Here is a 57,671-nt window from a genome sequence, read left to right as displayed (position 1 = left end):
GCGTTAGGATAAGTTTTCCACCCTTTAGGCGCAGCATAACTACCCGCATCCTTTCCGTTACCTTTAACCTGAGAAAGCAACGCAAGCCCTTGAGGTTTAATCACCGCCTGCTGGAAATAGTCAGCCAGCTCAGCGTTATTAATTTGCCGAACCTGAGCGATCAAGTTATCCCGAGTATCAAAAGCAAAATTATTTCGACTAAAGTCATTACTTAAGCGGCTGGCTTCCTCACCCAACGTCTGCGGGCGTTGCAGCAGTTGGTTAATCAGTCCCTGCTTATACTGCTCGAAATCTGCCGGTTTCATATCCCGCAAACGCTTCTCAGCCTGAGGATAGAAAGCCAGATAGCGTTGATAGAGGTACTTAGGTTGCTTACTATTACTTTGCAGCAGGAAGCCTATCCCCCATTGACGCCCTACTGACATCGGGAAGGCGAAGACGGCATAGCCTAACTGCTCCTCGGTGCGCAACCGATCGTAGAACCACGGTTGAATGATTTGCCCCAACAAGTTGCTGTAAGCCATGCTTTTGATTTCATTATAGCCAGTAGGAATATATACCGCAGCCAAAGCCGCATCGGTGCTACTACCCACTCGTTGTAAATTAGCCAACTGCGTCTTATCGACTATCACGTCCTCCCCGACCCACCAATTTGTGCCAATGCAACCCAGCTGTTTTTTCAGGGTTTCAGCTAACTCGCTAACCTGTTTAGGTGCCATATTCCCGATAGCCAGGATTTCAACCGCAGACTCCTTAAGTAAACGATCACGGTAAGCGATCACCTCCTGCACTGTAATCGTATCGAGGAGCTGACTTCTTTCACTACGCTCGGTATAAGGCACACGAGACAGCATTTTTATCGGCTGAATCGCCAGTTCAAATGCTTTTCCTTTATCCGCAATAGCCAGCTGCTCGCGATACCAAGATTTAGCCTGCGTCAACTGATCTTCTGTCGGAGTGAAGCTGGAGTACCCTGTGACTAAAGAGGTCAATAGCTGAGGTAAACGCTGAGTAAAACCATTGGCATTGACGTATAAACCATTGCTCGGCCCGGTCGAGAAGCTAATGCCACCGATAGATGCCTGGTAGCTCAATTGATCGAGAGAAAGTGAAGCCAGATAGTCAGTCAGAGCGAACAATACCTGATGACGAGCATCGTCGAGCGCATGTTGATTACGAAATGCGAGAGAGATATCCGCTTTAGGTTCATCAGCAAAATACTGGCTAGGCATGTAGAACACACGTAAACCTGGCTGATCGACGATTTTCTCTGGACGAGTCATCGTTTTATCGACTTTAACCAAAGAAAAATCATCAGGAATATAAGGGTTTAGCGACGGTAAGGAGAGCGCGACTTTTTGTTCTAAATTTTGCCACTCTTTCAACTGCTGAGGAGTGATTTTGTTCACCTGATAAGGTGCTTCAACAAAATAAGCCGTTTTGTTATGTGGCTCATTAGGGCTGATATACCAAATTCTGGCATTTTCCGGCGTCATTTCCGCCAATCGGGCGGCAATGGCTTTAGGAGCAAAACGATCGGCCAGATAAGGCGCATCAAGCGTATGCTCGACCGGTACTCGTAGCATCATATCCACCAGCCACTCGATATAATCCATATCCCGAGTGATGGATGGATAACGGAAATCCAGGTTCAATACATGAGCAATTTCATCAAAGTAACTTTTATTAATACCTTCTTTGCCTAACATTTTCAGATACTCAAAAATAGCCGCAACGACTAAATCTCGCTGTGCCAGCCCTTTATCTGTCAAGGATACTGAGATCGAAAATACTCCGCCGTTGCGATCAACCATAGGATCGGCCCCTGCGTTGATCGAGTCGGCAAGCCCCTGCTTTTGTAACCAGTCAGATAAGGTATTTTTGCTACGATTACCAATCAGATAACTAATATAAGTATCTGTCTTACTTCTAAATTCAGCACTATTATTGTCGATGCGAAAATCAACTTTCAGCTGCTTACGCGGCTGTGCGGGAACATAATGAATGATGATACCGGTTTGCTCAGCGGTGACCACAGGTACGGTGATAGGTGGAACCTTGGCATCATGATTAGGAATACGACCAAACGTATCTGCCGCTAACTGAGCCAGCTGATCCAAAGGCTGGTTACTATAAATCACGCCAACCATCAGGTTTGCGGAATAATAACGCTTATAAAAATCTAACAGTTCATCATGCAACTTTCCGTCAGGCTTATCCTTCAGCGTCTCCAGATTACCACCGGAAAAACGAGCGCTAGGGTGAGCCGGATTGAGCGTTTCTGCATTAACTTGGCCAATGCGCATACCGTCACGAGAACGAGCCATAGTCAGTTCAGCATTGACGGCGTTACGCTCCCGATCGGCATTAATCGGATCCAGCAGAGGCTCGGCAATAGCATCGGCCAAACGTTCAACCGCAGGTGCTAAAGCATCATTTTCCACTTCCAGATAAAATGCCGTGCGATAAGAAGCCGTGCTGGCATTGTGGCTACCGCCGTGCTTTTTCAGGAATTCCGAAAGATTTCCTGGTTCAGGGAATCGCTTCGACCCCATAAGAACCATATGTTCAAGGTAATGAGCTAACCCCAACTGATTATTGGGATCTTCCAGCGTGCCAACAGGCAGCGCTAAAGCAGCCAAAGACTTCGGCGCATCCTGGTCAGACACCAAAAGCACCGTCATACCGTTAGCCAGTTTTATTGCCTGATATTTACGTTGATCGTGTTGGCTTTTATGAATGGTTTCCGCTAATGGTTGCCAACCTGTCGAAGCCCAGCTAACCGGCATCCACAACCATAATAAGAAAATTACACCGGCGATACGGGTAAGCTGTTTGTGCATTCCTTTCTCCCATGACCCTAAAAATATGGCACCAGAATTTTGTCGCGTTTGTTGAGTACCAAACGTTTGGTACCTAATTTTTCTACAGGCTGATACTCATCAGCAAATTTCAGTAATTGTAATATTTATGACAATAAAACAATCAGTTAGAAAACGGTGAACAGCTAAATAAAACGTTCTAATACTATTGCCATTTACTCTTCACCGCCCAATTGTTGTTAAACTCGATTGTGCTGCGCAACAGGCAATAAGTAACGTTCCGTTTCTTGTAAAATCATTGCCAGACGAGTGCTGTCCATGTGGCGGAAAACTCGTTGTATGTAAGGATCTTCTCCCTCTCCAGCTATTTGCTGAGATCCCTGCCAAGCCAATAAAAGCTTATTGCGGGCTTTTTCCTGCGTATCTTCATCCCACAGAATTTGTCCGGACTCCGCATTAAAACACTGACTGAGCCAAGCCCAGCCACTTTTGCTCAAAAGCAATAATGGTCGGCTCATTCCTTTTTGGTAACCCTCAAGTAATATCTGCAGATTAGCCTGAGCCTCACTTGCCTCGAGAGGCCCAAAACGCCATGTGGTTCCTTTTCGGCCATACATTCGGCTTTCGCCCTTTCCGCCCGCTGCACAGTAAACCACATGCTCAACCCAAAGAAGCAACCCATCCACTGCCGTCAGAGCCGCTGGCCGCCAGCGAACTAATCCATCGGCCTGCACCTGATGTATCCAGCCGGTGATAGACATGTCTTCCAAGGTGATATTTAATTCCAGACTATAAGCCTCGCAGCGCTCCTCTCTGACCTGCTCAGCAAGCAAGGCCATTTCTTCGAGCTGCTCTCGCCAGTAAATCTCGCCAAATGCCCCGAAAGGAAGATCGCCACTCGCTCGCGCTCTGGCAAAGACTTTATCAACATTTAACTGCTCCACTAACGCATTCAATAACTGAGTATTTAGTTGATAACGGCTGAGATTATCCAGCGTGAATGGCTCCTCGTCTGGTAATTCCGTCTCTTCGATCACAAAGTTAACCCCCAACCGACGCTGGAAAAAGGCTCGAATCGGATGACGATAAAAGCGGGTTAAATCATCCAACAACAGTTCTTGTACAGGCTCCGGCGAGAGCGGCTGATTAAAATCAGGATGGGCCTTCCCTTTTTCGCCTGCAGCAGGCAACCATTCCACCGCATAGCTTTGCATTTCACTACCCTGAATAAAGTTCTCTATCGCAAAGGGCACTCGCGCATGCCAGTTTTGTAAGTGTTCGATAACCTGTTGTGCGCTTTCATCCACGCTAACCGACTCATTACCGGGAAGATGGAAACTCTGACCGATATATTCGATCAATTCACTCACCAATACCGACGGGTAGCGCAGACTATTATCCTGAATCGAACGCCCGATATAGCTGATATACAGACGCTGTTGTGCTGACAGCAGAGCCTCAAGGAACAGATAGCGGTCATCGTCCCGGCGGCTGCGATCTCCGCGCTGAATTTGTTTAGCCATCAAATCAAAACCTAACGGGGGCAAAGTGCGCGGGTAGACACCGTCGTTCATTCCCAGCAGGCAAACCACTTTGAATGGGATTGAGCGCATCGGCATCAATGTACAGAAGTTTATTGGCCCTGCCAGGAAACGCTGGCTGATTCTCTCGTTATCCAACCGAGAAGCCAGTTCTTCTCGCAATAAGGTCAGGGGCACTCGTTCAGGGTACTGGGCGCTAATGCCATAACCGATTACTTTTAACCATTGTTGCTCAATCAGGGCGAGCACCGCTTCGGTTTCATTATCTTGTTCAAAAAAGGTATCGAGCAGTTGGCGACATAGCGGCGACCATTCCGCCAGAGTTCGCGCCTCACCCAATTGCTGCCTCCAACGACTCAGTTGCATCAGCATTTCGGCTAATTGCCCAACTATTTCTGCCGCCAGGCCACTGGCTTCATCATATGGCAGAACATCATGCCAGTCACCGGCCTCACTGCTCATCGCATAACCCAATAACATGCGAGTCAATCCAAAGCGCCAGGTATGCTGCCCCGTAGCCGGTAACGATAACTCTCGGACATTATCATCATCCAGCCCCCAACGAATGCCGGATTCACCGACCCACTGGCGTAAGCGTCGCAGCCCGTGTTCATCAATACTAAATTTGTTAGCTAGGGCTGGAACTTCCAATAGCGCTAGTACCTGCTCGGAGGTAAAACGGCTTTGAGGGAGATCCAGCAGGGTAATGAAAGCCTGTAGCGCAGGATGCGCCTGGCTGGCTTTTCGATCTGAGATAGCAAAAGGCAAATAACGATCGGCAGAAACATTACCAAAAACCGCCTGAATATAAGGCGTATAGCTATCTATATCCGCAACCATCACAATGATATCTCTTGGCGTCAAACTGGGATCGTCCTCCAGCATGGTCAAGAGTTGATCCTGTAAGACTTCTACTTCTCTTTGCGGACTGTGACAAATATGCAGGCAGATAGAACGATCGGACGGATCCAAAAGACGTTTTTTATCGCTGGAGGCTAAAGTTTCTGGGGTTGTACCAATAACGGCGTGATCTTCTAGCTCCAGCATATCGTGTTGAATCGCGTGCAACAGATTATCAGGCTCAATATCAACAAAAGCATGTACCTCTTGAATCTCATCGACCTGAGATAACAAATACATATGGTCACGCCCCAAACGTCCCCAGGAAGCCAAAAGCGGGTTACTTAGCTCTTGCTCCCCTTCCTCGTTGAACAGTAGTGCGGCATTCTCCGGCTCACGAAATAGGCTTAACTCCAGTTTTTCGCGATAATGTCGACGTTTACGGCTCTGCAACTTCGCCAGAAAAGCGTAATTCTGGATATCACCCCAAAAATAGCGGCAAGGATTGGTGAACATCAGGTGAATATCAATATGTTTACCTAAGGCTTGCAACGCCGACAGGTAGATTGGTGGTAATGCAGAAATACCACAGATAAAGACTCGCTTAGGCAAACCCGGAGGGCAAACGTCGGTTTCAAGTAAGGTGCGGATAAACCGTTGATAGAGATTGGCGCGGTGCCATTCTGGCTGCTGAAGCTGACGCGTATATTCGGTTAAAGCTCTCCAGAGCGGAGCCTGCCATTCCTGAGCCTCGTCCAGACCGTCGATTCTAAGCCCTTGATCCCAAGCCTCCAGCCACTTTGGTCGATATACCAAATATTGGTCAAACAGGTCAGCGACCCGCGCCGCTAGCTGGTAAATTTTTCGTTTATCGCTGTCATCACTCAGGTAGCGCTGTAGCGACGAAAAGACGGGATCGTTTAGTAACTCGGGAAGTAGCCACATCAGCTTCCAGGTCATGGCATCTTTGCTGAAGGCGCTTTCTTTCGGTATGCCAGGTAATACCTTAGTAAACATATCCCAGATAAATGTCGCGGGTAGTGGGAACTCGATATTAGCCGCAATGCTGAACTGTTGTGCCAATTGCATCTGGAGCCATTGCGCCATTCCGGGGCTTTGCACCAAAATAACTTCCGGCTCAAAGGGATTATCCAACGGATCTCTTTCTATCAATGCCGTAGTCAGCGCTTTGAGTAAATCTAATTGATTAGAATGATAAACCGTGAACATCGCAACTCCCATATGGCGCATATAATCTATAGGTCAATCAGGTCATTCCTGATGAATTCCCTTTAGTACCCAACACTCTAGCCTGACATAGCCTAATGTAACAGGTTATAAACCTATAAGAGATTCATAACCCCTGACTTCCCCGATAGCAGTAAAGCCGATAAAGCTCGACTCGCTGCCGCTGCGGCGTGAGAATCTCAACGCTTAACCTCTCGCACAAGTCATCAACCTGTGTAATCACACTATTATGTTGCCAGCCTGTACCCTGCCAACCTGTCGTCGGTGGCCAACTCATTGACTCTGCAAGTCCTCTGGTCATAAAAGACTCGGTCTCATACTGAGCTAAAAGCCACGCCTGTTTTCCATGCCATTCCCGATAAAAACCCTGCACTAATATTTGGTGATATTGCAATACTCCGAGTAAGGAAACTGACAATAACAAAACCGCTATCATGACCTCAGGTATGCTAAAACCCTGCTGACTGTTTTCATTGATGAAGTGCCTCTCCATGGCCTTATTTTTCCTGCTAGAGATTGCTATTAGCCAGAGCAAAATCCCCTCTCCTTTTCCGGGCAAAAATCCAGCCAACCCTGAGCGATACCAACAATATGATGTCCCTCCGGCGAAACTTGCACATTGTCTGGAGCAACTCGCTGATAGAGATCTATTTTTTGCCCGTGGTGGTTCACCAACCCTTCCCCCCTTAATACGAAGATATTTGGGGTAACACTCGCTTTAATACAAACCCTCAATGCCTCGGAAAGATGCTCCTGACAGTGCCAGAATTTTTTACTCTGCCGAGTGTTCGCGAACTGATGCAAAGGCCATCTCTGGTTTATTCCCCAACTCAGGGCGGAAATCGCTAGGTTATAGCTACGCAGGTAATGTTGCTCATTACGGCTAATCAGTAACAGATTATCTAACTGCCTATGCATGGCCTGAAGCAACAATAGGCTCAGAGCAAAAATGAAAGTAATCGTCATCAGTATGGCGCTACCGTTCTGCGAAGATTTTCTCATAGGTTGTATACTCTGACTCTACGCTGCAACCCGTGCTGTACCTGTGATCGCTTCCCTACCTGCCCAGATAAACTAAGGGTTAAAAGGTTTCCTCTCAACGGAATATATTCTCGCTGTACGTCAAAGCCAGTGATAAAAACTTCTGTTGCATCAAATAACCTTTCCCACCCACTACTTTGACAATCAGTTTCCCCGCGAGCACTTTCCAGCTGATTTTTGCGTAGTCGATAGCCAAAATACTCGGAATGCTTATGCTTTCCCCCCTCCCACAGACCGTTTCGATTCAGATCGTAAGCCACAATGACGCAAGAATTGGCTTTCTCTCCTGAATACTGCCCCAGAAATAACCGCCTCCCTTGACAGAACCCATTGCAGAATCCGGCTCGGCGAAGATCTTTTTCAATGATTGAGATAACCCGTTGCATTGATAATTCCAGCCGATAATGCTGATAAACTGCCGTTAGCCGCTGGCGTAGTTGAGGATAAATATTCACACTGCTTAACACCATCATGCTGCCCAAGATCAAGGCAACCATCATTTCCGGCAAGCTGAATCCATCAGGGAAACAACAACCTAAATATCGGCTTCTTTTCGTTCGAAGATTAGGGTCAGTGACTAACATAACGGTATCCTAGCCTGAGCATGTTTCTCTCCGCACAATCTGATTCGTCCATGATTCGAAATAACTAACCGAATACGACCTGCAGCATTAGCCAGAATTATTCGTCCCGGCTGCGCCGTGTTCCTTAGCCCATAAAACCCAAGGCTCTCAGGCGTTAACTCAACCAAGGTAATGTCTGAGTAATCGGGCATGAATAACCATCCATCCTGCGACTGACACCCATTCAGTGGCGGCTCCCCGCTACCGATACACCAGGTATCAGCAACGCTGTGCCAGAGCAATGCCGGCCTATTCAACCAAAACGCGTCAGCCTGCAAGCGAGTTAAAAAGCCTAGTAACTGCCGAGCGGTTATCTCTAGCCTCTCCCGCTGCTGATAATGGCTCCAATGTTGAAAACCGCTAACCGAGATGTAAGCTAGCAGAGCCAGCACCAGTAGCCATTCAATCAGGCTAAACCCGCGTTGTTTCATACATACATTCGTTTTCATCCGGCGAGTTTAAGGAAGTCACCAAATGAAACCAGAGGTAAAATGAGCAATCTGAAGAGGCTTCGCAACCTCTTTAATGGCGGTGTAATGGCGGTCGTCAATCTGCGTAGCAACACGCATTTCTATACTGAAGAATGAAAATAGAAAGGACTGGGGAGAAATAAAAAACGGAGCCGTTTGGCTCCGCTTTATTCTGAGACTCATTATTAAACAAATAAGTTATGGCCGTCGTATTGATGATTAAATAGCTATTGGAGCTTTAATCCCCGGATACGGATCGTAGCCTTCAATGTCAAAATCTTCAAAACGATAGTCAAACAGCGAATCAGGTTTACGTTTGATCACCAGCTTCGGCAAAGCACGCGGCTCACGACTCAGTTGCAAATGCGTTTGTTCTATATGATTGCTGTACAGGTGAGTATCCCCGCCCGTCCAGACAAAATCGCCAACTTCCAAATCACACTGTTGCGCCATCATATGCACCAACAGCGCGTAACTGGCAATATTAAACGGCAAACCGAGGAACACATCGCAAGAACGCTGATACAGCTGGCACGAAAGCTTGCCATCGGCCACGTAGAACTGGAAGAAAGCATGGCAAGGTGCCAGCGCCATTTGATCCAGCTCGCCAACGTTCCAGGCAGAAACTATGATGCGGCGTGAATCCGGATCTTGTTTTAGCTGCTCCACAACTTTACTTAACTGGTCGATTTTGCGACCGTCTGCCGCTCCCCACGCCCGCCATTGCTTACCATATACCGGGCCTAAATCACCGTTTTCATCCGCCCATTCATCCCAGATAGAAACGTTATTATCCTTCAGGTAACCAATGTTGGTATCCCCATTCAGGAACCAAAGCAGTTCATGAATAATGGAGCGCAAATGGCAACGCTTGGTGGTGACCAGCGGGAAGCCTTCCTGCAAATTGAAACGCATCTGATGCCCGAAAATCGACAGAGTACCGGTTCCCGTACGGTCAGCTTTTGGGGTGCCCTCATCGAGCACTTTTTTCATCAAATCCAGATACTGTTTCATGTCACCTCACGAAAGTTGTTGCTGAGGACGGCGGTACGCCCAAATCATCATAATAATACCGGCCACAATCATTGGCACAGACAAAATCTGCCCCATGCTGATTACACCGTCGAACAGACCAAGTTGCGCATCTGGCTGGCGGAAACACTCCACCACAATACGGAAGAAGCCGTAACCAATCAGGAACAGCCCCGATACGCTGCCCATTGGGCGCGGTTTGCGGATAAACAGATTCAGGATAATAAATAGGACTACACCTTCCAGAATCATTTCATATAGCTGAGACGGATGGCGTGGCAACACTCCATACTGGAACAGAATGCTTTGTAACTGAGGATCGGTAGCTGCCAGCGCAATATCTTCACTACGTGAGGTTGGGAACAACATCGCCCACGGAGTATCCGTGGTCACTCGTCCCCAGAGTTCCCCGTTAATAAAGTTACCTAAGCGACCGGCGCCTAAACCGAATGGAATCAGTGGCGCTATAAAATCGGAAACCTGGAAGAAATGGCGTTTTGTGCGATGGGCAAACCACAACATGACGCAGATAACGCCGACCAGCCCGCCGTGGAACGACATACCGCCATCCCAGACTTTAAACAGGTAAAGCGGGTTATCAATAAACATCGGCAGGTTATAAAACAGGACATAGCCTAAACGCCCACCGACGAACACGCCGACAAAACCGGCATACAATAAATTTTCAACTTCATCTCTGGTCCAGCCACTGCCAGGCTTGTTTGCACGGCGAACCGCCAACCACATGGCAAAAACGAAGCCCACCAAATACATTAAACCGTACCAATGGAGAGACACTGGCCCGATGGAGAAAATGATCGGATCAATATTAGGAAACGCCAGATAGCTGTTGCTCATCTATCACCACAATATGTCTAGGATTTTTCCCCAAATTGGGGGCTGCAGGGAGCGCATGATAGCATAGGCAGGCGACATTCAGGGGAACGGCAAAGGGAAAAGTTCTGTAAACAATGACGGCGAATATTCCCACCGCCCTCTGGCTACTCAGCTATTTTCCACCACGAATCAGCCCGCCCAAACCACGGCGTTCCATAAATGCGGCAGTTAAATGACGCACATCGGTGGTCATTTGTGCCGTCAATACACGCTCTGCCAAAGCTTCCGCTTCGGCCAGATCAACATTACGCAGCAGGTATTTAATTCGCGCTACGCTGCGTCCATTCATACTCAATTGACGATAGCCTAAACCTACTAGCAGTAAAGCGCCCATAGGATCTCCAGCCATTTCACCGCATAAACTGACCTGTAAACCGGAACCGGTCGCCTGCACCAATATTTGCCGCAGCACTTGCAGCATGGCCGGATGCAAACTGTCATACAGCGAAGCAACTCGCGTATTATTCCGATCAACAGCCAACAGATATTGGGTTAAGTCATTGGTGCCAACCGAAATAAAATCTACCCGAGATTTCAGGTACGGCAACATAAAGATCATCGCCGGTACTTCGATCATCACGCCTAAGCGCGGCTTTGGTAATTCATAACCCAGCGCTTCTTCCACTTCCCGTCCGGCTCGATCGATCAAGCGCTTCGCTTCATCCACCTCTTCCAGACTGGTGATCATTGGCAGCAAAATACCCAGATTGCCGGTACCGGCATTGGCCCTTAACATCGCCCGTACCTGAATCAGAAAGATCTCCGGCTGATCCAGCGTGATCCTTATCCCACGCCAGCCCAGACACGGATTTTCCTCGCTGATCGGCATATAAGGCAGCTGTTTGTCTGCGCCAATATCCAGCGTTCTGAGTGTGACCGGTTTTTGCGGATAAAGCTGTAACATGCCCTGATACTGCGCTACCTGCTCTTCTTCGGAAGGAAAGCCGCTCTGGAGCATAAAAGGAATTTCTGTACGATATAGCCCGACGCCATCGACGCGCCCGCCGAGCAATTGCTCATGTTCCGGACTTAAACCCGCATTGAGTAACACCTGAATACGTTCGCCACTTTTCAGCTCAGCGGGTTGCTCAACATCGTCTTCGGCCAGCTTGCTCAGCTCAATTTCTTCGTTAACCAGACGCTGGTATTCCTGCACCAGCACCGGCTCTGGATCCACCAAAATTTCGCCGCGATAGCCATCAACAATCAATAATCTCTGGCTTAATAGGGATGGCTGAATATCCGCCCCCATTACGGTCGGAATACCCATGGCGCGCACCAGAATCGCCGCGTGCGAATTTGCGGCACCATCGCGCACCACTACGCCCACCAAACGATCCTGAGGAACTTCAGCTAACAAAGTCGCTGTTAATTCATCAGCGACAAGAATAAACCGCTCAGGCCACTGGCTCGCGCCGGAGGTGCTGTCATCAAGATGGAAGAGTAAACGCTGCCCCAAAGCACGCAGATCGCCAGCTCTTTCACGCATATAAGTGTCTTGCAAGCTGGCAAACTGAGCAGCAAACTGCTCCACAACTTGCTTGACCGCCCATTCTGCAACGGAACCGGCGTCAATTTCAGCAAACAACTCCCGCTTAAGGCGAGCGTCGTTTAATAAGTGGGAGTAAAGGTCAAAAATAGCCGCACTTTCTTTCTGGGAACTAGCGGCAAAACGTTTACTGAAACGACGGAACTCGGCCGCCGCTTCTTCCAATGCCTGAGTTAAGCGTTCACGCTCACGCGCACTATCCAACGTTGAGGCTTTGTAAACCTGATCCAGTGAAGGCTGGGTAGTGTCCTGCCAACCTTCTGCAACCGCCACGCCCGGCGCGGCAGCCAGTGCCCGAATGCGAGTCTGACGATATTGACCAAAAATAGCGTTGAGCTGAGATTGAGATAGGATCGCCGCCAACTGTGTGGCCAGCGTGACCATAAATGATTCTTCGCTTTCATCGAATTGACGATGTTCACGCTGCTGCACCACTAGCACGCCGAGCAATTGCCGACGATAAATAATGGGAACACCGAGAAAAGCGCGGAAGCTATCTTCTTTTACCTGCGGGACATACTTAAAACTGGGGTGGCTTTGTGCATCAGCCAAGTTGATTGGTTCAGCCAGCCGCCCGACCAATCCCACCACGCCTTCATCAAAAGCCAGCGTAATAGTGCGACCCCGAGGCTTTTTCAAACCTCGGGTCGCCATTAGGTAATAACAACGACGGTCATTATCTGCCAGATAAATTGAGCAAACTTCCGTGTCCATCGCCAGACAGGTTTCATTGACCAACAGCTCTAACGCATCCGTCAGGCTGGCTGCCATCGCAACTTTCTCTACGACTTCTCGTAAACGCGTGAGCATGATTGGATAACTTAACCTCTTTTCCGACGATAAGCGGGTGGTGTCCGCGGCGGAGTCACCTCCTGCATAGGCATCACTGTAGCAGCAAATTCCTTCATCACGCGGCGGTAGACATCCCGTTTGAATGACACCACCTGACGAACCGGATACCAGTAGCTCACCCAGCGCCAACCATCAAATTCTGGCGTACTGCTGCGCTGCATATTGATATCGGCATCGTTACACATTAACTGCAGTAAAAACCATCTCTGCTTTTGGCCGATGCAAACCGGCTTTGTATCCCAACGCACCAAACGTTTCGGTAATTTATAACGCAGCCAGTTACGGGTTGAAGCCAGTATTCGGACGTCCTTTTTATTCAGTCCGACTTCTTCAAACAGTTCGCGGTACATCGCCTGTTCCGGCGTTTCGCCAGGGTTGATTCCTCCTTGAGGAAACTGCCAAGAGTGCTGACCGTAACGTCTGGCCCACAACACCTGTCCCTGCCTATTACAAATTACAATACCCACGTTCGGGCGGTAGCCATCATCATCGATCACCGGACTACCTCGATAAGCTTAATACTCAAAGATGCTCTGATTGTTTCACACTACCAACAGGCGGTAAACCACTGCTTATCAGTGATTGAAACACCATGACCTTGGGATAACTCACAGATATTGGCAAAGTTATAAACACCCTCGGTCAGGCTCGGCCAATTTTATTCACTTTTTCTGTGGATATATGTGTGCAGAACTCAGGGGTAAGACGGGTACAACTCATTTTAAGTAAATTATAGATGAATAACCAAAAACAAATTAATTCATATTTTTCATTAAATTAAGTTATACACAGGGTGTAAGTAAAGTGCAAAAATGTGATCTATGTCCGTTTAAGATCCTTGGCTGATTAAAGATCCACCAATGCGGTTTTTATCCACAGATAATGCGGCTAAGTTACACAAAAAATGGCTAAACTCGCAAAAAAGCCCTGCGTCAAGGCTGTAAATTGAACCAGTATTCGTGTTTCAACTAGGTTATCCCACAAATCTGTGGATAAATAGGTGTAAGATCCTGTTCATTGTTGCTGGTAGCTAGTGTACAAATCGATGAAAATAAAATCACAGCCCAGTTTAAGTGCTAAAAAACCACTGTTAAATCATGCTATTATTAATTTTCATTCACAGCGATAATTAAAGTTTGCTGCGGTGAATAAAAGCAGTACATTTTTTAATCCATTCTGATGGGTTTTTTCACTATGTCGGTTTATTCACATCCCCCAGCACCACCGGTAGACGAACAACAGCTTGTGGAGCGCGCTCAGGCGCTGGCAGGCTTCACGCTAGGAGAACTTGCCGCCCGCGCTGACAGGCCTATTCCTGCGAATCTAAAGCGTGATAAGGGGTGGATTGGTATGCTATTGGAGTTTTATTTAGGCGCCAGCGCTGGCAGTAAGCCCGAACAGGATTTTGCAAACATTGGCATTGAGCTAAAAACAATCCCAATCAGTGCACAAGGTAAACCGTTAGAAACGACATTTGTATGCGTCGCGCCCTTAACCGGAAATAGCGGCGTAACCTGGGAAAGTAGCCATGTTCGCCATAAACTGGCGCGGGTTTTATGGATTCCGGTTGAAGGTGAACGACAAATTCCACTCGCCGAACGTCGCATCGGTGCGCCATTGTTGTGGAGTCCAAACGCAGAAGAAGAAGAACTGCTGCGCCGCGATTGGGAAGAATTAATGGATCTGATTGTGTTAGGTAAGGTGGAAAGCATCACTGCCCGCCACGGTGAAGTATTGCAATTGCGTCCCAAAGCGGCGAATAGCCGAGCCTTAACCGAAGCTGTCGGCGAAAAAGGCCAGCCAATTCTGACGTTGCCGCGCGGGTTCTACCTAAAGAAAACCTTCACTGCGCCCTTGCTAGCTCGGCATTTCCTGCTTTAAAGATTGTTCTGAGCCATCCTGAGGTTATGATCCGTTAATAACAGCGTATAATTACATTCTTGTATTTTTTAAGGTGTGTAAGCGCAATGTTTGAATGGATTGCTGATCCAAATGCCTGGCTGGCACTGGGCACGTTGACGATTCTGGAAATTGTTCTGGGTATCGACAATATTATTTTCCTTTCTCTGGTCGTAGCAAAATTACCTAAAGCTCAGCAAAACAAAGCTCGTCGCATTGGACTGGCTGGTGCCATGTTAATGCGTTTGGCATTACTGGCCTCTATCGCCTGGGTTATTCGCCTGACTAATCCATTATTTACGTTGATGGATCATGGGGTTTCCGCACGGGATTTGATTTTGTTACTCGGTGGACTCTTCCTGATTTGGAAAGCCAGCAAAGAAATCCACGAAACCGTAGAAGGCAGCGATAACGATCATCAAAGCAATGTCAGCACATTCTTTGGTGCCATCGTACAAATCATGCTGTTAGATATTATCTTCAGTCTGGATTCTGTTATTACTGCGGTAGGACTTTCCGATCATCTCTTTATTATGATGGCAGCGGTGGTTATTTCCGTGGGTGTGATGATGTTTGCCGCCAGACCTATTGGTGAATTTGTTAACCGTCATCCTTCCGTCAAAATGCTGGCACTGGCATTCCTGATTTTAGTGGGCTTCACCTTGATGCTGGAAAGCGTTCAAATCCACGTTCCGAAAGGCTACATTTACTTCGCCATGTTCTTCTCTATGGGCGTTGAAACGCTGAACCTGCTGCGTGGCAAAAAGAATAAAATCAATCATATTTAAACCTAATTTCTGCGGGTGCGACCTTATGCACCCGCGTCACTCTTTTTTACTCACATTCATCTCATGCCCTTCCCCCATATCTACGGCTTCGATATAGTCGGATAAGGCCGTTTTATTTTCGCCTGATAATTTCGGACATTAAGGAAGGTCGGCAATGCAATATCACCGTATCCCCCACAGTTCTTTAGAAGTGAGCCTGCTGGGTCTGGGCACCATGACCTTTGGTGAGCAAAACAGCGAAGCCGATGCCCATGCTCAACTGGATTACGCCATCTCTGCAGGTGTTAACCTGATCGATACCGCCGAGATGTACCCAGTACCGCCAAAACCTGAAACTCAGGGACTGACTGAGCAATATATAGGTAGCTGGCTTAAAGCCCGCGGTTGTCGCGAAAAAGTGATCCTAGCAAGCAAGATTTCTGGCCCGTCACGCGGAAACGATCAACCCATTCGCCCTGCGATGGCATTGGATCGCAAAAATATCCGCATTGCGCTGGATGCCAGCCTTAAACGCCTCAATACCGATTATCTCGATCTCTATCAATTACATTGGCCACAGCGGGAAACCAACTGCTTTGGCAAACTGAATTACCGCTACGCGCAGGAAACCGCCACGGTCACACTGCTGGAAACGCTAGAGGCGCTAGCAGAACAGGTACGCGCAGGTAAAATCCGCTATATCGGCGTGTCTAATGAAACCCCTTGGGGTGTGATGCGCTATCTGCAATTAGCAGAAAAGCACGACCTGCCGCGAATCGTTTCTATCCAAAATCCTTACAGTTTGTTAAATCGCAGCTTTGAGGTAGGTCTGGCCGAAATCAGTCAGCACGAAGGTGTGGAGTTGCTGGCTTACTCCAGCCTAGCATTCGGCACGCTTAGCGGTAAGTATCTGAACGGTGCCAAACCACCTCAGGCACGTAATACGCTATTTAGCCGCTTTACTCGCTACTCTTCGCCGCAGGCACAGTTAGCCATAGCCGAATACGTGGCGCTGGCTAAAAAACACGGACTGGACCCGGCTCAAATGGCGTTGGCTTTCGTTCGTCAACAACCGTTTGTCGCCAGCACGTTGTTGGGTGCAACCACGTTGCCACAATTGAAAAGCAATCTGGATAGCTTGGATCTGATGCTGGATGAAGAAGTTTTGCAAGGTCTGGAGGAAATTCACACTCGCTATACTTTCCCCGCACCTTAATTTGAGTAATTGGTCGCTAAATGCAAAAAGGCCGTCACATTGGACGGCCTTTTCTATATAAAATTATATCATTATATCAACGTCGTTTCTGCCGCCACTGCCATACCCACAGTGATGCTATAGCCAACGCGAAGATGACACCGAACCCAATGCCTACGGCCACCACCTGTGCGCCCAGTTTGATGACCAGCGAATACAGCGCCAGCATTAATAGCATCGCAGTATTTTCACCTAAATTCTGCACCGCAATAGCATTGCCCGCGCCCACGCTATGTTTTCCACGTTCTTGCAGCAACGCATTAAGAGGCACCACAAAGAAGCCGCCGAGAATCCCGATCGTCACCAGTAATAAATAAGCCATCGGCATACTCTGTTGCAAAGAGAATGCCGCTACCGCAACGCCGATCAAAACCCCGGCAGGCATACAGCGCCTGATCGTTTTCAGTGTAACAAAACGCGCTGCCACCGCTGCACCGATCACAATCCCCACCGCTACCGTTGCGTTAAGGATCGTCGGCGTCGCGTTATCAATAATTCCCAATGCCACCGGCACCCAAAGTACCAGTAGAAAGCGCAAAGTGACTCCCGCGCCCCAAAAAAGGCTGGTTCCGACCAGCGAGAAGCGCGTTTCCCCATCTCGCCACAGCGTTTTACAAGCAGAAAAAAAGCGACGACTCATCATTGTCGGACGCCAGGATTGTCCACTACGAGCGGCGGAAAGACGAGGAATAAACAGGTTAGCGACCACCGCAGCGGCGTAAACCAGCGCACACACGCCTAAAGCGATACTCAGATTCCAGTCCGCTAACATTCCTCCAGCCACCGAGCCAATCAAAATTGCGGCAATGGTTGAAGCCTCCATTAAACCGTTAGCTTTCACCAATTGATCGCCGGAAGTAATTTCTCCTAAGATACCGTATTTAGCCGGTGAATAAGCTGCCGCACCAATCCCAACTAGGCTATAACCAAAGAACGGATTCAAACCCAAACAGATGGCTAACGCCCCCGCTAACTTCAGACCATTAGCGGTCATCATGACTCGCCCTTTGGCAAAACTATCGGCGAACTGACCAACAAAGGGCGCCAAAATGATATAAGTTGCGACAAATGCCATTTGTAAAATCGGCTGACTCCAATCGGGATAAAGCTGCTGCTTAATCACTGCCAACGTAACGAATAACAGCGCGTTATCACCAAAGGCCGAAAAAAACTGCGCAGCCAAAACAGCCATCATTCCGCGAGATAATAATGGCTTATCGCCTGTTGCCACGCGCTGGGTCATGCTTCCATCTCCGGGTGCTCCGCCATTTTAGCTAGAGTGACAAAATCGGGTTTACCGCTGCCAAGTAACGGCAAAACTTTCAACGGACGAATATCTCGCGGAACAGCTAACTCCGGAACGCCACTTTCCCGCGCAGCGGCGGATAAACGTTCACGAGTCATGTTGCTGTCCGTTGTGAACAACACCAATGCCTCGCCTTTCCCACTATCGGATTTTGCCGCCGCCGCGTGTTGATAATCAGGAGAAACCCGCAGTGCCAGCTGTTCAACGCTTTCCAGAGAAACCATCTCGCCTGCGAGCTTAGCGAAACGTTTCATTCGACCGCGAATAGTGCAAAAACCTTTTTCATCTATTGAGACGATATCACCTGTGTCATACCAACCCTTCTGTCGCTCACCATCAGCATTTTCCGCTACCGGTGGCTCCAGCACATCAGGTCTTTCAACGCGCAGATAACCTTTCATGATATTTGGTCCGCGCAATTGCAAGCGACCACCCTGTTCAATTCCAGGAACTTTGATCAATCGCGCTTCCATCGTCGGCAGAATTCGCCCAACCGTGCCGACTCTAGCCGCCATCGGCACATTTATCGCCACCACCGGCGCGCATTCCGTTACGCCGTAGCCTTCAAGGATGCGAATGCCGAATTTATCCTGCCAAATTTGTTTGGTTCCTTCCGCCAATTTCTCTGCGCCAGCAACCACATAGCGCAAGCGGGCAAAATCATAAGGATGAGCAAAACGAGCGTAATTACCAAGAAAAGTCGAAGTACCAAACAACACGGTACAGTTTCGATCATAGACCAGTTCTGGCACGACTCGATAATGCAGCGGGCTAGGATAGAGAAATACCCGACTACCGGTCATTAATGGCGCGAATAATCCAACCGTTAGGCCAAAAGCGTGGAACAACGGCAATGACGACATAAAGCGATCTTGAGGCGTAAAATCGGCAATAGTGCGAATTTGCTCGACGTTGGCAAGTAAACTTCCGTGAGAATGCACGACACCTTTGGGATGGCCTTCCGAACCTGAAGTAAACAGAATCAGCGCTGCATCTTCCGCTTTCTGAGCCACCATAGCGCGACGTGGGAAAAAGAGATGGAACAGAATCCAGAGTTTATCCGTAAGACTAACCGTATCCTTTAAATCCTCCAGATAGACCCAATTGGCCTCTTCCACCTGTTCAGGTAAATGAGTTAATTTCCCTTTTTCAAGGAACTGCCGTGACGTCACAATGGTTTTCAGGCTGGCCGCAGTCATGGCACTTTTCAGCCCTTTTGCACCAGAGGTGTAATTAAGTAACGCCGGAATACGTCTACTGAGTGAAGCACCGAAGATAGCCGCTGCGGTAATAGTTGCGTTAGGTAAAAGCATACCGACTCGCTCACCCGATTCGGTAAAACGTTGTAATATCCGGCTAACTCCCAAGGATTTCTTTAATAACGTCTGATAACTATCTTCTTTAAAAGCGATATCTTCGATACAGGGCTTATGGCGACCATAACGATCTCTGGCGGACAGCAAAGCTTCGAACAGCGTTTCCCGTGGGACTATAGCCATGCGTGCCGCCATCATAATCTCATGAAGTTTTTCTCCTGCCAGAATTCGGCGCTCTTTGGCCCTAGGTGCCTCAGGCATCGCTAATTGGGTTACAGGCAGGACGTAAATACTGATTTTGGGGAACCATTGAAGCTTAAATATCCCCCCCAGGCGGCCAAAGTGACTCAACTCTGGCCCCTCTAAACGCACGGGAATCACTGTCGCACCTGATTTAGCCGCAATAAATGCCGCACCATCATAGATTTTCATCAATGATCCGGTCACGGTAATCCGGCCTTCAGGGAAAATGACGACGGGTTTTCCCTGTTCAACCATTCTTACCAACTGTTTGATCGCCATAGGCTTTGTTGGATCTAACGGCACGAAATCTACGTAAGACTTTAGCCACCGCATATACCAACTTTCCGTCACGCTGGAATACACGGCAAACACAGGTTTTATAGGTAAGAACAGCGCCAATAATATTCCATCGAGAAATGAAACATGATTAGGAGTAATCAGAATTTTTTGATGGGAGAACTGGTCGCCGATACCTTCAATGGTGACGCGAAACAGTCGACGAAAAAGGGCACGCAGTAAGCGGAGAATCATATCCATTTCTCTATCAGTCGATGAGTCAGATAAATGCAGGATACTATAATCACAGCATTTATTCCGCTAACCGGCACAAGAGAATCTGCATGGAATAAAGAATAAAAAAAACCTACGCATCTACGTAGGTCGGTGTAAATAAAAAACTGGCTCTAACACACAGCGTATGTTGATTACTCACCAATTAATACCTCTGGGATATCAACTGTACCGACTTAAACCAAAGCTCAGCCAGCAAATAATCGCAATATTTACGCGCAAAGTGTAACCAGCAATGAACTTTGTCAGGAACAAGATATATGCTGTTAATTCATGTAACTACGGCCATATTTTAAGGCTTCCGTTACCGGCCTCTCATCGACCGCCCTGCCAACTCTACGTTATTGTAACGCTCGAACCTCGACCAGACAGCTCATTGCATTTGGGCCCTGCGTCAGTGGTGACGTCCCTATATCCAAAGTTAATACATTCGGGTTTCCAGACTGTTCTATCTGATGCCGCTGTTGGCCAAAACCGGGATCAAACCAAGCTCCGGTCGCCATCAAAACGACGCCTCTCGTCACACCGTCCGTTAAGCTCACACCGGCCAGACAACTACCGCGAACGTTGCTAACCAGCACTTCCATACCTTCAGTAATAGTGCGAGTAGCGGCATCATCTGGATGCATATACAAGGTTTCGTGTCCGGCAGTTTTGTTTGATTGCGCCAGCGGCGCGGGATCAAGCTGGCTATGTAACCGATCCGCCGGCTGGATTGAGATCAAATGCAATGGCCATTTTTCAGCATCGACACTGCCCAACCACTCTACCGGAGGCTTCCATTCAGCGTGAGGAGCAAAATCTTCATATTGATAGCCCGCGATTTTCTCACTGAACAATTCGATTTTACCGCTAGGTGTTTGTAACGGATACGCCTGAGGATTCGAATGGAACTCCTCAAAGAAAACAAACTCTTTCTGCGGGGCAGGCAAGCCAACATAGCCCTGCCGCCAGAAATCTTCAAAGTCCGGCCACTCCACGCCTTCGGCACGCTGCGCTACACCGCACTGTTGATAGATATGTTCGATCCACGCGATTTCGTCTCGATTCTCGGTGAAAGTCTCCCGATAACCTAAACGTTCGGCTAAATCAGCAAAAACATCAAAATCGTTTCGCGCCAGATGCTGCGGAGCTATCGCCTGATGCATGGCTAAAACATAACGATCGCGCGAGGAACCACCAATATCATTGCGTTCCAGAGAACTGGTAATGGGTAGCACGATATCCGCCATTTTAGCCGCTGGCGTCCACCAAATATCCTGCACAATAACGGTATCTGGCTTTTGCCACCCCTCCACTAGCCGATTCAGTTGCTGATGATGATGAAAGGGGTTTCCTCCCGCCCAATGCACTAAGTGTATCTCGGGGTAGGTATGGGTTTCCCCTTGAAATGAGTAACTCTGCCCCGGCTGAAGCAACATATCGCAAATTCTGGCTACCGGGATTGCCAGCCCGGATGGATTTTTACCTACCGACATAGTCGGTGCCGGCGTATCTATGCGCGGGTTCCCAACGCCGTTCATTGAGCCGTGCCCAAAAGAAAATCCGCCGCCGGGTAAGCCGATTTGCCCCAACATCGCCGATAGCGCAATCATCATCCAGTAAGGTTGTTCACCTCGATGAGCGCGCTGGATGGAATAGGAACAAGTGATAAAACTACGTACACCAATCAATTGCAGTGCAAGTTTGACAATACGATCGGCTGGAATACCGGTAATCAGGCTGGCCCACTCCGGAGTTTTGGCTACACCGTCATGAGTGCCGCGAATATACTCCGCCAACTGTGGGTAGCCAACGCAGTGACTATGAAGGAAAGCCTCGTCTTCTGCACCACGCCGTTGAATTTCATAGGCCAGTGCCAGCATCAGTGCGACATCCGTATTCGGGCGAATGGGTATCCATTCCGCATTTACAAATTCCGGGCAATCATCACGCATAGGGCTGATATTCACGACTGGAATGCCTTTTTTTACCAGTTTTTCCAGCCAAGGTTTGAGAGAGTGCTCCGCAGCGCCTCCGGATGATACCTGCGCATTTTTTAACGCTAAACCGCCAAAAGCGATAAAAATCTCACAGTGTTCCACCACGCTTGGCCAAGAAGTCACTCGTCCAGTCAGTGGGCTAAACGTTCCAATGACGTAGGGCAGGAAAAACTGAGCCGCCCCCCAACTGTAATTGCCCATTTGGTCAACTCCGCCACCGCCGCTAAAGTAAAAACGCCGAACTAGCGAACGGGCGTGGTGCAGTCGCCCTGCTGAAGACCAGCCATAAGAGCCGGTAAACAAGCCAGACGGGCCATATTGCTCTCTGACTCGGCGGTTTTCTTCCGCAACCAGATCCAGCGCCTCATCCCAATCTACCTCAACGAAATCTTCCCGCCCGCGTAAGGTGCGATCGCTTCCCTCTCTTTTCTGCAACCATGAACGGCGTACCGCCGGTTTTCGGATGCGTTTATCAGAATAAACCATAGGTACGATAGAGCTTAATAGCGGCGAAGGATCGGGATCTTCTGCAAAAGGTTCACAACGAATGAGTTTTCCGTCTTCAACCACAGCGGTATAAGCGCCCCAATGAGCAAGCTGTGGGTAACGAGTAATGGTCATGGCGCTCTCATATTAATCAATAAAATAGATAAAACTGCAGATAAAAATACCTTCGCCAGCTAGCTAGCTAGCTAGCTAGTTCAACGAACTAATTAAGCTAAACAAGTTCTATTTTGACTAACCTTTCGGCATTCAACCTTAAGTCGCAATAGAAAATGCTCTCTTTTCTGTTTTATTTGGTTTTATCTGGTCAAGTTGCGATCACTCCCCCTTGCGAGAAGCATTTTTTTCCGCAAAACTGAAGGATGTAAGCGATTACCCTAAAAGTTTATGGAAAAGAAATGGCCACTATTAAGGATGTTGCCAAACTGGCAGGCGTGTCTGTTGCTACAGTTTCACGCGTAATCAACCAATCTCCCAAAGCCAGTGAAAATTCCCGCGCGGCAGTTTTAAGCGCAATGGAACAGCTACAGTATCACCCCAATGCCAATGCCAGAGCTCTGGCACAACAGTCAACAGAAACCGTTGGCCTCATCGTTTCCGATGTTTCAGACCCCTTTTTTGGCGCAATGGTCAAGGCCGTTGAGCAAGTTGCCTATGCCACAGGGAATTTTCTGCTCATTGGTAACGGTTACCATAATGCCGATAAAGAGCGGCAAGCCATTGAACAGTTGATTCGCCATCGCTGTGCCGCATTAGTCGTACATGCGAAAAAACTGCCCGATGAAGAGCTTGTTTCATTGATGAAACAAATTCCAGGAATGGTTTTAATCAATCGGACACTAGCAGGCTATGAAACACGTTGTGTCGCTCTTGACGATCGTTATGGTGCCTGGCTGGCAACCCGTCATCTTATTCAGCAAGGTCATAAACGCATTGGCATTATCTGTTCAAATCATCAAATTTCAGACGCTATTGAACGTCTTCAAGGCTATCTGGATGCGCTAAACGAGCATGATATTCCCGTAGATGAAAAACTGATCGCTTATGGCACACCAGATGAACTGGGCGGCGAGCAGGCAATGACTGAGTTATTAGGTCGCGGCAAGCAAATCACTGCCATTACCTGCTACAACGATTCAATGGCCGCGGGTGCTTTATCAGTACTTAGCGATAACAGCATTGATGTACCACAGGAAATCTCTCTTATTGGTTTTGATGATGTACTAATTTCTCGTTATTTACGCCCTCGCCTTACCACTGTTCGCTACCCGGTAGTTGCGATGGCAACGCAAGCTGCGGAGCTGGCTTTGGCTCTGGCTAACCAGACCCCACTCCCTGAAATCACCAATATGTTCAGCCCAACGCTGGTTCGTCGGCACTCGGTGACCAATCCGCCAAATCGTGCAGAACATACCGAGTAACCTGCACTTATCCCTATTATGTTAAACTGCGCGCCCCGGATATCAGACTGGCTAAGAGGTTATTGCTTAATGATTACTATGCTAGATGTCTCTATACGTGCTGGCGTTTCAAAAGCGACGGTTTCTCGCGTATTAAACGGCACAGGGCAAGTGAAAGAAAGCACCCGGGCTGCAGTTTTCAAGGCAATGGACGAACTTGGCTATCGTCCTAACTTTTTAGCCCAATCTTTAGCGAATAAAAGCTCAAACAGCATTGGTCTGGTAGTTTCCAATTTTAACGGCCCTTACTTTGGTCGCCTGCTACATCAAGCAGCCACGCTTACTGAAGCCAGCGGTAAACACCTGATCGTCACTGATGGCCACGATACACCAGAAGGAGAACGACAAGCCGTCCGGCTACTGGCAGACAGACGCTGTGACGCCATCATTCTCTATACGCGCTTTATGGCTGAGGCTGACCTGATGGCATTACTTACCAGCCTACCCACTCCGCTCATGGTGGTTAATCGCGACTTACCTCAAGCTCGTGAGAGGTGCGTATTCTTTGAGCAGCAACAGGCCGCGTTTAAAGCCGTTAGCTATCTGATCCAGCAGGGGCATAGAGATATCGCCTGTATCACTGGCCCTATTAATACGCCGACTGCGCTATCCCGTCTGGCTGGCTATCGCCAGGCGCTGACCGTTCATGATATTCCTTGTAATGATTCGCTGGTTGTTCAGGGCGACAGCAGCGTGGCCAGCGGCTATTCCGCCTGTAATGAATTACTGCATCACCATCGGCATTTCACAGCTCTTTTTGCTAGCAATGACGATATGGCAATAGGTGCTATGAAAGCGTTCAATCAAGCTGGAAAGAAAATGCCCCAGGATGTCTCGCTATTCGGTTTTGACGATGAACCCAGCGCTGCCTATCTGCAGCCGGCGCTGTCCACCGTATACCTGCCTATTGACGCGATGATAGAGGCTGCAATAACTCAAGCTTTAAAATTAATCGATGGCAAAAGTGTTAATCCGTTATCACCGTTCATCGGCGAGTTAAAAATTCGCGAATCGGTCTCTCACGGTCCCTGTAAACCCTAAATTACTGTTAGACAAAACCGCTCGCCATACCTCATTCGTCAAGATGCGAGGCGTTTCGCATTCTTTATCCTGAAATTTCCATTGGGATAAAAAATGCTTCATTCTGCTTTAAAACTTGGCAAACCTCATATTTCACAGGAAGAAAATGGAGGTATTAATGTTTAAAATCATTAGATTGAGAAATACAAAGCGGCTAACTCAAATTCGTGACGGGGAATACCTGAGTAATTTAAGGCTCTATCATCAACAGCGCGGGTATTCAAAAATATCGGGGCAGAGTCATTCAGGTAAAGGGATTTGGGGCTTGCACCCCAAGGCTCAGACCGCCAACGGCAGCCTAAGCATCAGCCTTAATCAATCTCTAAAGCATTTCCAAGGCAACCAGCTCTTCGATAGTTTGGCGGCGGCGAATCAATCTCGGCTTCCCATTTTCAAACAAAACTTCTGGCAGCAGTGGGCGACTGTTGTAATTGGAAGACATCGACGCACCATATGCCCCGGTATCATGGAACACCAAATAATCACCTATTACAGCCCGAGCCAAAGCTCTGGTTTCCAGCCCACCACCAGCTTGCTGGGTAAATACGTCTCCAGACTCACACAATGGTCCGGCAATCACCGAATCAATCAAAGGCTCATGGGAAATATCCCTGCCATCGGCAGGTAATAACGAAATATGGTGAAAGCTACCATACATTGCTGGTCGCATCAGATCGTTAAACCCAGCATCGACTAACACATAATGACGGCTACCCATATTTTTTACTGCCCTAACTTGTGCAACCAGTACGCCTGATTCAGCAACAAGAAAACGGCCAGGCTCAATCTCAAGGCTAATTGGGTGGCCTAAATGTTCAGCAATTTGCTGTCTGGCTTTATTCCATAAGCCGTAATAATGTTCGGTATCGATAATATCCTCCCCATACTGATAGGGAATGGATAAACCCCCGCCGGCAGATATCGCGCTGATATCCTGATCCAATTCGATGACCTGGCGCACCATAGCATCACAGACTTGTTCCAAATGTTGATAATCAACACCAGAACCAATATGCATATGGATACCTACCAGTTTTAACGAGTATTTTTGGATTTCTGCTATCGCCGCAGACAGATCTTGATGCCAGATACCGTGTTTGCTGTTCTCTCCACCGGTATTAGTTTTCTGGCTGTGCCCGTGGCCAAAACCGGGATTTACCCTTAACCATACGGGATGCCCCGGTGCATGCTCACCAAGCTGAGTTAGCATATCAATTGATCCAGCGTTAACCGGTATATCTAACTCGGCAACACGCAGTAACGTCGCCTGATCCAATAAATCAGCGGTAAATACGATCTCTGCAGGTTCTTGGCCTGGCTGAAAACCGGCTAACAAAGCTCGCTCAATTTCCCCTAATGAAACGGAGTCGACCTTAACCCCCTGCTCACGCATTAAACGTAGAATATGAATATTCGAACATGCTTTCTGCGCAAAGCGTATCACGTCAAAATTACGCAACTGATTGATACGTTCTGCAATAATATTTCCGTCATAAGCCCAAACCGGGCATCCGAAGCGCGTGGGCAATGCCAGCAAGTTTTCAGCATTCAAGGCGGAGGAAGTATCAGTCAGAGAGCGCGGCATAGGATTTCCTTATGGGTAAATCTATTCTGATTAATTTAATTGCTAACTCATTATCAGTCATTCAATTTGGTATTAAAAATATCTATTTACGCATAGTCTATTCATTTATGATATAGCTTGAATGCCTTGAAACAGCTCAAATCGCTGGTGCACAGGAGCGAATAATGTCCGCTATTCCATTACGACAAATAGAAATTTTTCATGGTGTTATGACAACAGGCAATTTGACTGAGGCCGCAGCGCTCTTGCAAACCTCACAGCCAACGGTAAGCCGTGAACTGGCTCGCTTTGAAAAATTAATTCAACTTAAGCTTTTTGATCGTGTACGTGGTCGACTCTACCCGACCGCGCAAGGATTAAGACTCTTCGAAGAGGTACAGCGCTCTTATTACGGGTTAGACCGTATTGTGCAGGCCGCAGACAGTATTCGCCAGTTCCAACAGGCACAACTCTCGATTGCCTGTTTACCCGTTTTTTCACAATCACTACTGCCGGCAGTGTGTAAGCCTTTTATCGATCGCTACCCGGAAGTGAGCTTGAATGTGATACCGCAGGAATCGCCGTTATTGGAAGAATGGTTATCGGCTCAACATCATGATTTGGGTCTAACCGAAAATACGCAAACGCCTGCGGGTACCCAACGATATACATTGATGACACTCAACGAGGTTTGCGTTTTGCCCGCGAACCATCCATTGCAAAACAAAAAGGTGTTAACACCGCAGGATTTCAACGGTGAGAATTTTATCAGCCTGTCGGTAACCGATAGCTACCGACAACTGCTGGATAATCTGTTTAATGAAGAAGGTATTAGTCGCCGTTTAGTGATGGAAACCCACAGCGCAGCATCAGTCTGTTCAATGGTACGAGAAGGCATCGGCGTATCTATAGTCAATCCGCTTACCGCACTCGATTATGCGGCAAACCATCATGGGCGAGGCGTTTGCGTGCGCCCCTTTAGCGTCGAGGTTCCTTTTACAGTTAGTCTAGTTCGGCCATTGCACCGCCCCTCTTCCGAATTAGTCGACACTTTTATTGCTCATCTAAAACAGCAGATAACACACGTTCAAACACGTCTGGCTAACGTCATTACCCGCTAACTTAGTTAACGCCAGCGAGTCGCGAACGCCTGAAAGTATAGAGACACAAGAACAGCCCAAGCAGTGCCAGCGATGCAGCAGCCAAAGGCACTGCATTTAATCCTAATCCTTGTGCAATAACCACACCACCGACCCAGGCACCTAATGCGTTACCAACGTTAAAAGCAGCAATATTCAGAGTAGAAACCAGATTAGGTGCTTTTTTCCCATAGGTGACAACGTTGATTTGTAACGCTGGTACGGCAGAAAATGCCGCAGCAGACCATAAGAACAAAGTCACTTCTGCTGCCAACAATGAATAACTGGTCCAGCTAAATAAGGTAGAGAATATGGCAATCAGCAAAAAGGTCATGGTCAAACTCACTGACAAGCGCCAGTCAGCTAAACGACCACCAACGATATTCCCAAGCGTCAAACCTAACCCCATCAGTAATAGCGTCCAACTGACGCCAGAAGCAGACACCTTGGTTACTTCAGTCAATAACGGTGCGATATAGGTGAACAGAGCAAACATAGAGGCAGCAAATAGCACTGTCATCATCAACGACAGCCAAATCCCCACCCCGCGTAACGCAGCGATTTCTTTACGTAAATCCGCAGGTATTTCATCTTGAGAATCAGGGAGTTTGGAATATAGGGCGAACAATGATAGCAGCCCAATAGCGGCCACAACCCAGAAAGTCGATTGCCAGCCAAATACCTGCCCCAACGCAGTTCCCAGCGGTACGCCCAACACATTAGCCAGCGTTAGTCCGGTGAACATTAATGCTACCGCGGAAGCCCGGCGATTAGGCGGCACCAGATTGGCCGCTACGACGGCACCAATACCGAAGAAAGCTCCGTGACATAGCGCCGTAATAATGCGAGCCAGCATCAAAAAATCGTAGCTGAACGCCAAAGCGCACATAACGTTGCCAATTACGAAAATAACCATGAGCAACAATAGCGTCTTTTTACGCGGCAATTTTGCCGTGAGTACCGCCATAATCGGCGCACCAATAGCTACGCCCAGAGCATAACCACTAATTAACCACCCCGCTGTTGGTATAGAAATATGTAAATCACCGGCCACCTCCGGCAATAATCCCATAATAACAAACTCGGTTGTACCTATAGCAAAAGCACTTAACGCCAGTGCCAGTAACGAAACAGGCATACAAAAACTCCCAGTCAAAAATATCCCTCAGCCGTTACGCTGACGGATTAACAATGTAAAGGTCTCATGCTCGGCTTAAAAAAACCGACGGGTTATTGAGTATCAGAGAATGACAGAATGAGTGAGAGCGAGTGCAGGGCCATCAACATAACCTTATAAAATTAAAGTATTATCTTCTCATTCTGCGAGAAAGAAATATCATGAACGCCAAGAGAAAAACCAGAGATCAGCGGAATTAATCAGGTTAGAAAAATATATCCCATGCTATGTATATGAAGATACTAATAACGCTTTCCTCTGATCCTGAATATAAATATGTTCGAGAATGTTACTCACTCAATTTATTTCATCATATCTTGCCATTGTTCACTGGTCGCAAACCACTCAATTAAAAAGTCCAGCAGAGTTCTTAGCGTTGTAGGCATCTGTCGCCGCGAAGTATAAATACCATAAATGCCCATTGCCTGAGGTTGGTAATCTGGCAATAGCTGGACTAAATCGCCAGCGACAATATGTGGCATAGCCGAATAACTGGGCTGAAGAGTAATACCTACGCCTTCCAAAGCTCCGCTGAGCAGTACAACCGACTCATTAGCGCTCAGGTTGCCGCTAACCGGCACCGAAGATTTAATCCCCTTCTGATCGAAATGCCACAAACTTTTGCCAAAATAAGAATAGGTCAGACAGTTATGCAGAGCCAAATCCTGGGGCGTTAGGGGTATTCCCTTACTTTTCAGATAAGAAGGAGCCGCACAGACCACGGAATAACAGGTAGATAGCGGACGAGCAATTAAATTAGGATCTAATTCATTGGTAATACGAATGGCCAGATCTATTCGTTCCTCAACCAAATTGATAGCGCGGTTATTCATCTGTAAATCAATAGCAACCTGAGGATAACGTCGCAAAAATGCCGCTACGGCAATGCCCAGCGCAGTTTGAGCTAAGGATTGGGAACAACTGATCCTGAGTAATCCGCGCAATACATCACTTTCCTCCCCATCAACCAGATCCATTTCATTAGCCAAAGCCAGCATTTTCCGGCAACGCTCCAGAGTAGTTTCTCCAGCGTGAGTTAAACTGAGTTTACGCGTTGTCCGATGCAATAATCTGGCGCCAGCCCATTGCTCCATCTGCGCCAGATAGCGTGTCACCATAGCTCGGGACATTTCTAGCGCGTCTGCGGCAGCAATCATACTGCCCCGATCGACGATGGCTACAAACACTTCTGCGGCCGTTACTCTATCCATAATTAGTCCGATTTAAGCAACAAACAATTGCTCATTATCCGGTTTTTATTGCGTGTTATGCAATCTATTATCATTCCCGTACCCAGCAGCTAACAGCCAATAGGATGACTAATATGTTTACTAAAACCCTTTTACAGATGACTTTTGCCAGCATTGCAACTTTCGGCGCTGTTTCCACCGCCGTTGCAGCGGAACCGCTGAAAATGGAAGTGTATAACCCTGGCGAGAAGAGTATTTTCCCTGTTTCTTCTGAAATTATCAGTGGAAAAACTGAGGTTGTATTGATTGATGCTCAGTTCCAACGTAATGATGCAGAAGCCCTGATTAAGAAAATCAAAGATAGTGGCAAAAAGTTGACCACCATTTATATCAGCCAATCTGATCCTGATTTTTATTTCGGCCTTGATGCCATCACCAAAGCTTTCCCTCAGGCAAAAGTGATCGCAACACCGCAAACTATCGAAGAAATTAAAGAAACAAAAGACGGTAAAATTGCGTATTGGGGCGGAATTTTGAAAGATAATGCACCAAAAACTGTCATTGTACCTCAACCGTTAGTAGGCAATAGTTTCACCGTTGACGGCGAAAAAATTCGCGTAGAAGGTTTAGATGGCCCATCGCCAGAACGTACTTTCGTATGGATTCCGGCACTGAAAGCCGTTGTCGGTGGCGTTGCGGTTTCCGGGGATATTCACCTGTGGGCAGCAGATAACCAAACCGTTGAATCACGGGATAATTGGTTAAAAACACTGGATGCGATTAAGGCATTGAAACCAGTGACAGTAGTACCTGGCCATTTCCTGGGTGATGCGCCACAAACACTGGAATCAGTGAATTTCACACAAAAATATCTGACAACGCTAAATGCTGAAATTCCGAAAGCAAAAGATTCAGCGGAATTGATTTCGGCGATGAAAAAACATTATCCAAATCTGAAAGATGAATCTAGCTTGGAATTAAGTGCAAAGGTGCTAAAGGGTGAAATGAAGTGGCCACAATAGTTGCGATTGACCAGGTCCGCAGCATTTAACGCATTCACGAGGAAATAAATATGTCCGGTACCACATTACACTACATTTTCGATCCACTGTGCGGATGGTGCTACGGCGCCGCACCATTGGTAAAAGCGGCGCAGGCCATACCAGGGCTTTCCATCAGTTTCCACGGAGGTGGAATGATGACTGGAGAAAACCGCCGTCAGATAAATGCAGAGTGGCGTAGTTATGTTATGCCTCACGACCAGCGCATTTCAGAACTGACCGGACAGCCATTTGGCGATCGCTATTTCGATGGGTTGCTGAAAGATACTTCAGCCATACTAGACTCGGCTCCACCAATTACCGCTATTCTTACGGCAGAAATAATCACAGAACGCGGTTTAGATATGTTGCATCGTATTCAGCACGCACATTATTTTGAAGGTCGTCGGATCGCAGATACGCCAGTGTTGATTGAGTTAGCAGCAGAACTAGGTTTAGATGGACCGTCATTTAGCCACGTATTTCAGGAAACCTTAAGCGCAGCGACGGCTCAGCATATTGCTAATAGCAGAGCTTTTTTAGCTAAGATACATGGACAAGGTTTCCCGACCTTTATTCTACAAAATGAAAAGGGTGAGATGAAGGTTATTAATGCTGGACAATATCTTGGAGATCCTGCGGGATGGACTCAGATGTTAAATGAAGCCATACCCTAGAGATATTACGAGTCTGGTTGATTAATCTATTTAGACAATCAACCAGACAACTTATTTTTGCGCGCTTATAATATAGAATTATTTGTTGGTAAAACGTATATCGTTTTTTACCAGAACCCTTCCATAACCCACCATTTAACACCGCCAATTACATACAAGAAACCTATGAACCCTATAATATAAAAGCGGGAGTCAGGGATTTTTGCAGCTAATATTATTAACACGTTTCAATAGTCTTGCCGTCCCCAAAGGATGGCCTTGGGATTGCTCCATAATAACCGTATTACAATCTAATAAGAAAAACATAGGGTAACTTATGACATAAGGCGCGGTGAGTAAATTATTTAGCTCTTCATCATTGCTCCGTTCAGGAACCATAGTGACAACTTTTCCATTAAAGATATTCATCTTGATGTCTAAAACTCTAAACAACATTTCCCGATTAACTTTAAAGTTTGCATGATCATCATAAAGATCGGCAGAGGTAGCAATTTCACGTCCCAAAATGGTAACTCTGGAATTAAGATGGTACTGGTCTACTGGTGTTTTAATTAACTGGTTTACTTCCCAATAGCCCTCTATTTCGCTCATGGGATTGAAGTAGGCATACAGGAAACCAAAGCTACTACCAATAACCCCCCCCAAAAATGCAGATAGAACACAAAACCCAATTATTTTCTTGTACATAAAAACTCACTGTCCACTCGCCCACAAACGTTATAGCTTCCGTCACTGTTTTTTTTCAACATAAGGTTAGGATGCTTACGATAAAGCTTTAAAAAATCTGCGTCTTTCTTTTCATCCAAATTAATAAGTATCGGCAAATCCTGATACTTCACCTTGAAGATATTAATTTGGTATTCATTAAAGAAGAAAAAAAATGAAAAATAAAAAGCCGCGCTAAAAGAAAGTATAACAAGTAATAACTGTGTTAACTGGAAGGGTTTTCTTACATCACGAGAAATCAATTGGGTGTCATCTTTAATTACATCAGCCGCAGTGGGGTTTAATTCACTTTCATCATCTTTATAAAAGATCCATTTAGGCTCTAAGCCTAAACAGTATCCTTTTTTTGGTATAGTAATAATTAATTCATGTTTTTTATCATTTAGCGCATTGCGCAGGTTACTGATAGTTTGTGTTAGGGTATTGTCCGTGACATAGCTATCAGTCCAGATTGTCTTTTCTATTTGCTCACGAGATACAGGGTCTGGATAATTATCACACAATAGAGCAAGAACTTCAGACTCTTTATTTCTAAGTTTTACCTCATTCCCATCGTGTTCAACCGCTCGGATCTTAGGGGTAAAAGTGATATCTCCAATAAAAATCCTATCCATTAGTCCTAGTCCTCCGTTCCAATATCCATACCGCTTTGTAGGCCTGCCTAGATCTGTCCCATAGCAATAGAAGTTTCAGTATCGCATTGAAATAAATACATAAATTCTAAAGCCATCAATGTTCTAACATTAAATCAATAAACTATAAAACACCACATAAGAGCAAAATTCAATATAGAAATCCGAAAAATAGATTTTACATCATATATCACACAAAAACGTCAGCGATTCCCACAAGAATCTCTTTTTAACATAAAAAAAACAAACAGATCAATATATATATTGACATAGATTATAGTTTACAAAACCCTTATAATAAATTATAGAAATAAAAAAACAATCCACCTGATGTATAACTTAAAACAAAGGATCAGATATATTAACAACGAAGCGAGGTTGTAAGTGAATAAAATAAAATCGATAGCAATACTTTCAATAATGCCATTCTATGCATTAGGAATAGAACCAGAAATATGTTTTTATAAGAATGATAACTTTAACGGAGAGTCAATATGTGCCTATCAAGGAGAAATGGAAAAAGAATTATCAGATATATTTAACGACCAAATATCATCAATAAAAATACCTAAAGGTATGAAAGTTACAATTTACCAAGACTCCAGTTTTTCAGGCAAAGAACAAACGTTGACACAAGATACCAATATAGATGAACTAAAATCACTAAACTTACACGACTCCATCAGTTCATTTAAAATAGATATTGCCGCTTGCATTTATAATTTCATTCACTTTACTGGCGATTCCATGTGTATTTCTCCGGGGGAAAATGTTGACTTATATACAGAAAACATAAAACTAAGAAATAATGGGAAAGATAGACTACCTTTGAATAATGACGCTATAGAATCAATAAGAATACCGAAAGGAATAAAAGTCGAGGTATATAAAAATGACGGATTTAAAGCACCTTATTTCCAATTAATAGAAAATACAGACTATACTGATTTAGAAAAAATTGGTCTACAAAGCCAGATAAGTAGTATAAAAGTATATGAAAACGATTTATTAACTTGTGACTATAACTGCATAGTGTGGAAGCGCGCTGAATTTAACATACCACGTTCTTTTGGTTCTTACTGGAACGATAGTAGACTACCAAATAAACAGGTCTTACTTGTCTTTGACATCAGCAAGTTCAAAGATGACTTCGAAATAACATTAACCAATGGGCCTAAGATAGACAAAAAAGAAGACAGTGTATTGATAAAAGACAAAGACGATATATTTAATTATCCGTTTGAGATATCCTCTAAAGCAAACAAAATATCGATAATATACCAATTCAAACGTGATACCGTACAAGTTCAATATATAGAGTCATTAAATACAGTTTTTCTTGGTGCTTCCCCATTGATATCCTATAAATGGAGTTCAGAATCTGAAGACATAGCAGGAGCATCTATTATTATAGAAAACAAGGCAAATAGCCCGGTGGAAATTGAAAAAGTTGTTCTGACAGCTGACAGTGGACAATTATGGACTAAGCGAGATGGACTTAATACTATACTATGCTGGACTATTCCATTCTTAAATATTTATAACTATATCGTTCAGGGTCGCTGCAACCAAATAAGCGGTATCGTTTATAATATAAAGGAATACTTCGATAAAGGAGATAAAAGCAAGACGCTACAAATTTCAGGTAGTGCCCGTCCTTTACCTCCAGCAGTTAACTATCATGATGAAAAACCAATAAAGGATGCAAATAGCCTGACATTAACGCATTTAGACAGCACTAAAAATAATCAATCACTCACTTTGCCTGCGACGGCTAAAGCCTGCAAAGTTTCAATATATCCACTGTTATTAGAAAGAACACTACGTCAGATCCGCCCCGCATGTATTAATTGGACACTAGAAGTCATGACTGATTTTACATTACTCTTCGGGGGAAGTGTTACAACCTGGAATCCAGAATCTTTCGGTAATGTGATTGATAATATAATAAAAATGGGCATCACCGGATTCTTTCCTGATGATAAAGAGACAGAAAAGCGTTTAGTTCAAAGCGTGCAGGAGCAAATAGCTAAAGCTGGGCACAACAACACGGTAGCTCATTTAAAAACGGCATTTGATTACGCACAACTTGGTTATATCAATTACTTAACTAGCAATACTAGTATCATTGAAGAAGTGAATCCAAGGGCTGCTCAACTTCTCCCGCTAGGTATTTATGAACTACCGTTAAGTAGCTACGAATATGAAGAAACAATACCAAGAATCCGCGAAAACAGTTCATGGGTTGAACACCCAGAATTACAATTTGAAGTAGAGATAGTTGAAGAATCACCCAGGTCCGCCTCTCTTTCAGAGAGATTAAATAGTAATACTGAAGAATCGCGAGCACTGATTATGAACACCGTATCCCAATGGGGTGAACTCTATCAAACAAGTCCTATTCCTCAAGATGTATCTGAAGACGAGCAGGCCGAACGTGGGAAACTCTCAAATGTAGGTCATATTGTGACAGGAATAATGGCTCGTAGGCTTGAATCCAGACGCCAGGGTGAAATATATATAATCGTAAGATTAAGAGGTGAGATAGTCACAATTGTGCTGGCAGACAGTTTTCGCAGTGAACAAGATGTAGAATTGATAGCATCAGCGACCAACCCAGCCTATGTCCTGACGCCTACAGCAAATGGAGCCATTCGAGGCGCAGGTACCGCTGGCATCCGCGTTTTGGCCAAACATCTTAAGCAAAAAGGAGCAAGAGCGCTAATCTCCGAAGTTATCTCGCAACCTTCAGCTATCGTTAAAGAAAAAGTAGGTTTTACCTTTAGAACAGAGCTTTAAATTTAGACCCAACTAATCGAGATAGCTGACAGCTTTAGCGTCGGCTATCTTTTATACTTACCTTTGAGAGAAATAAGAAATAATATTGCCTACAATTTATAAACGTAACATCACAAATAATAATTAATCATTGCAAACAGAAAAACTTATACTTTAGAAAAGTAATAATTCTGTAAATAAACAAAATCAGTAACATCATTTAATAATTCACGCAAATAATATCAACTTTCAATTCGCTTAAGCATCCCACCCCCTTAATTCATATCTGTGTTGGATTGGCCTAGCTCGACCATCTTGAATCTTATACATTGTAATTAACTTGTAACTTCCTGCGTCATCATCTAGTTTAATAATAGACATTAGATATTTATGTTCTATTGATAACATATCACGGAAATATGAAGATAACTCATTTCTGATAGTAGAGTTAACTCTAGATAATAACAGATTTAAAAATTCATCCACCACTATCCATCCTCCGGCTGGTTTACTTTTTATTACGTTAATTATTTTATCTTTTGGCACCCTTGAGAGTAACAATATAAATATAAGATCAGCATGCCCCTCATTTATGGAGTTTATATTTATATGAACTCTGTCATCGGGCAAATAACAGAGACTATTTTTATCAAAACCTTTAATTTTCTGTGCCAGATTATTTTGGTTCATAGTATCTATAAGGTATGTTGAATTTTCTTTCAAAATATCTTTGTCAACGCCAAATTCTTTAGCTATATAGTCTAACGCTTTCCTAGCTCTCTTAGTTTTGTATCTCAAAGTATAAAATGCGTTTATATTAAAACACTCTGTAAGAGAAACAATTGATAAATTTAATGCAGTGCCACCCACTATTATCTTTTCATTAGAAACCAATATTTCACTACTCTCAACACTCCTATTTATTTTTTTCATAGCAATGCCTTGCACACTTAACAGCTCTTCCTTTTCTTTATTTATTTCCAACACTCTTTTGTGGAAGTAAAAAAAACCACTCCAAACATCATTCACCTTCATCATTGCTGAGCTCATAAGTGAAATTATGATTAATACAAAAATCAGTGCAACACCAGATTGTTTATTAATTAACATTTAATCACTACCATTCATCATGATTATTTTATTAATTTCACCATACCTGTCCAAGTCTAAAATAATTTCAATTGCTCTCGGGTGTTTACTAAATTCATTCCAATAATCTAGCCATTTTCCGTTTGAGAAAAACCTAAATCTTATACTTTTCACTCCGGTCAATATTCGTTCTTTTATTATTTCACCGGACATCTGAGGATAAAATAACCCATCATCAACATTAATTGCGCGAATCCGCTCTAGATTATTATTATTAATCTTGTATCCTACTTTCTCCAACTGATAGTAATAGCCTACACTATTTACATTAAATTTATTATTCCTTACTATTTCAATACTATCGGATACTCCCTCTGAATTACCAACAAAGAAATCTAAAGGACCATCATTAGTGATCTCTTTTGGCGGTCTTACTATCGCATGAGTGATATCACTCTCTATGATATAAATAGAATTTATTATATTATCAAGTTCATCTAAATGACTTATCACATTTGACGTCGTTCTCAATGTCACTTGCAATACTTGGTACATGGCAAGACTCAATAGTGAGAATATGCTGATTGCCAAAATCACTTCTATAAATGTGAATCCATCATTATATTTATGAATCAGTTTATCGCCCTGTAATATTTGAAACATAAGGGAGTTCCCATATTATTTTCAGCTGTCACTTCGATGTCTATTAACATCAGACCAAGATATTCAATATCTTCACTTCTGGCACGCCAATGCCATATTTTCCCAATCATATATTCATGACCTGAGATCCAGCTATTACTAGGGAGATTGCGATTAAGTATAATTTCATTTAATTTATTTTCTGCTATTAAAATAGAAAATACATCAATCTTAGCTTGGTTACTTAAGTAAATGCTTTGTGTCATAAATTGAAGGATAGCCAGACCTGTTGTAGAAAATATAATTAACGAAAACATAACTTCAAGCAAGGTCATCCCTTTATTTTTCTTGATTATTACATTTGATATGATCATATTCTTCTTATATTTAAAGAGTCGTTATTATAATCAATTACATTAACTCCATATTTATCATGCAAACTTATTGATAAACTTGATTTTGGTAATAATGGGTAAAGGATAAAATAAAAAAAACGATGATCTGAGTCTGCATCTTCCCATTCATCATATCCAGTTAACACTACTTTCAGATCTAACACTGAATTTCCAAAATCTCTTTTTAATGCTTTCCTTCCATAATATACCTGCTCCCAGTGTTTATCTGGCCAAAACTTACCCTTTGTTATCTTATTGTCCCCTCTGCATTCTTTTAAACATAGTTTTTCTATCGCCCATCCATTCAAATTTATTTTAATAATGTACACAGTTTGCTCATAGCCACCTATTTTTTTAATCCTATTTATAGTATTATATAAATACTCAGCCTCAGTAATTGTATTTTCTTTATCATTATTAATACTAAAAATAGCGATTACTGACATGGAGGATAAAATAAAAATAACCAACATTATTTCTAGCAATGTAAAACCATAAAACCTAGCTTTGTTTTCCGCTATCTGCATGCTCATTTATCCAATTACCTATATCATCGCTAGTTCCGACCTCACCATCAGGACCTTTAGAGAAAACATCTATGCTGTTATAAAAACCGGGATTTCTTATTATATAACTATTGCCCCATGGATCTTTCGGCAACCTACGTAAATAACCATTAGACCGAAAATTCTTGGGTAAAGGCTCTTCTAGCGGCATTTCCACTAATGACTTAATCCCTTGTTCCTCAGAAGGGAATAAACCATTATCCAGCCTATACATATCTAAAGCATTTTCAAACGTAGCAATATCAGTAATAACTTTTTGTATATCAGCCTTATTTTTGTTTCCCATGAGATTAGGTATCGTTAAACTCGCCAGCAAACCCAAAATGACGATAACGATCATAACCTCTAGTAAGGTAAATCCTTTGCAATACCTATTTTTTTTGTACATGATTTTTTAACGCCCCAAAAAATAAATTAAGCCATATTGTTAAGTAACAATATTGGCTGTAAAACAGATAAAACAATAAATAATATCAATGAAGCCATTATAATAATAAGTGCCGGTTCAAATATGCTCATTGAGATCTCAATGACTCGCTCAAATTCCTCGTCTATAATATCTGCCGTTTTTTCTAACATGACATTTAAATCACCACTTTTTTCTCCTGAATAGATCATATGCCTGGCTAATGGAGGAAAAATATTGGTATGGCTCAATGCAGCCGAAAGGCTTGCTCCTTTTTCTACCAACGATACTCCCTGCTTCATTTCTAGTTTAATTGACTCGTTAGTTAAAACTGTCAAACCGATTTTCATTGACTGCATCAGAGGAATTCCACTGGAGCACAGTATAGCCAGCATTCTTATATAGCGTGAAGCATGTATTTTTTTAATCACTTTTCCTATAACTACAACGTTAAGTAATTTCCCATGAACATAGGATTTATACTTCAACTTCCTCATTCCAAGATAATTTATTATTAAAATAATGATTGTCGACATAATTAATAATGAAAAATAGCTATTCATAAAGTCACTTACCGACATTAAAACTCTTGTTGACATAGGAAGATTCTGTTTCATAAAAACAAACTGCTCTATTACCTCAGGAATTACCGCCGTGAGTAAGACAGAAATAACAGCAAAAGACACTAATATAAGTATCACTGGATAGACTAATGCCTGAATGAATTTATTTTTCTTAAGGTGTGATTTCTCGATATTATCCGCTAACCGTTTGAGAATAAGGTCTAATTTTCCAGATGATTCACCAGATTTTATCAATGCACGGTACAACACGTTAAAATCTCGAGGAAATGACTCCAAAGAGTCAGACAACGAGTAACCAGAGATAATATTATTTCTTATCTTTTCTAAAGTGATAGATACTGATTTTCGTTCCGTTTGCTGCGACAAGGCTAATAATGCCTCATCAACAGGAATAGATGCCGAAGTTAAAATGGCAAGTTGCCTCGTTAAAACAAGAAGTTCTCTTTTATTAATTGTTTTTTTAATTCTTCCGTACCAGTTTATAGCATTAACTTTTCTTATATTTAAGAGTGTTAATCCACGAGCACGTACTAACTCCCTAGCCACCCGAATACTGTCCGCCTCAACCTTCCCCTTGCATCTGGAACCATTCTTATTTATGGCAGAATATTTAAATATGATCATCAATATTCTCCCGAGTGACTCGAATCACTTCCTCTAATGTAGTCATCCCTTGTGTTATTTTAACTATCCCACTATTCTTTATTCCCACAGTCATTTTTCTTGCGAGCTTTTCTAACTCAATCTCACTACCTCGTTGATAAATACAATTCCTTACGTTCTCATCCACAATAAGTAACTCATGAATAGCCGTTCTACCTCTATAACCAATAAAACTACACTGTTCACACCCAACGGCTTTAAAACCAGAAATTAGGCCACTATTTTCCTCATACACATCAGAAAATTGAAATTGGTGAGGACTACGACAGTAAACACAAAGTTTGCGTACCAAACGTTGAGAAATGACCGCCAGTAAAGAGCTTGCCAGCATAAAGGTTTCGATCCCCATATCTTGCAATCGAGTTACTGCGCCAGTGGCCGTATTGGTGTGTAATGTTGAGAGGACTAAGTGGCCGGTTAATGATGCCTGAGTCGCTATTTTAGCCGTTTCTGTGTCTCGTATTTCGCCAATAAGAATTACATCAGGATCCTGCCGTAAAATAGCACGTAATCCTTTAGCGAAGCTCATATCTACTTTAGGACTAACTTGCGTTTGCGCGATACCATTAAGATCAAATTCGATCGGGTCTTCTATTGTCATAATATTACGAACGCTACTGTCAATCTCCATTAACGCAGCATAAAGCGTCGTACTTTTACCTGAACCCGTTGGTCCTACCACCAATATCATTCCATGGGGTTGCTGCAATAACTTTCTTATCAACTTATAATTACTACCCTCCACACCAAGCGCCTTAAGATCTAACTTCACACTACTTTTATCCAGAATTCTCAGTACAACACGCTCACCGTGGCTAGATGGTAAAGTTGACACCCTGACATCTAACGCTCGCCCACCGACCCTTACCGCAATTCTCCCATCCTGCGGCACTCTTTTTTCCGCAATATCTAGCCTGGCCATGACTTTTATTCGGGACACGAGTAAGGCCGTTAGTTCCACCGGTGGTTCAAGAATTTGAGTTAGCATGCCATCAATTCGGAATCTTATTAGCAATTTTTGCTCGAAGGGTTCGATATGAATATCGGACGCCGCTTGCTTCACAGCTTCAGACAAAACAGCATTTATAAGGCGAATAATTGGCGCATCGTCGGTCGCATCAAGTAAGTCATCATCTTTTGGCAATTGTTCTATGAGAGTGCTAAGAGCTAATTCATTACCGATATCCGTCATTATTTGGTGGGCTTGCTGGGCATCATTCTGGTAGAAATCGACCAACCTGGATTCAAACTCCTCATCAGTAACCAAGGCAAGCGCGACCTTTCCAGAAGCAACTCTCTGCCCTTCGACTAAATCGTTAAACGACGCAGAACAACGGCAAATTAAATGACAACCATATTCCATAGGGATAAGTAATACGCCATATTTTCTTGCCCAACTAAATGGCATAGGTTTATTAATTATGGTTGTCGACAATGCCCCCCCCCCTTCCGCCATAAAAAGCGTTAATATCTCTACTTATTAGATTAATTACCTTCTTATTATTAATAGTAGACAGCCTACCCTTATTACTATATTCATTCACCTTAACTTCTGAATTAACCAATAAGCTTCTACTATTTTCATTTTTTTCATTGAACGCCCTGAACTTATCTGATGTCTCATATAAATAATCATCAGCTTCCCTTATGATTGTAGGCTTAATGAACAGGATTAGATTTCTCTTTTCTACCCTATCTTTATTTTGTCTGAATAATGCACCAATAATAGGAATATCGCCAAGTATAGGAACTTTGTTTATAACATTCGTAATTTTCTTATCTAATAAGCCACCCACAACGACTGTATCCCCACTTTTAACCAGCACGGCATTATTGACGATTCTTTTATTGAACGTCGAACCTATATTATCTTTATCTGCACTAGAGTTCTCCGCCACACTTGATACCTCCTGACGGATCTCCAGTAATACCGTATCCCCTTTATTTATTTGTGGTTTTACCTTTAAAATAATACCAACTGACTGACGAGATATCGTGTTATAAACCTTATCTGTGGGTGTCGTTTGCTGTGATGATAGAACAGGCACTTCTTGACCGACGCTAAATTCAGCATCCATATTATCCAGCGTTACAATGCTGGGCGTAGCCAGAATATCATTACTTGAGTTTGTAGCCAGAGCGGTGAATAAACCCGACCAATTGCCACGATAAAATCCTGTCACCAGCCCGCTCATACCATTTACCACGGCACTCATATTATCTTGAGCACCACTGGCAGTTCTTCCAGAGTCAAGCAAACTAACCCCGCCACCGTAACTGTTTGCCCATTGAATACCAAGGTTCATGCCTTCGCCATCCTGGGCTTCTACAATAATGGCTTCAACCAGGACCTGAGCACGCCTAATATCCAACTTACTTATAACCTGCTCTAAGTCATACATAACCGTAGGCGCAGCACTGATAATCAATGCATTAGTTTGATTGTCAGCTTTAATCATGATCTTTCTATTTGAGGAAAAAGCGGGCGATGATTTTTTCTTATCATCTTTTAGGCTAGTACTTACGCCATTTAAGACATCTAGTAAGTTTTCAGCCTTGGCATACTTCAAATAAATCACTTTTGTATTTCCATCAGCCGTTTGTTCCTGATCAAGTTTCCTTATTATTGATACCGTATTTTTACGAGCCCCAGCATCTCCATTTATCAGGATTGAATTAGTTCTCTCATCAGCAACAAGCTTGACTACCTGCGGCATTTCTTTCTTTGACGAGGTGCTTGCTCTTAAAAGTTCATTGACGGTCCGTGCGATATCCATCGCAGATGCATATTTCAGCTTAAGGACTTCTGCTATTGAGTCACTTTCACGATCAAACTTATCAATAATAGATATTAATCTGTTCACCACTGCGGCTCTTCCAGTGATTAGCAACGAGTTATTCGGTTCGTAATGTACGATACTGCCAGAATCTGTGTTGTCATTTAATTGTCGTAATAACGGTGCTATATTCTTAGCTGAAACATACTTTAATGGCACTATTTTATTAATAAGTTCATCACCATTAAGTATATCATCCTGTGTAATGATTAGTGATGCTGAGCCTTTTGCTCTTTTGGCAGGAACCACCTTCAATATATTATTCGGCATCTCAATTACAGTAAAACCATACACGTCAAGGACGTTAAGAAAAAACTGTTGGTATTTATCTTCATCCATTTTTTCGTAACTACGAATTGAAATTGTCCCTTTTACCTTTGGGTCCATTATTATGGTTTTATTTAATATCCTACTGGCCGAATTTACGAACTCTCTGATATCAGCATCTTCTAACCTTACAGAGTAATCATTTGCATATGTACCGACCGAACATAACTGTACAGTTATGATGGCAACCGACAAACACAGTTTATTTTTTATATTTAAAAGAATATTTAAAAACAACAAAAACGGACGCTTGTCATTTTCAACATAAATAGATTTTATAATAGAGAGTGGCATTGCTTACCCCTAAAAAATTATGAGATTATAATTCTATTGCATAATTCCATCTCTTAAAATCATCATGAACAATTCATTATTTTTACTAACCACAACCCCATCTTTAATTATTTTTAAAATCTTAGTCTCGCCATCATTAAGAAAATCATTTTTAAAATACGTTCTATTTATTTGATTGTTTGAAACTATAGCCATAGATGATGATGAATGAGAACTGGTTATTGTTCCTGTCAAGCGAGAATCCCCATAGTATTTTTTAATGCGTAAAAAATCATCACGAGTCATATTTTCAACATCAATATCATCTAACTTTTTTGTGTTTGTAGAAACATCTTTTTCTTTTTCGCCAAATATGCTAATGGATTTTACTTTATCTATGCCGTAATTAATCTTATCCGACGATATCTTCTGATCTAACTTAACCTTTCTTTCATCATTTATATAGAAAAGAACGACATCACTCTTAGCATAACTTCCGTCATAAAAATCACTAATTAATGAAAACGCATTATATATACAAAAAACCACTGGGACAAAAATCGATAACTTATGAAAACTATGTAACAAAATGGTGGCATTACTTAATTTAATAATTTTAAGCATTTACCACCTATTTTTATTAAAAGGTTGTTGCTTACGCATAGCTGATAAGTGATAATTATTTTTAGCACTTATCTAACTACCAACTTGATATTAACAATAGCCGTAAAAACGATCATCACAATGATTGTTTCCTGTAGCACACAACAGACTTGTATCAAGGCGTAAGCCGTATCTATTGATGGTTTTAATGATATCGGCCGGAATCTCAAATTCAGACAGTAAGGTTCTAAATTTGTGAATTAGTTGATGGTAATTATTATCTGAAATACCCTTATGGTTTTCATACCAGACAACTTTTATAATATCTTGTTTTCTATTAACATCATTGAATAAGCACATAACTAAGCGTTTTTGCTTTTCATTTATGTTGATAGTTAGCTTTCTGTTATGAAAGTGGATTTTATTCATGCAACAATCAACTGAGACCTCTGAACCATAGTCAATGATGCCTTTTCCGTTGATATCGATAAACTTACTCTCAGTAACTACTGACACAGTATTAACATACATAGATAACTCCCCAAGTAAAATAATAAAGATAAAAAATACGTAAATTCATAATTATCAATAAATAATAAGTACAGTAATAATTATTGTTATCATCCGTTGAATAAATCAAATCAAATTATATAAAAAGATATATTTTTATATGTTATGTTTTCAAAAGCAATCTTTCACATAGACACCTGCAAACATAACATATTGAATAAACGAAAGAAAAACACCATCCGAAGTGCAAAAGATTTGAATGTTAAATTATTACATTTTCCTTTAGCCATCGGAATCACACTAACTAATCATTATACACACCCATATAATCACATTTAATCTTTAAGAAGGTTTAGGCCTTGCTGTTAAAAGTACAGATAATTACTGCATTTGAAAAGAGGAATTTATCGAAATAAGCAACCTATATATAACAGTTAAACTTAAATTTATAACACAATGCCATTAAATATATTTAATAATTTATCAAAAAAATAATAACTGTAATCATTTACATGGAGATATAGTTTATTTGCCATAGTGAGAATAATAATAGTTTAATTAACATCGTAAAACTTACCAGCCAGAAATATATCCAAATGCCTGGTGGTTATTTTTCATTTAAAAAATTCCAGATTGCAACAAGTCAACTGTAGTTAACACACAATACGAATACAGGATAAATAATCAAAGATCACAAATTAACCCCCATGGCATTTATTTTAACACAAAGATTTAATTAATTGCATTTAACATGCGTACATGTTTAACAAAGTATTATTCTGCATTGAAAAAATAATATTATTAATTTAATTGGATTTCTATTTTTAACATAGACTTGAAAAATAGTAAATTTATTTCTCTATGCTCTGTTATTTTTAAGAAATGCTAGACGTTATTTCAAAAAATTAATGAACTGATTAAATAAAATATTGATGAGGTAGCAATCCTGAGTCATAAAAATCAACTTAAACTAAAAATAGGCTTATCCAACTCTAAATTCGTTTTACAATGACAATTGACCGTATCCAATGCGAACACGGTGCTGATTGCTATGCTAGTCGTTAAGAAGATGGAATGGAATTCTCTTTTCACCTACACAATATAAAGCTATACAATTCTCAATGGATCAAATAATTTGATGCTGGAAATACCTAGATGTCGTTCGAAGAAAATACACCGATCAGTGTCTGTATTCGGATTTAAGGGATCGCATTCTATTTAACATGCTTAAACCAGTGTCAATAAATGTTCATCCGTTAGGTGAATAATTTGATTTTGTTAAATGACTGGCTTGGTCTGTCTACCTTATAGAGGTCTTTGCTATGAAACCCTATTAAAATGGAAAGTAATTTTCTTCAAAATCCAAAGTACATCACCAACTAAACTATGCTTTCAACTTTAAATATATGTGTCGTCGTCAGACGCTAATGCAATGCCTAGAGCAAGTATTATGCCCAGGCTTAACAGCAGCCTCTTAAATTTATAGCGCTCTCTTGACTAAGATTATTTCTAGATTGTTATGTACAAACGGGGGGCTTGAAGGCTGATTTGAGCAGTCATCGCCATTTTCCCGAATAGCAATATTTATGGGCTATATACTGAAGAAGTTTTTAGGCGAGCACTGGGTTATCTTGCGCTCGTTCTGTTCATATCCAGATCCACGTGTATAAAGCATGGTATGTATAGATTTTGAAGGTGGATAATTTCTATACGGATAACTATGTGTTTTTGCAGGCAGAATTTTTGAGCATCGGCAGATACGACGACACGAATAACTGGTTAATGCATTGATATTAATGGATTTACTAGAGGCTACGGCATATTCTGAGAAGTGTTTTGGAGCGGGTGAAGGGAATCGAACCCTCGTATGCAGCTTGGGAAGCTGCCGTTCTACCATTGAACTACACCCGCGTCGGTGTGCGAGTGGCATTATAACCGGTTATGCCTTAGGGGCAAGGGAAGATATGCTTTAACTGCTGGAATTTTAAGCTGTTAGCGCGGTTATTTTCTTAACTGGCTTATTTGATAGCTGTAAAAAAGGGCGCCTAAGCGCCCTCATCGATAAAGTTCGAGATTACTTAACCGGACGCATCGCGGGGAACAGAATCACGTCACGAATGGTGTGGCTGTTAGTAAACAGCATAACCATACGGTCGATCCCAATGCCTAGACCAGCGGTTGGCGGCAAGCCGTGTTCCAACGCAGTGACATAGTCTTCGTCGTAGAACATTGCTTCGTCATCGCCTTCATCTTTGGCACGAACCTGCTCAGCAAAACGCTCTGCCTGATCTTCCGCGTCATTTAACTCTGAGAAACCATTACCAATTTCACGACCGCCGATAAAGAATTCGAAACGATCGGTGATGAATGGATTATCATCATTACGACGAGCCAATGGCGAAACTTCTGCCGGGTATTCAGTGATGAAGGTTGGCTGAATCAGATGACTCTCTGCGGTTTCTTCGAAGATTTCACACTGAACGCGCCCCAAGCCCCAGCTCTTCTCGACTTTGATTCCCAAAGACTCAGCGATAGCAACGGCCTTATCCATGTCGTCCAGATCGGCAACGTTGGTTTCAGGACGATATTTGCAAATCGCTTCTTTCATGGTCAGTTTGGCAAATGGTTTACCAAAATCGAATTCCTGCTCACCGTATTTAACGACGCTGCTGCCCAGAATGGTTTCGGTCAGCGTGCGGAACAGTTCTTCAGTCAGCACGATCAGATCTCTGTAATCCGCATACGCCATATAGAGTTCCATCATGGTGAACTCAGGATTATGACGCGGAGAAACGCCTTCGTTACGGAAGTTACGGTTAATTTCGAATACGCGCTCAAAACCACCGACAACCAAACGTTTCAGATACAACTCAGGTGCAATACGCAGATACATGTCGATATCTAACGCATTGTGATGAGTGATAAACGGGCGAGCAGATGCGCCACCAGGAATCACTTGCATCATAGGCGTTTCAACTTCCATAAAGCCTTTTTCCACCATGAACTGGCGGATACCGGACATTACCTGAGAACGCACTTTGAAAGTATTACGCGATTCATCGTTAGCAATCAGATCCAGATAGCGCTGACGATAGCGAGTTTCCTGATCGGCCAGGCCGTGGAATTTGTCAGGCAAAGGACGCAGTGCTTTGGTTAGCAAGCGCAGTTCGCTACAGTGGATAGACAGTTCGCCAGTTTTGGTTTTGAACAGCTTACCGCGAGCACCGAGGATATCCCCCAGATCCCACTTTTTAAACTCTTCGTTGTAAACACCTTCTGCCAAATCGTCACGGGAAACGTACAGCTGAATACGACCGCCGACGTCCTGCAAGGTAACGAAAGAGGCTTTACCCATGATGCGACGCGTCATCATGCGGCCAGCAACGGTCACTTCTACGCCCAGCGCTTCTAATTCTTCGTTATCTTTATCACCGTACGCAGCATGCAGTTGATCTGAGAGGTTCTCCCGACGGAAATCGTTCGGGAAAGCAATACCCTTCTCACGTAATGCAGCCAATTTTTCACGACGCGCCTGTAATTCACTATTCAGTTCTTGCACTTGCTCAGCGACTTGTGGTTTTTGCTCTGACATTTCAGTTCCTCATAACCCGGCTTTCAAACTTGCCTCAATGAATTTATCTAGGTCGCCATCCAGTACGGCCTGCGTATTACGCGTTTCAACGCCGGTGCGCAAATCCTTAATACGGGAATCATCCAGTACATAAGAACGGATTTGGCTGCCCCAACCGATGTCGGATTTGTTGTCTTCCAACATCTGTTTATCAGCATTTTTCTTTTGCATCTCAAACTCATACAGCTTGGCTTTCAACTGTTTCATGGCTTGATCTTTGTTTTTATGCTGAGAACGGTCGTTCTGGCACTGAGTCACAATATTGGTCGGAATGTGGGTAATACGTACCGCAGACTCAGTTTTGTTTACGTGCTGACCACCGGCACCAGAAGCGCGGTATACATCAATACGCAAATCTGCCGGGTTAATTTCGATATCAATATCGTCATCCACTTCCGGGTAGACAAAGGCAGAGCTGAAAGATGTGTGGCGACGGCCACCGGAATCGAACGGACTCTTACGCACCAGGCGATGTACGCCGGTTTCAGTACGCAACCAGCCGAACGCGTATTCACCGATGATCTTGATGGTGGCAGATTTCAAACCTGCGACGTCACCGTCAGACTCTTCGATGATTTCGGTTTTAAAGCCTTTGGCCTCAGCCCAACGCAGATACATACGCAGCAACATGCTCGCCCAGTCCTGCGCCTCGGTGCCGCCTGAACCGGCTTGCAGATCGAGATAGCAGTTGGCGCTGTCGTATTCGCCGGAGAACATACGGCGGAACTCCAACTGGCCCAGTTTTCCATCAAGGATTTCCAACTCGGCAACGGCTTCGTCGAAAGTCTCTTCATCGTCGGCTTCAATAGCCAGTTCCAGCAAACCAGAAACGTCTTCCAAACCTTGAGCCAATTGGTCAATAGTGGTGACGATCTCTTCTAATGCGGAACGTTCTTTACCCAAGGCTTGCGCGCGCTCGGGTTCATTCCATACGTCAGGCTGTTCCAGCTCGGCGTTTACTTCTTCCAGTCGCTCTTTCTTCGCATCATAGTCAAAGATACCCCCTGATAACGGCGGTCCGTTCGGACAGATCCTGGATACGGTTTTTTACCGGATTAATTTCAAACATTTTTTTGATGTCTTAGGTTGAGTCGTTGATGGCGGAATGCCATTCGAACCGATAATTCTAACGGATCTCAACGACGGTTTATAGCAAGTTGACCGTATTTATGGCGCTATCTGGACGAATCACGCCATTAGCCGCATTTTGCGAACTTTTAACATTCTGACTAATAAGGCCAGAGGTGCTGAATCAGCAATTGAACGCTGCGGTTACCGCGGAATTCATTGATATCCAGCTTATAAGCGACTTTAACTTCGCGCACGCTGCTATCCGGCCATAAAGTGGTATCAATATTAAAGGCTATACCATCCAGCAACGGACCACCGTTCAACGGTTCTAGCATCACTTTCAAATGGCGCTCCCCCACCAGCCGTTGCTGCAACAGCCGGAATTTTCCGTCAAAAGTCGGTTCAGGGAAAGCCTGCCCCCAAGGGCCACCGTCACGTAATAATTCCGCGGTTTCCAGCGTCATTTGCCCGCCGGTCAGTTCACCATCGGACCAGATAACCCCCTCAAGCTGTGAGGCATCCATCCACTCTCCCACCAAATCGGCAAAACGCTGACGGAACTCGTCAAATTTATGCTGTTCCAGCGATAAACCTGCAGCCATAGCGTGACCACCAAACTTCAGCATCAGGCCGGGATTGAGCATATCCAGGCGTTCCAGCGCATCGCGCATATGTAGCCCCGCGACCGAACGCCCCGAACCTTTTAGTATTCCTTCTCCGGCTGGCGCGAAAGCAATCACCGGGCGGTGAAAACGCTCTTTGATACGCGAAGCCAGAATCCCTACCACGCCCTGATGCCATTCGGCATGATACATAGCAATGCCGTAAGGCAACTCAGCGCTGGTGCGCTCCAGCTGGTCACAAAGTTGTAAAGCCTCAACCTGCATACTTTGTTCAATTTCACGGCGCGCTAGGTTCAAGCTATCCAAATCCATCGCCAGTGCGCGCGCCTGAGCAATATCGTCACTCAAAAGTAGCGCCACGCCGATAGACATATCATCCAGACGACCGGCAGCATTCAGCCGAGGGCCAAGGGAAAAACCCAAATCGTTGGCTGCTAGCTGGCGCGCATCGCGGTTTGCCACTTCCAGCAGCGCTTTGATTCCGGGGCGGCATTTTCCCGCTCGAATTCGACTCAACCCTTGATGTACCAAAATACGGTTATTGGCATCCAGTGGCACGACATCGGCGACCGTTCCTAAAGCCACCAAATCCAGCAACTCCGCCAAATTAGGAATCGCCAACGCTCGTTGCTCAAACCAGCCGCTATCCCGCAGTCTCGCACGCAAAGCCAGCATGAGGTAAAAAGTCACGCCCACGCCAGCCAGTGATTTCGATGGAAAATCGCAGCCCACCAAATTGGGGTTAATAATGGCTTCGGCTGCCGGCAAAACGTCCCCCGGCAAGTGGTGATCGGTAACCAGCACCTTAATCCCATGCGCATGAGCCAAATCAACGCCTGCATGGGAAGAAATACCGTTATCTACGGTTACGATCAGATCCGCACCGCGGGCAATAACCTGTTCAACCACTTCTGGGCTGAGGCCGTATCCATCGTCAAAACGATTTGGAACCAGATAATCGACATGGCTACAGCCCATACTGCGCAGAGATAACACGGCCAAGGCGGTGCTGGTCGCACCATCGGCATCGAAATCACCGACAATCATAATACGCTGGCGATCGGCCAATGCCTGCTGCAACAAACTGACACCGGCATCAATGCCGTCCAGCTGTTGATAAGCCAGCAGGCCTTTCACTCCGCGCTCCAGTTCTTGCGCCCCTTTCACACCGCGAGAAGCGTACAAACGACGCAGCAACGGATGCAATTGCTCCGGCAGCACACTCTCATCAGCAGGTTCGCGACGACGAAGTTGGGTTTTTATGGCCACTTTCGATCAACCACCGGTTTTCTTGGAAGCCTGATGTGCTCGCAGCATGGCAAGCATCTCTTTTGGCCCCTGATAGCCCGGAACAATGGTGCCATCCTGCAATACGATAGCCGGAGTACCCTGAATGCCGAATTGCACCCCTAGCTGATAATGTTTAGCGATATCGGTTTTACAGGTTGCTGGGGAAATCGCATCACCTTTCATCGCCGCATCAAAAGATTTATTGCGGTTAGCGGTACACCAAATAGAACGCATGTCTTTTTCCGCCTGAGAACTCAGCCCCTGACGCGGGAACGCCAGATAACGCACGGTAATACCCAGCGCGTTATAGTCACTCATTTCTTCATGCAGTTTATGGCAGTACCCGCAGGTGATATCGGTGAACACGGTAATCACGTGTTTTTCCTGTGGCGCTTTGTAGACAATCATTTCACCGCTCAATGCTTCCAGTTTTTTCAGTAGCAATTGATTAGTTATGTTAACCGGCAGTGTGCCACTAACGTCATACAGCGGCCCTTGCAGTAGCTGTTTTCCATCGGCTGAAATATAAAGCACGCCGCTGTCCGTCATTACCGTGCTTAAACCCGCGATAGGCGAAGGTTGGATTTCAGCATTTTTAATATCCAGTTTTTTCAATGTCTGTTGGATAGCAGCATCATCGGCATACGCCAAACCAGAAAGCGAAGCCATTAAGATTGGCAGCAGCAGTAAACTTTTTTTCATTGAATAATCCTATTTCTCTTCTACAGCGCAATCATGCGCGCGGATGGTGCTGTTGATGTAGCTGTTTCAGGCGTTCCGTCGCTACATGAGTATAAATCTGGGTGGTCGACAAATCGCTATGGCCTAATAACATCTGAACCACGCGTAAATCCGCCCCGTGGTTCAATAAATGCGTCGCAAAAGCGTGACGTAATACATGGGGGGAAAGGCGCTCACTATCAATACCCGCAAGGATCGCATAGTGTTTGATGCGATGCCAGAAAGTCTGTCGGGTCATTTGCTGACTGCGATTGCTAGGGAACAACACGTCCAGCGCCTGACCGTTAATCAACCAAGGCCGCCCATGCTCCATATAATTCTCAATCCAGTAAACCGCTTCTTCACCTAGCGGTACTAATCGCTCTTTATTCCCCTTACCGATGACTCGCACTACGCCCTGCCGCAAACTGACATCACTAATGGTTAATCCGACCAATTCAGACACACGCAAACCGGTGGCGTACAGCACCTCTAGCATCGCTTTGTCTCTGAGTTCCAACGGAATATCGACATTCGGCGAATTCAGCAGCGCATCAACCTGCGCTTCGCTTAAATCCTTCGGCAAACGTTGGGGTAATTTGGGCGATGACAGCAGTGCGGTTGGGTCATCTTCTCGCAATTTTTCCCGATATAAATATTGGAAAAACCGACGCATTGCGCTCAGCAAACGAGCCGAACTGGTAGCCTTATAGCCCCCCTCAATGCGCTCCGCCAGAAAGGACTGCAAATCCAGAGGATCGGCCTGTAGCAAATCCTTATTGTGGTGTAGCAGCCAGCCGGCCAGCGCCTGAAGATCCAGGCGATACGATGCCAGAGTATTTTCTGCCAGATTACGTTCCAGCCACAGGGCATCCAAAAACTGTTCAATCAGCGGATTATTTTGCTGTTGCATCCAGATTCCTCTCATCGATTGAACTCAGCATGCCATTATGCCTGATGAGGGCACAAATCTGGTACACTCGATGCTATTCCTAATTAGTTAATGCTATGGCTACACAACATGAAGATTGGTCTCTTTTACGGCTCCAGCACCTGTTACACCGAAATTGTGGCAGAAAAAATTCGCGATATTCTCGGCGAAGATTTGATCGATCTGCATAATCTGAAAGACGCAGATCCAGCCCTGATGGAACAGTATTCTGTGCTTATTCTGGGTATTCCTACCTGGGATTTTGGCGAACTACAGGAAGATTGGGAAGCGATCTGGCCACGGTTGAGTCAGTTGAACCTGCGGGGAAAAATTGTTGCCATGTACGGTATGGGTGATCAATTCGGCTATAGCGAATGGTTCCTCGATGCCTTAGGCATGTTGCACGATCATATTGCCCCACTGGGCGTGAAATTTATCGGTTTCTGGCCGATAGAAGGGTTCGAATTTACCAGCCCGAAACCATTAAGCGCTGATGGTAAATATTTTGTCGGACTGGCTCTTGATGATGTCAATCAATACGAATTAACCGACCAACGCGTTGAACAGTGGTGTGAGCAAATTCTGATTGAAATGGAATCCTTGCTGTAATGCCAACTGCGGGCGCAATGACTGCGCCCGCTGCTTCGAAGCTTCTCGTGGTTATTTCCACAGACGGAAATGTTCAGTTCCGGCACTACCCGGTGGTGGGATTTCATGACGTTCGTCTGCGATTTTTTTAGCAACCAGTCGCTGCGGATCGGCCAACTGATACCAATCCAGACGTCGGGTGAGTAACATCACTACCGCCAGCACGACAAACAGTAAGCCAGCGCCTAATAACAACGCGTTATCCTCTGATTGCAGCAATCCGTACAGTACGCCGTACAGTAATAATAAACTGCCCGCAAACAGCCCGCCTCGCAGCCAACTACCTAGTACCGCGCCTAAATACACCACAATCAACAGACTACAACTCAGGCTGGCCACCAGATAAGCCAAGGCAAAACCGATATGTTCCGACAGCGCCAGTAACATCAGATAGAACAGAATCAACGCTACGCCGACAAGTAAATACTGGATCGGGTGCAAACGCAGCGACGTTAGGCTTTCAAACAGGAAGAAGCTGATAAACGTCAGGCCAATAAACAGAATCGCGTATTTAATGGCTCTTTGAGTTAACTGATAATGATTGACCGGTTCAATCAGGCTGGTACTGAATGCGGGTAACGCATCGAAATCAAACGGCACTTCATCCGTAGCGAAAATTACGTTCAGATTATTAGCAAACCAGGTGCTGCTCCAGTGAGCCTGAAAACCATTCGCGCCAACCCGTCGTTGATTCGGCAAGAAATCCCCGAGGAAATTAGGGTGTGGCCAGTTACTTTCTAGCGTGAGCTCACTACTGCGCCCCAAAGGTACCAAGGACAAACTGCTGGTTCCCATGAGTGTCAGAGTAAAATCAACCGTAGTTTCCCCTTGCTGTAAACGTTGCAAATCCAGCATGGCGTGAATGCCCTGACTCCCCGCACCTAAGTAAGCACCGGGCTGGAAATCCATAGCATCGCCGTTGATTTTCAGCGGAGACAGTTTCTGAATCCCTCGCGCATCACTCAAACGCACCACTAAAATAGGTTTTCCAAGCGAGACTCCGGGTCTGTTGAGATAATCAAGGTTTTCACTATCAAATTTGGCACTGAAATGCAGCGGCCCCTGATAAACCTGAGTACGATAAATGCCAAGTTGACGTACATCTACGTCCGGCGCTCCCGTTACGGATAAGGTTTCTGGTAGTAGATAATGGAAACGGCTAACCTTTTCCTCACGCTTTACTCCTTCTTTCTCAACGGTGACCATTTCGCTGTAAGGCACAACGATCAACGGGCCAAGAATTTTTTGCGCGCCGCTAGTGCTATCAGTGACTTTGCTAATCACGCTGTAACGGTAGTTGCTTCTTTCGCTTATCACGCTCATCAGCATTTCTTTGGGAATCATCATCAGTAAGATCAATCCCAGCAACGTGGTTATTTTCCAGAACAATACGGATTTAAACATAAGTGAGGCTCCTTAACGGTCATGGAGCCAGAATAAAACGCTGAAGTGAAAGCAGAATGAGCTTGTGTGAAGTGAGTGTGAAGTTATGGATTTTCTTGCATAAGCGGCAACGTCATTTCCACCCGAACGCCCTGCGGCAGGCGATTAGCTAGCCTGATGGTGCCTTGATGAATAGCAGCCACTTCGCGCACAAAATTCAGCCCCAGACCGGTGCTTTTCGGGCCATCAGGACGCGGAAGAGAATAGAAACGTTCGAAAACCTTTTCTTGTGCGTATTCGGGAACACCACAGCCGTTATCCTCAATAGTGAGGTGGTAATTATTTCCCCTCCGTTCGCCGCTCAAGGTAATCTCTCCACCTTTCGGGGTAAAATCCAGTGCATTATCAATCAGATTAGTGAGCGCCTGACTCAACATTAAACCGTCTCCCGCTAGCTCGGCGCAATCGCAACGTTGTAAAATCAAAGCTACGCCTCGGCTACCTGCCTGAGCTTCTTTACCAGCAATAACCTGTTTAAGTAGCGAATCAATGCTAAGCTGCTCCAACTGTAGGTCTACCCGACTTTCCAGTCGTGCCTGTACCAGCATTTTATCCACTAGTTGCTGAATACGAGCGCTTTGCTGTTCAATATTCAAAAGGAATCGCTGGGCCGTGGCCGCCGGAGGTGCTTCCCGCAATAACTCTGCTGCGCCGCAAATCGCAGCCAGCGGGCTTTTTAGTTCATGAGTCAACGTGTGAACATATTGCTCAATATAGGCCTTGCCATCCAGCTTTAGCCGCATGCTTTCGAGCGCACGTGCTAAGCCGCCCAGCTCACTGCTGCCCATTTTGGGCAACGACACAGCTTCGCCCTCCGCCACCCGCTCGGCGTAATTAACCAATCGACCGATCGAGCGGTTTATCCACCATACAAAACCTAGGCCAATCAATAACGCGATACCCAGCAGAATAGCGCCAGCCAAAAGTATTCTTCGTTCGCTGCGTTTGATAACCGGAGCCATAGAGAGGTTTGGTTTCCCCACGCTCAACACACCCATGATTTGATTATCAACCATTACCGGAGCGGAAATATACATCACTGAGCTTTGCTCATCGTTTGGATCGCTCAAGGTACTGCGTGCGCCGTATTGACCGCGCAGCGTCAGCCAGACATCATTCCATTTAGAATAATCCTGCCCAAGAGCCTGCCCGGTGGAATCAAAAATAACCTTTCCATGGACATCAGTAAGATAAACCCGATATTCGTTACGATCTTTGCGAATACCGGCTATATTGGCACCAATCGGCTTCTTATTCAGCGTGGCGAACGCTTGCGCCAACTGCCCATTCGCTGCATTACCTCGCCGCATATCCTGCCGGGCAAATTGCGCGAGCAAAGTAGCAGTATCCACCAGCGTTCCTTCAGTCGCACGCCTCACGCCGGGTTTCACTTCCTGCACAAAAATACTGATCACAAAATAGCCGGCGATCGCCACTATCAAAAAATAGCCAAGCAGCAGACGCAGGCCAATTTTCATGGGACATAGCTCAGACTGTAGCCCAGCCCACGGTGAGTGCGAATCGGCGGTTCTTCATCCCGAACGGCACGAAGCTTAGCCCGTAACGTTTTCACATGGGTATCTACGGTGCGATCCTGGCTTTCTTCTGCCTGAGTCCAAACGATATCCATCAACTGCTGACGGGAAAAAATGCGGTCCGGAGCTAATAGCAAAGTTTTAAGCAGTAAATATTCGTAACGGGTTAGCCAGAGAATTTGTTGCTGATAGGTAATACGTGCTGCGGCTTCATCCAACGTGAAAGCACCAAACCGATGTATTTGCGGCGCGGGTGCGCTGGACTGCGACTTCTGTAAACGACGTAAAATAGTACGAACCCGGGCGCTGACCTCGCGCGGAGAAAAAGGTTTGGCTATGTAGTCATCAGCCCCGATTTCTAACCCGACGATACGATCCAGTTCTTCGCTGCGCGCAGTAAGAAAGACCACGGGTAAATCCGGAGATAAGGCCAAAAGACGGCGACAAAGATCAAAACCGTTTATATCTGGTAGCCCGACGTCGATAATCGCTAACGCTGGCAGACCGTGATGTAATGCAGCAAGCGCTGGCTCGCCGCGATCAAACCACTTGAGGGTGAAACCCTCACTCTCTAACGTATAGATCAGCGTGTCAGCAATACTCGGCTCGTCTTCCACCAGCCAGATCAATGGTTTCATTACTCACTACCTGCTGCAGAATCAAA

Annotated in this window: 47 protein-coding genes and 1 tRNA gene (2 of these 48 only partly in view); 10 read left to right on the top strand and 38 right to left on the bottom strand. The window is 44.7% G+C overall.

Annotated features, from left to right (window positions below; all coding sequences use genetic code 11):
• From ptrA to rppH, 10 genes are all read right to left on the bottom strand, one after another.
• A protein-coding gene (gene ptrA, locus AD970_RS13240; RefSeq protein WP_049599853.1) for a pitrilysin crosses the window boundary here: on the bottom strand, positions 1 to 2,843 show its 5' portion. Its footprint begins 46 nt before the window's first position; only the first 2,843 of its 2,889 coding nucleotides appear in the window; the start codon lies at positions 2,841 to 2,843; its stop codon lies off the left edge, out of view.
• A gap of 218 nt (positions 2,844 to 3,061) precedes the next feature.
• Positions 3,062 to 6,433: an exodeoxyribonuclease V subunit gamma gene (gene recC, locus AD970_RS13235; RefSeq protein WP_049600016.1), complete on the bottom strand. Its 3,372-nt coding sequence runs from the start codon at positions 6,431 to 6,433 to the stop codon at positions 3,062 to 3,064.
• Positions 6,434 to 6,557: 124 nt separating this feature from the next.
• Positions 6,558 to 6,944 carry a prepilin-type N-terminal cleavage/methylation domain-containing protein gene (locus tag AD970_RS13230; protein WP_072080651.1) on the bottom strand — a complete coding sequence of 129 codons (387 nt, stop codon included), beginning with the start codon at positions 6,942 to 6,944 and terminating at the stop codon, positions 6,558 to 6,560.
• Between the two features lie 29 nt (positions 6,945 to 6,973).
• Positions 6,974 to 7,453, bottom strand: coding sequence for a YgdB family protein (locus tag AD970_RS13225; protein ID WP_049599848.1), 480 nt, complete (start codon positions 7,451 to 7,453; stop codon positions 6,974 to 6,976).
• A complete protein-coding gene (locus AD970_RS13220) occupies positions 7,450 to 8,076 on the bottom strand; it encodes a prepilin peptidase-dependent protein (RefSeq protein ID WP_072080648.1) in 627 nt (208 codons plus the stop codon). Before AD970_RS13220 ends, AD970_RS13225 begins: the two co-directional genes overlap by 4 nt.
• Positions 8,070 to 8,546, bottom strand: coding sequence for a prepilin peptidase-dependent protein (locus AD970_RS13215; protein ID WP_235786932.1), 477 nt, complete (start codon positions 8,544 to 8,546; stop codon positions 8,070 to 8,072). The genes AD970_RS13220 and AD970_RS13215 overlap by 7 nt, the downstream gene beginning before the upstream one ends.
• A 258-nt stretch (positions 8,547 to 8,804) precedes the next feature.
• Entirely contained in the window at positions 8,805 to 9,599 is a 795-nt protein-coding gene (gene thyA / locus AD970_RS13210) for a thymidylate synthase (protein WP_049599842.1), read from the bottom strand.
• A gap of 6 nt (positions 9,600 to 9,605) precedes the next feature.
• A complete protein-coding gene (gene lgt, locus AD970_RS13205; protein ID WP_049599839.1) occupies positions 9,606 to 10,475 on the bottom strand; it encodes a prolipoprotein diacylglyceryl transferase in 870 nt (289 codons plus the stop codon).
• A 151-nt stretch (positions 10,476 to 10,626) separates the two neighbouring features.
• Positions 10,627 to 12,873, bottom strand: coding sequence for a phosphoenolpyruvate--protein phosphotransferase (ptsP, locus tag AD970_RS13200; RefSeq protein ID WP_049599836.1), 2,247 nt, complete (start codon positions 12,871 to 12,873; stop codon positions 10,627 to 10,629).
• An 11-nt stretch (positions 12,874 to 12,884) separates the two neighbouring features.
• Complete coding sequence (rppH, locus tag AD970_RS13195) at positions 12,885 to 13,412, bottom strand: RNA pyrophosphohydrolase (protein WP_049599834.1); 528 nt, start codon at positions 13,410 to 13,412, stop codon at positions 12,885 to 12,887.
• Between the two features lie 697 nt (positions 13,413 to 14,109).
• Here rppH and mutH point away from each other — a divergent pair.
• From mutH to AD970_RS13180, 3 genes are all read left to right on the top strand, one after another.
• Positions 14,110 to 14,796, top strand: a complete 687-nt coding sequence (gene mutH / locus AD970_RS13190) for a DNA mismatch repair endonuclease MutH (protein ID WP_049599831.1) — start codon at positions 14,110 to 14,112, stop codon at positions 14,794 to 14,796.
• Between the two features lie 86 nt (positions 14,797 to 14,882).
• On the top strand, positions 14,883 to 15,602 hold the full coding sequence (locus AD970_RS13185) for a TerC family protein (protein ID WP_049599828.1): 720 nt from the start codon (positions 14,883 to 14,885) through the stop codon (positions 15,600 to 15,602).
• A 154-nt stretch (positions 15,603 to 15,756) separates the two neighbouring features.
• Positions 15,757 to 16,797 (top strand): NADP(H)-dependent aldo-keto reductase, encoded by a 1,041-nt coding sequence (locus AD970_RS13180; RefSeq protein ID WP_049599826.1) that lies wholly within the window; start codon positions 15,757 to 15,759, stop codon positions 16,795 to 16,797.
• A 76-nt stretch (positions 16,798 to 16,873) separates the two neighbouring features.
• On the opposite strand, the gene lplT is transcribed toward AD970_RS13180, so the two are convergent.
• From lplT to AD970_RS13165, 3 genes are all read right to left on the bottom strand, one after another.
• On the bottom strand, positions 16,874 to 18,079 hold the full coding sequence (gene lplT / locus AD970_RS13175) for a lysophospholipid transporter LplT (RefSeq protein ID WP_049599824.1): 1,206 nt from the start codon (positions 18,077 to 18,079) through the stop codon (positions 16,874 to 16,876).
• Positions 18,076 to 20,232: a bifunctional acyl-ACP--phospholipid O-acyltransferase/long-chain-fatty-acid--ACP ligase gene (gene aas, locus AD970_RS13170; RefSeq protein ID WP_049600008.1), complete on the bottom strand. Its 2,157-nt coding sequence runs from the start codon at positions 20,230 to 20,232 to the stop codon at positions 18,076 to 18,078. Before aas ends, lplT begins: the two co-directional genes overlap by 4 nt.
• 380 nt (positions 20,233 to 20,612) lie before the next feature.
• A complete protein-coding gene (locus AD970_RS13165; protein ID WP_049599821.1) occupies positions 20,613 to 22,874 on the bottom strand; it encodes a molybdopterin guanine dinucleotide-containing S/N-oxide reductase in 2,262 nt (753 codons plus the stop codon).
• A 281-nt stretch (positions 22,875 to 23,155) separates the two neighbouring features.
• On the opposite strand from AD970_RS13165, the gene galR reads away from it, so the two are divergent.
• Together galR and AD970_RS13155 are read left to right on the top strand one after the other, a co-directional pair.
• Complete coding sequence (gene galR / locus AD970_RS13160; RefSeq protein WP_049599817.1) at positions 23,156 to 24,178, top strand: HTH-type transcriptional regulator GalR; 1,023 nt, start codon at positions 23,156 to 23,158, stop codon at positions 24,176 to 24,178.
• Between the two features lie 69 nt (positions 24,179 to 24,247).
• Entirely contained in the window at positions 24,248 to 25,258 is a 1,011-nt protein-coding gene (locus AD970_RS13155; protein ID WP_049599815.1) for a LacI family DNA-binding transcriptional regulator, read from the top strand.
• A 361-nt stretch (positions 25,259 to 25,619) separates the two neighbouring features.
• On the opposite strand, the gene lysA is transcribed toward AD970_RS13155, so the two are convergent.
• Positions 25,620 to 26,882, bottom strand: a complete 1,263-nt coding sequence (gene lysA, locus AD970_RS13150) for a diaminopimelate decarboxylase (protein WP_049599813.1) — start codon at positions 26,880 to 26,882, stop codon at positions 25,620 to 25,622.
• A 164-nt stretch (positions 26,883 to 27,046) separates the two neighbouring features.
• Here lysA and AD970_RS13145 point away from each other — a divergent pair, with 164 nt between their 5' ends.
• On the top strand, positions 27,047 to 27,982 hold the full coding sequence (locus tag AD970_RS13145; RefSeq protein ID WP_049599810.1) for a LysR family transcriptional regulator: 936 nt from the start codon (positions 27,047 to 27,049) through the stop codon (positions 27,980 to 27,982).
• A 1-nt stretch (position 27,983) separates the two neighbouring features.
• Here AD970_RS13145 and AD970_RS13140 read toward each other — a convergent pair whose 3' ends face one another.
• Positions 27,984 to 29,138, bottom strand: a complete 1,155-nt coding sequence (locus tag AD970_RS13140; protein ID WP_049599807.1) for an MFS transporter — start codon at positions 29,136 to 29,138, stop codon at positions 27,984 to 27,986.
• A gap of 341 nt (positions 29,139 to 29,479) precedes the next feature.
• Positions 29,480 to 30,388: a LysR family transcriptional regulator gene (locus tag AD970_RS13135; protein WP_049599804.1), complete on the bottom strand. Its 909-nt coding sequence runs from the start codon at positions 30,386 to 30,388 to the stop codon at positions 29,480 to 29,482.
• A 113-nt stretch (positions 30,389 to 30,501) separates the two neighbouring features.
• Between AD970_RS13135 and AD970_RS13130 the strand changes: the two genes are divergently transcribed.
• On the top strand, positions 30,502 to 31,389 hold the full coding sequence (locus AD970_RS13130; RefSeq protein ID WP_049599801.1) for an MBL fold metallo-hydrolase: 888 nt from the start codon (positions 30,502 to 30,504) through the stop codon (positions 31,387 to 31,389).
• A 50-nt stretch (positions 31,390 to 31,439) separates the two neighbouring features.
• Positions 31,440 to 32,084, top strand: a complete 645-nt coding sequence (locus AD970_RS13125; RefSeq protein WP_049599798.1) for a DsbA family protein — start codon at positions 31,440 to 31,442, stop codon at positions 32,082 to 32,084.
• Positions 32,085 to 32,276: 192 nt separating this feature from the next.
• Here AD970_RS13125 and AD970_RS13120 read toward each other — a convergent pair whose 3' ends face one another.
• Both AD970_RS13120 and AD970_RS13115 read right to left on the bottom strand, forming a co-directional pair.
• Positions 32,277 to 32,771 (bottom strand): hypothetical protein, encoded by a 495-nt coding sequence (locus AD970_RS13120; protein WP_049599796.1) that lies wholly within the window; start codon positions 32,769 to 32,771, stop codon positions 32,277 to 32,279.
• Positions 32,756 to 33,424: a winged helix-turn-helix domain-containing protein gene (locus AD970_RS13115; RefSeq protein ID WP_049599794.1), complete on the bottom strand. Its 669-nt coding sequence runs from the start codon at positions 33,422 to 33,424 to the stop codon at positions 32,756 to 32,758. Before AD970_RS13115 ends, AD970_RS13120 begins: the two co-directional genes overlap by 16 nt.
• A 402-nt stretch (positions 33,425 to 33,826) precedes the next feature.
• Between AD970_RS13115 and AD970_RS13110 the strand changes: the two genes are divergently transcribed.
• Entirely contained in the window at positions 33,827 to 36,241 is a 2,415-nt protein-coding gene (locus AD970_RS13110) for a beta/gamma crystallin domain-containing protein (RefSeq protein WP_049599792.1), read from the top strand.
• A 237-nt stretch (positions 36,242 to 36,478) separates the two neighbouring features.
• Here AD970_RS13110 and AD970_RS13105 read toward each other — a convergent pair whose 3' ends face one another.
• The 16 genes from AD970_RS13105 to xerD all read right to left on the bottom strand — a co-directional run bounded on the left by AD970_RS13105 (position 36,479) and on the right by xerD (position 53,363).
• A complete protein-coding gene (locus AD970_RS13105) occupies positions 36,479 to 37,330 on the bottom strand; it encodes a hypothetical protein (RefSeq protein ID WP_049599789.1) in 852 nt (283 codons plus the stop codon).
• Positions 37,331 to 37,972 (bottom strand): type II secretion system minor pseudopilin GspJ, encoded by a 642-nt coding sequence (gene gspJ, locus AD970_RS13100; RefSeq protein ID WP_049599786.1) that lies wholly within the window; start codon positions 37,970 to 37,972, stop codon positions 37,331 to 37,333.
• Positions 37,942 to 38,325 (bottom strand): type II secretion system minor pseudopilin GspI, encoded by a 384-nt coding sequence (gene gspI / locus AD970_RS13095; protein WP_049599784.1) that lies wholly within the window; start codon positions 38,323 to 38,325, stop codon positions 37,942 to 37,944. The genes gspJ and gspI overlap by 31 nt, the downstream gene beginning before the upstream one ends.
• Positions 38,322 to 38,879 carry a pilus assembly FimT family protein gene (locus AD970_RS13090; RefSeq protein ID WP_084728157.1) on the bottom strand — a complete coding sequence of 186 codons (558 nt, stop codon included), beginning with the start codon at positions 38,877 to 38,879 and terminating at the stop codon, positions 38,322 to 38,324. The genes gspI and AD970_RS13090 overlap by 4 nt, the downstream gene beginning before the upstream one ends.
• The gene (gene gspG / locus AD970_RS13085) at positions 38,848 to 39,300 is read right to left on the bottom strand and encodes a type II secretion system major pseudopilin GspG (protein ID WP_049599778.1); all 453 of its coding nucleotides are present in this window, start codon (positions 39,298 to 39,300) and stop codon (positions 38,848 to 38,850) included. Before gspG ends, AD970_RS13090 begins: the two co-directional genes overlap by 32 nt.
• A gap of 26 nt (positions 39,301 to 39,326) precedes the next feature.
• Positions 39,327 to 40,526: a type II secretion system F family protein gene (locus tag AD970_RS13080; RefSeq protein WP_049599774.1), complete on the bottom strand. Its 1,200-nt coding sequence runs from the start codon at positions 40,524 to 40,526 to the stop codon at positions 39,327 to 39,329.
• Positions 40,513 to 42,021: a type II secretion system ATPase GspE gene (gspE, locus tag AD970_RS13075; RefSeq protein WP_049599771.1), complete on the bottom strand. Its 1,509-nt coding sequence runs from the start codon at positions 42,019 to 42,021 to the stop codon at positions 40,513 to 40,515. The genes AD970_RS13080 and gspE overlap by 14 nt, the downstream gene beginning before the upstream one ends.
• Positions 41,981 to 44,023, bottom strand: coding sequence for a type II secretion system secretin GspD (gspD, locus tag AD970_RS13070; RefSeq protein ID WP_053215274.1), 2,043 nt, complete (start codon positions 44,021 to 44,023; stop codon positions 41,981 to 41,983). The genes gspE and gspD overlap by 41 nt, the downstream gene beginning before the upstream one ends.
• 33 nt (positions 44,024 to 44,056) lie before the next feature.
• Positions 44,057 to 44,626 carry a hypothetical protein gene (locus AD970_RS13065; RefSeq protein ID WP_049599768.1) on the bottom strand — a complete coding sequence of 190 codons (570 nt, stop codon included), beginning with the start codon at positions 44,624 to 44,626 and terminating at the stop codon, positions 44,057 to 44,059.
• A 90-nt stretch (positions 44,627 to 44,716) separates the two neighbouring features.
• Complete coding sequence (locus tag AD970_RS13060; RefSeq protein WP_049599767.1) at positions 44,717 to 45,136, bottom strand: winged helix-turn-helix domain-containing protein; 420 nt, start codon at positions 45,134 to 45,136, stop codon at positions 44,717 to 44,719.
• Between the two features lie 1,816 nt (positions 45,137 to 46,952).
• Positions 46,953 to 47,026: transfer RNA gene (locus AD970_RS13055), tRNA-Gly, on the bottom strand.
• A gap of 163 nt (positions 47,027 to 47,189) precedes the next feature.
• Positions 47,190 to 48,707 carry a lysine--tRNA ligase gene (gene lysS, locus AD970_RS13050; RefSeq protein ID WP_049599764.1) on the bottom strand — a complete coding sequence of 506 codons (1,518 nt, stop codon included), beginning with the start codon at positions 48,705 to 48,707 and terminating at the stop codon, positions 47,190 to 47,192.
• A gap of 9 nt (positions 48,708 to 48,716) precedes the next feature.
• Positions 48,717 to 49,815, bottom strand: a protein-coding gene (prfB, locus tag AD970_RS13045) for a peptide chain release factor 2 (RefSeq protein ID WP_120806859.1) whose coding sequence is annotated in 2 segments (ribosomal slippage) — positions 48,717 to 49,739 and positions 49,741 to 49,815 — 1,098 coding nt in all. Because the reading frame shifts where the segments join, the coding sequence is not laid out codon by codon here.
• Positions 49,816 to 49,975: 160 nt separating this feature from the next.
• Entirely contained in the window at positions 49,976 to 51,709 is a 1,734-nt protein-coding gene (gene recJ, locus AD970_RS13040) for a single-stranded-DNA-specific exonuclease RecJ (protein ID WP_049599760.1), read from the bottom strand.
• A 6-nt stretch (positions 51,710 to 51,715) separates the two neighbouring features.
• Positions 51,716 to 52,432, bottom strand: coding sequence for a bifunctional protein-disulfide isomerase/oxidoreductase DsbC (dsbC, locus tag AD970_RS13035; protein WP_049599757.1), 717 nt, complete (start codon positions 52,430 to 52,432; stop codon positions 51,716 to 51,718).
• A gap of 31 nt (positions 52,433 to 52,463) precedes the next feature.
• Entirely contained in the window at positions 52,464 to 53,363 is a 900-nt protein-coding gene (gene xerD / locus AD970_RS13030) for a site-specific tyrosine recombinase XerD (protein ID WP_049599755.1), read from the bottom strand.
• Positions 53,364 to 53,471: 108 nt separating this feature from the next.
• Here xerD and fldB point away from each other — a divergent pair, with 108 nt between their 5' ends.
• A complete protein-coding gene (gene fldB / locus AD970_RS13025) occupies positions 53,472 to 53,990 on the top strand; it encodes a flavodoxin FldB (RefSeq protein ID WP_049599752.1) in 519 nt (172 codons plus the stop codon).
• Between the two features lie 51 nt (positions 53,991 to 54,041).
• Here the strand turns inward: fldB and creD are convergent, their stop codons facing one another.
• The 4 genes from creD to AD970_RS13005 form a co-directional block, all read right to left on the bottom strand.
• Positions 54,042 to 55,433, bottom strand: a complete 1,392-nt coding sequence (gene creD, locus AD970_RS13020; protein ID WP_049599750.1) for a cell envelope integrity protein CreD — start codon at positions 55,431 to 55,433, stop codon at positions 54,042 to 54,044.
• An 83-nt stretch (positions 55,434 to 55,516) separates the two neighbouring features.
• Positions 55,517 to 56,950 carry a two-component system sensor histidine kinase CreC gene (gene creC / locus AD970_RS13015; protein WP_049599747.1) on the bottom strand — a complete coding sequence of 478 codons (1,434 nt, stop codon included), beginning with the start codon at positions 56,948 to 56,950 and terminating at the stop codon, positions 55,517 to 55,519.
• Positions 56,947 to 57,645: a two-component system response regulator CreB gene (gene creB / locus AD970_RS13010; protein WP_049599744.1), complete on the bottom strand. Its 699-nt coding sequence runs from the start codon at positions 57,643 to 57,645 to the stop codon at positions 56,947 to 56,949. The genes creC and creB overlap by 4 nt, the downstream gene beginning before the upstream one ends.
• On the bottom strand, positions 57,645 to 57,671 hold the end of the coding sequence (locus AD970_RS13005) for a protein YgfX (protein ID WP_049599741.1). The gene runs 396 nt beyond the window's last position; the window shows 27 of its 423 coding nt (coding positions 397-423); its start codon lies beyond the right edge, outside the window — the gene reads right to left on this strand; its stop codon occupies positions 57,645 to 57,647. Before AD970_RS13005 ends, creB begins: the two co-directional genes overlap by 1 nt.

Origin of the sequence: Yersinia nurmii, from assembly GCF_001112925.1 — a bacterium.
GTDB lineage: Bacteria > Pseudomonadota > Gammaproteobacteria > Enterobacterales > Enterobacteriaceae > Yersinia > Yersinia nurmii.
The sequence above is the reverse complement of the archived record's forward strand: the minus strand, read 5'-3'. Positions and strand labels throughout refer to the sequence as shown.

Excerpts from the sequence above, each read along its gene's own strand:
- gspJ (WP_049599786.1), bottom strand. The coding sequence starts at position 37,972 with ATGTTTCAAATATTACAGGGCGATAAACTGATTCATAAATATAATGAT.
- AD970_RS13165 (WP_049599821.1), bottom strand. The coding sequence starts at position 22,874 with ATGACCATTACTCGTTACCCACAGCTTGCTCATTGGGGCGCTTATACC.
- lysA (WP_049599813.1), bottom strand. The coding sequence starts at position 26,882 with ATGCCGCGCTCTCTGACTGATACTTCCTCCGCCTTGAATGCTGAAAAC.
- creD (WP_049599750.1), bottom strand. The coding sequence starts at position 55,433 with ATGTTTAAATCCGTATTGTTCTGGAAAATAACCACGTTGCTGGGATTG.
- creB (WP_049599744.1), bottom strand. The coding sequence starts at position 57,645 with ATGAAACCATTGATCTGGCTGGTGGAAGACGAGCCGAGTATTGCTGAC.
- gspI (WP_049599784.1), bottom strand. The coding sequence starts at position 38,325 with ATGATCATATCAAATGTAATAATCAAGAAAAATAAAGGGATGACCTTG.
- AD970_RS13185 (WP_049599828.1), top strand. The coding sequence starts at position 14,883 with ATGTTTGAATGGATTGCTGATCCAAATGCCTGGCTGGCACTGGGCACG.
- lysS (WP_049599764.1), bottom strand. The coding sequence starts at position 48,707 with ATGTCAGAGCAAAAACCACAAGTCGCTGAGCAAGTGCAAGAACTGAAT.
- galR (WP_049599817.1), top strand. The coding sequence starts at position 23,156 with ATGGCCACTATTAAGGATGTTGCCAAACTGGCAGGCGTGTCTGTTGCT.
- dsbC (WP_049599757.1), bottom strand. The coding sequence starts at position 52,432 with ATGAAAAAAAGTTTACTGCTGCTGCCAATCTTAATGGCTTCGCTTTCT.
- AD970_RS13135 (WP_049599804.1), bottom strand. The coding sequence starts at position 30,388 with ATGGATAGAGTAACGGCCGCAGAAGTGTTTGTAGCCATCGTCGATCGG.
- gspE (WP_049599771.1), bottom strand. The coding sequence starts at position 42,021 with ATGGCGGAAGGGGGGGGGGCATTGTCGACAACCATAATTAATAAACCT.
- AD970_RS13115 (WP_049599794.1), bottom strand. The coding sequence starts at position 33,424 with ATGGATAGGATTTTTATTGGAGATATCACTTTTACCCCTAAGATCCGA.
- AD970_RS13215 (WP_235786932.1), bottom strand. The coding sequence starts at position 8,546 with ATGAAACAACGCGGGTTTAGCCTGATTGAATGGCTACTGGTGCTGGCT.
- AD970_RS13220 (WP_072080648.1), bottom strand. The coding sequence starts at position 8,076 with ATGTTAGTCACTGACCCTAATCTTCGAACGAAAAGAAGCCGATATTTA.
- AD970_RS13120 (WP_049599796.1), bottom strand. The coding sequence starts at position 32,771 with ATGTACAAGAAAATAATTGGGTTTTGTGTTCTATCTGCATTTTTGGGG.
- AD970_RS13060 (WP_049599767.1), bottom strand. The coding sequence starts at position 45,136 with ATGTATGTTAATACTGTGTCAGTAGTTACTGAGAGTAAGTTTATCGAT.
- thyA (WP_049599842.1), bottom strand. The coding sequence starts at position 9,599 with ATGAAACAGTATCTGGATTTGATGAAAAAAGTGCTCGATGAGGGCACC.
- creC (WP_049599747.1), bottom strand. The coding sequence starts at position 56,950 with ATGAAAATTGGCCTGCGTCTGCTGCTTGGCTATTTTTTGATAGTGGCG.
- lplT (WP_049599824.1), bottom strand. The coding sequence starts at position 18,079 with ATGACCCAGCGCGTGGCAACAGGCGATAAGCCATTATTATCTCGCGGA.
- gspD (WP_053215274.1), bottom strand. The coding sequence starts at position 44,023 with ATGCCACTCTCTATTATAAAATCTATTTATGTTGAAAATGACAAGCGT.
- aas (WP_049600008.1), bottom strand. The coding sequence starts at position 20,232 with ATGATTCTCCGCTTACTGCGTGCCCTTTTTCGTCGACTGTTTCGCGTC.
- xerD (WP_049599755.1), bottom strand. The coding sequence starts at position 53,363 with ATGCAACAGCAAAATAATCCGCTGATTGAACAGTTTTTGGATGCCCTG.
- ptsP (WP_049599836.1), bottom strand. The coding sequence starts at position 12,873 with ATGCTCACGCGTTTACGAGAAGTCGTAGAGAAAGTTGCGATGGCAGCC.
- gspG (WP_049599778.1), bottom strand. The coding sequence starts at position 39,300 with ATGTACAAAAAAAATAGGTATTGCAAAGGATTTACCTTACTAGAGGTT.
- fldB (WP_049599752.1), top strand. The coding sequence starts at position 53,472 with ATGAAGATTGGTCTCTTTTACGGCTCCAGCACCTGTTACACCGAAATT.
- AD970_RS13130 (WP_049599801.1), top strand. The coding sequence starts at position 30,502 with ATGTTTACTAAAACCCTTTTACAGATGACTTTTGCCAGCATTGCAACT.
- AD970_RS13145 (WP_049599810.1), top strand. The coding sequence starts at position 27,047 with ATGTCCGCTATTCCATTACGACAAATAGAAATTTTTCATGGTGTTATG.
- AD970_RS13180 (WP_049599826.1), top strand. The coding sequence starts at position 15,757 with ATGCAATATCACCGTATCCCCCACAGTTCTTTAGAAGTGAGCCTGCTG.
- AD970_RS13090 (WP_084728157.1), bottom strand. The coding sequence starts at position 38,879 with ATGAGCATGCAGATAGCGGAAAACAAAGCTAGGTTTTATGGTTTTACA.
- AD970_RS13080 (WP_049599774.1), bottom strand. The coding sequence starts at position 40,526 with ATGATCATATTTAAATATTCTGCCATAAATAAGAATGGTTCCAGATGC.
- AD970_RS13125 (WP_049599798.1), top strand. The coding sequence starts at position 31,440 with ATGTCCGGTACCACATTACACTACATTTTCGATCCACTGTGCGGATGG.
- AD970_RS13230 (WP_072080651.1), bottom strand. The coding sequence starts at position 6,944 with ATGGAGAGGCACTTCATCAATGAAAACAGTCAGCAGGGTTTTAGCATA.
- AD970_RS13225 (WP_049599848.1), bottom strand. The coding sequence starts at position 7,453 with ATGAGAAAATCTTCGCAGAACGGTAGCGCCATACTGATGACGATTACT.
- lgt (WP_049599839.1), bottom strand. The coding sequence starts at position 10,475 with ATGAGCAACAGCTATCTGGCGTTTCCTAATATTGATCCGATCATTTTC.
- recC (WP_049600016.1), bottom strand. The coding sequence starts at position 6,433 with ATGTTCACGGTTTATCATTCTAATCAATTAGATTTACTCAAAGCGCTG.
- AD970_RS13155 (WP_049599815.1), top strand. The coding sequence starts at position 24,248 with ATGATTACTATGCTAGATGTCTCTATACGTGCTGGCGTTTCAAAAGCG.
- AD970_RS13140 (WP_049599807.1), bottom strand. The coding sequence starts at position 29,138 with ATGCCTGTTTCGTTACTGGCACTGGCGTTAAGTGCTTTTGCTATAGGT.
- AD970_RS13065 (WP_049599768.1), bottom strand. The coding sequence starts at position 44,626 with ATGCTTAAAATTATTAAATTAAGTAATGCCACCATTTTGTTACATAGT.
- AD970_RS13105 (WP_049599789.1), bottom strand. The coding sequence starts at position 37,330 with ATGTTAATTAATAAACAATCTGGTGTTGCACTGATTTTTGTATTAATC.
- mutH (WP_049599831.1), top strand. The coding sequence starts at position 14,110 with ATGTCGGTTTATTCACATCCCCCAGCACCACCGGTAGACGAACAACAG.